This is a genomic window from Micrococcus sp. R8502A1 (assembly GCF_006704135.1).
Lineage (GTDB): Bacteria > Actinomycetota > Actinomycetes > Actinomycetales > Micrococcaceae > Micrococcus > Micrococcus luteus.
Genome location: NZ_VIGS01000014.1, coordinates 1 through 47,080, shown reverse-complemented (window position 1 = coordinate 47,080; position 47,080 = coordinate 1). Strand labels below are relative to the sequence as shown.

At 74.6% G+C, this 47,080-nt stretch carries 41 protein-coding genes, 1 tRNA gene and 1 pseudogene; 27 read left to right on the top strand and 16 right to left on the bottom strand.

What is annotated here, in order from left to right:
- Window positions 1-188: 188 nt before the first annotated feature.
- Window positions 189-755, top strand: a complete 567-nt coding sequence (locus FLM69_RS04620) for a M48 family metallopeptidase (RefSeq protein ID WP_255502713.1) — start codon at window positions 189-191, stop codon at window positions 753-755.
- A 64-nt stretch (window positions 756-819) separates the two neighbouring features.
- Here the strand turns inward: FLM69_RS04620 and FLM69_RS04615 are convergent, their stop codons facing one another.
- The gene (locus FLM69_RS04615; RefSeq protein ID WP_041105129.1) at window positions 820-2,220 is read right to left on the bottom strand and encodes a zinc-dependent metalloprotease; all 1,401 of its coding nucleotides are present in this window, start codon (window positions 2,218-2,220) and stop codon (window positions 820-822) included.
- A gap of 196 nt (window positions 2,221-2,416) precedes the next feature.
- On the opposite strand from FLM69_RS04615, the gene FLM69_RS04610 reads away from it, so the two are divergent.
- The 3 genes from FLM69_RS04610 to FLM69_RS04600 all read left to right on the top strand — a co-directional run bounded on the left by FLM69_RS04610 (window position 2,417) and on the right by FLM69_RS04600 (window position 6,991).
- Window positions 2,417-3,487 carry a PDZ domain-containing protein gene (locus tag FLM69_RS04610; protein WP_255502712.1) on the top strand — a complete coding sequence of 357 codons (1,071 nt, stop codon included), beginning with the start codon at window positions 2,417-2,419 and terminating at the stop codon, window positions 3,485-3,487.
- A 110-nt stretch (window positions 3,488-3,597) separates the two neighbouring features.
- Window positions 3,598-6,741, top strand: coding sequence for a UPF0182 family protein (locus tag FLM69_RS04605; RefSeq protein WP_141843267.1), 3,144 nt, complete (start codon window positions 3,598-3,600; stop codon window positions 6,739-6,741).
- A gap of 176 nt (window positions 6,742-6,917) precedes the next feature.
- Window positions 6,918-6,991: transfer RNA gene (locus tag FLM69_RS04600), tRNA-Met, on the top strand.
- Between the two features lie 125 nt (window positions 6,992-7,116).
- On the opposite strand, the gene FLM69_RS04595 is transcribed toward FLM69_RS04600, so the two are convergent.
- The 3 genes from FLM69_RS04595 to FLM69_RS04585 form a co-directional block, all read right to left on the bottom strand.
- The gene (locus FLM69_RS04595) at window positions 7,117-8,517 is read right to left on the bottom strand and encodes a sodium/glutamate symporter (protein WP_041105135.1); all 1,401 of its coding nucleotides are present in this window, start codon (window positions 8,515-8,517) and stop codon (window positions 7,117-7,119) included.
- A 179-nt stretch (window positions 8,518-8,696) separates the two neighbouring features.
- A complete protein-coding gene (locus FLM69_RS04590) occupies window positions 8,697-9,515 on the bottom strand; it encodes a PspA/IM30 family protein (RefSeq protein ID WP_002854906.1) in 819 nt (272 codons plus the stop codon).
- A gap of 124 nt (window positions 9,516-9,639) precedes the next feature.
- On the bottom strand, window positions 9,640-11,775 hold the full coding sequence (locus tag FLM69_RS04585; RefSeq protein WP_141843265.1) for a TPM domain-containing protein: 2,136 nt from the start codon (window positions 11,773-11,775) through the stop codon (window positions 9,640-9,642).
- A 258-nt stretch (window positions 11,776-12,033) separates the two neighbouring features.
- On the opposite strand from FLM69_RS04585, the gene FLM69_RS04580 reads away from it, so the two are divergent.
- Together FLM69_RS04580 and FLM69_RS04575 are read left to right on the top strand one after the other, a co-directional pair.
- The gene (locus FLM69_RS04580; RefSeq protein WP_061867013.1) at window positions 12,034-13,314 is read left to right on the top strand and encodes a S1C family serine protease; all 1,281 of its coding nucleotides are present in this window, start codon (window positions 12,034-12,036) and stop codon (window positions 13,312-13,314) included.
- Entirely contained in the window at window positions 13,311-14,090 is a 780-nt protein-coding gene (locus FLM69_RS04575; RefSeq protein WP_061867174.1) for a PIG-L deacetylase family protein, read from the top strand. Before FLM69_RS04580 ends, FLM69_RS04575 begins: the two co-directional genes overlap by 4 nt.
- 63 nt (window positions 14,091-14,153) lie before the next feature.
- Here FLM69_RS04575 and FLM69_RS04570 read toward each other — a convergent pair whose 3' ends face one another.
- From FLM69_RS04570 to folP, 5 genes are read right to left on the bottom strand one after another with little or no spacing between them, the layout of a single operon-like run.
- Window positions 14,154-15,584: an anti-sigma factor domain-containing protein gene (locus tag FLM69_RS04570; protein WP_063189528.1), complete on the bottom strand. Its 1,431-nt coding sequence runs from the start codon at window positions 15,582-15,584 to the stop codon at window positions 14,154-14,156.
- Between the two features lie 7 nt (window positions 15,585-15,591).
- Window positions 15,592-16,152 (bottom strand): tRNA (cytidine(34)-2'-O)-methyltransferase, encoded by a 561-nt coding sequence (locus tag FLM69_RS04565; RefSeq protein WP_044659766.1) that lies wholly within the window; start codon window positions 16,150-16,152, stop codon window positions 15,592-15,594.
- Between the two features lie 40 nt (window positions 16,153-16,192).
- Window positions 16,193-17,146, bottom strand: coding sequence for a J domain-containing protein (locus FLM69_RS04560; protein ID WP_063189526.1), 954 nt, complete (start codon window positions 17,144-17,146; stop codon window positions 16,193-16,195).
- Window positions 17,143-17,934 carry a pyrimidine reductase family protein gene (locus FLM69_RS04555; protein WP_036315978.1) on the bottom strand — a complete coding sequence of 264 codons (792 nt, stop codon included), beginning with the start codon at window positions 17,932-17,934 and terminating at the stop codon, window positions 17,143-17,145. Before FLM69_RS04555 ends, FLM69_RS04560 begins: the two co-directional genes overlap by 4 nt.
- Window positions 17,931-18,923, bottom strand: a complete 993-nt coding sequence (gene folP / locus FLM69_RS04550) for a dihydropteroate synthase (RefSeq protein ID WP_036315981.1) — start codon at window positions 18,921-18,923, stop codon at window positions 17,931-17,933. The genes FLM69_RS04555 and folP overlap by 4 nt, the downstream gene beginning before the upstream one ends.
- A 65-nt stretch (window positions 18,924-18,988) precedes the next feature.
- Here folP and FLM69_RS04545 point away from each other — a divergent pair, with 65 nt between their 5' ends.
- From FLM69_RS04545 to secA, 12 genes and pseudogenes are all read left to right on the top strand, one after another.
- Complete coding sequence (locus FLM69_RS04545) at window positions 18,989-20,347, top strand: TrkH family potassium uptake protein (RefSeq protein WP_162833775.1); 1,359 nt, start codon at window positions 18,989-18,991, stop codon at window positions 20,345-20,347.
- Complete coding sequence (locus FLM69_RS04540) at window positions 20,340-21,029, top strand: TrkA family potassium uptake protein (RefSeq protein ID WP_036315984.1); 690 nt, start codon at window positions 20,340-20,342, stop codon at window positions 21,027-21,029. The genes FLM69_RS04545 and FLM69_RS04540 overlap by 8 nt, the downstream gene beginning before the upstream one ends.
- A gap of 37 nt (window positions 21,030-21,066) precedes the next feature.
- A complete protein-coding gene (locus FLM69_RS04535) occupies window positions 21,067-22,269 on the top strand; it encodes a cysteine desulfurase family protein (RefSeq protein ID WP_078025574.1) in 1,203 nt (400 codons plus the stop codon).
- Window positions 22,270-22,308: 39 nt separating this feature from the next.
- Window positions 22,309-23,445, top strand: a complete 1,137-nt coding sequence (gene mnmA / locus FLM69_RS04530; RefSeq protein WP_141843264.1) for a tRNA 2-thiouridine(34) synthase MnmA — start codon at window positions 22,309-22,311, stop codon at window positions 23,443-23,445.
- A 9-nt stretch (window positions 23,446-23,454) separates the two neighbouring features.
- A complete protein-coding gene (locus FLM69_RS04525; protein ID WP_002854878.1) occupies window positions 23,455-23,844 on the top strand; it encodes a chorismate mutase in 390 nt (129 codons plus the stop codon).
- Complete coding sequence (locus tag FLM69_RS04520) at window positions 23,837-24,952, top strand: hypothetical protein (RefSeq protein ID WP_141843262.1); 1,116 nt, start codon at window positions 23,837-23,839, stop codon at window positions 24,950-24,952. The genes FLM69_RS04525 and FLM69_RS04520 overlap by 8 nt, the downstream gene beginning before the upstream one ends.
- Before the next feature lie 152 nt (window positions 24,953-25,104).
- Window positions 25,105-25,784, top strand: a pseudogene (mtrA, locus tag FLM69_RS04515) (MtrAB system response regulator MtrA).
- Between the two features lie 4 nt (window positions 25,785-25,788).
- On the top strand, window positions 25,789-27,729 hold the full coding sequence (gene mtrB / locus FLM69_RS04510) for an MtrAB system histidine kinase MtrB (RefSeq protein ID WP_061873069.1): 1,941 nt from the start codon (window positions 25,789-25,791) through the stop codon (window positions 27,727-27,729).
- Window positions 27,726-29,471 (top strand): LpqB family beta-propeller domain-containing protein, encoded by a 1,746-nt coding sequence (locus tag FLM69_RS04505; RefSeq protein WP_141843260.1) that lies wholly within the window; start codon window positions 27,726-27,728, stop codon window positions 29,469-29,471. The genes mtrB and FLM69_RS04505 overlap by 4 nt, the downstream gene beginning before the upstream one ends.
- 109 nt (window positions 29,472-29,580) lie before the next feature.
- Complete coding sequence (locus FLM69_RS04500; RefSeq protein WP_122054428.1) at window positions 29,581-30,372, top strand: ComF family protein; 792 nt, start codon at window positions 29,581-29,583, stop codon at window positions 30,370-30,372.
- A gap of 149 nt (window positions 30,373-30,521) precedes the next feature.
- Complete coding sequence (gene hpf, locus FLM69_RS04495) at window positions 30,522-31,199, top strand: ribosome hibernation-promoting factor, HPF/YfiA family (protein ID WP_061873066.1); 678 nt, start codon at window positions 30,522-30,524, stop codon at window positions 31,197-31,199.
- A gap of 174 nt (window positions 31,200-31,373) precedes the next feature.
- On the top strand, window positions 31,374-34,109 hold the full coding sequence (secA, locus tag FLM69_RS04490; RefSeq protein ID WP_061873065.1) for a preprotein translocase subunit SecA: 2,736 nt from the start codon (window positions 31,374-31,376) through the stop codon (window positions 34,107-34,109).
- Window positions 34,110-34,196: 87 nt separating this feature from the next.
- Here the strand turns inward: secA and FLM69_RS04485 are convergent, their stop codons facing one another.
- Complete coding sequence (locus tag FLM69_RS04485; protein WP_061866997.1) at window positions 34,197-34,709, bottom strand: Rv3235 family protein; 513 nt, start codon at window positions 34,707-34,709, stop codon at window positions 34,197-34,199.
- A 50-nt stretch (window positions 34,710-34,759) separates the two neighbouring features.
- Window positions 34,760-35,512, bottom strand: a complete 753-nt coding sequence (locus FLM69_RS04480; protein ID WP_044659782.1) for a LysM peptidoglycan-binding domain-containing protein — start codon at window positions 35,510-35,512, stop codon at window positions 34,760-34,762.
- A 156-nt stretch (window positions 35,513-35,668) separates the two neighbouring features.
- Here FLM69_RS04480 and FLM69_RS04475 point away from each other — a divergent pair, with 156 nt between their 5' ends.
- On the top strand, window positions 35,669-36,226 hold the full coding sequence (locus FLM69_RS04475) for a hypothetical protein (RefSeq protein ID WP_036383497.1): 558 nt from the start codon (window positions 35,669-35,671) through the stop codon (window positions 36,224-36,226).
- Window positions 36,227-36,241: 15 nt separating this feature from the next.
- Here the strand turns inward: FLM69_RS04475 and FLM69_RS04470 are convergent, their stop codons facing one another.
- Window positions 36,242-36,466 (bottom strand): helix-turn-helix domain-containing protein, encoded by a 225-nt coding sequence (locus tag FLM69_RS04470; protein ID WP_002854861.1) that lies wholly within the window; start codon window positions 36,464-36,466, stop codon window positions 36,242-36,244.
- Between the two features lie 225 nt (window positions 36,467-36,691).
- Here FLM69_RS04470 and FLM69_RS04465 point away from each other — a divergent pair, with 225 nt between their 5' ends.
- The 3 genes from FLM69_RS04465 to FLM69_RS04455 are packed head-to-tail and all read left to right on the top strand — an operon-like array spanning window position 36,692 to window position 40,403.
- The gene (locus FLM69_RS04465; RefSeq protein ID WP_060973787.1) at window positions 36,692-37,339 is read left to right on the top strand and encodes an SAF domain-containing protein; all 648 of its coding nucleotides are present in this window, start codon (window positions 36,692-36,694) and stop codon (window positions 37,337-37,339) included.
- Between the two features lie 2 nt (window positions 37,340-37,341).
- Window positions 37,342-38,925, top strand: a complete 1,584-nt coding sequence (locus tag FLM69_RS04460; protein ID WP_061866996.1) for a tyrosine-protein kinase family protein — start codon at window positions 37,342-37,344, stop codon at window positions 38,923-38,925.
- Complete coding sequence (locus FLM69_RS04455; protein WP_036316015.1) at window positions 38,895-40,403, top strand: sensor histidine kinase; 1,509 nt, start codon at window positions 38,895-38,897, stop codon at window positions 40,401-40,403. The genes FLM69_RS04460 and FLM69_RS04455 overlap by 31 nt, the downstream gene beginning before the upstream one ends.
- A gap of 62 nt (window positions 40,404-40,465) precedes the next feature.
- Here the strand turns inward: FLM69_RS04455 and FLM69_RS04450 are convergent, their stop codons facing one another.
- Complete coding sequence (locus tag FLM69_RS04450) at window positions 40,466-40,714, bottom strand: WhiB family transcriptional regulator (RefSeq protein ID WP_002854852.1); 249 nt, start codon at window positions 40,712-40,714, stop codon at window positions 40,466-40,468.
- Between the two features lie 367 nt (window positions 40,715-41,081).
- On the opposite strand from FLM69_RS04450, the gene FLM69_RS04445 reads away from it, so the two are divergent.
- A complete protein-coding gene (locus tag FLM69_RS04445) occupies window positions 41,082-41,558 on the top strand; it encodes a hypothetical protein (protein WP_041105247.1) in 477 nt (158 codons plus the stop codon).
- Between the two features lie 67 nt (window positions 41,559-41,625).
- On the opposite strand, the gene FLM69_RS04440 is transcribed toward FLM69_RS04445, so the two are convergent.
- Window positions 41,626-41,997, bottom strand: coding sequence for a DUF1844 domain-containing protein (locus FLM69_RS04440; RefSeq protein ID WP_036313345.1), 372 nt, complete (start codon window positions 41,995-41,997; stop codon window positions 41,626-41,628).
- A gap of 328 nt (window positions 41,998-42,325) precedes the next feature.
- Here FLM69_RS04440 and infC point away from each other — a divergent pair, with 328 nt between their 5' ends.
- From infC to FLM69_RS04420, 4 genes are all read left to right on the top strand, one after another.
- Entirely contained in the window at window positions 42,326-43,348 is a 1,023-nt protein-coding gene (infC, locus tag FLM69_RS04435) for a translation initiation factor IF-3 (RefSeq protein ID WP_225348917.1), read from the top strand.
- Window positions 43,349-43,452: 104 nt separating this feature from the next.
- Window positions 43,453-43,647: a 50S ribosomal protein L35 gene (rpmI, locus tag FLM69_RS04430; protein WP_002853699.1), complete on the top strand. Its 195-nt coding sequence runs from the start codon at window positions 43,453-43,455 to the stop codon at window positions 43,645-43,647.
- Window positions 43,648-43,735: 88 nt separating this feature from the next.
- On the top strand, window positions 43,736-44,122 hold the full coding sequence (rplT, locus tag FLM69_RS04425; RefSeq protein WP_041105250.1) for a 50S ribosomal protein L20: 387 nt from the start codon (window positions 43,736-43,738) through the stop codon (window positions 44,120-44,122).
- Window positions 44,123-44,258: 136 nt separating this feature from the next.
- Complete coding sequence (locus tag FLM69_RS04420) at window positions 44,259-45,155, top strand: RNA methyltransferase (protein WP_049145970.1); 897 nt, start codon at window positions 44,259-44,261, stop codon at window positions 45,153-45,155.
- A 109-nt stretch (window positions 45,156-45,264) separates the two neighbouring features.
- Here the strand turns inward: FLM69_RS04420 and FLM69_RS04415 are convergent, their stop codons facing one another.
- Entirely contained in the window at window positions 45,265-45,537 is a 273-nt protein-coding gene (locus FLM69_RS04415; protein ID WP_061866994.1) for a GlsB/YeaQ/YmgE family stress response membrane protein, read from the bottom strand.
- 142 nt (window positions 45,538-45,679) lie between these two features.
- Window positions 45,680-46,870, bottom strand: a complete 1,191-nt coding sequence (locus tag FLM69_RS04410) for an MFS transporter (protein WP_255502708.1) — start codon at window positions 46,868-46,870, stop codon at window positions 45,680-45,682.
- Between the last annotated feature and the right edge of the window lie 210 nt (window positions 46,871-47,080).

Here is a 47,080-nt window from a genome sequence, read left to right as displayed (position 1 = left end):
AAGGGTATAAGAGACTACAGTTTGCTATTCGTCTCAACGGAGACTGTTTTTTGGATATGATACGGGGCACACCGAGGTTGACACTTATGCGATCGTAGGCAGCGGCAGAGGGGTATAAGAGACAGGTCCCGGCCGCCCACCGCGGTCCCGCCCGCGAGAGCACCGACCTGGACTGGGAGGGCACGCCCGTGCGGCTCGTGCGCTCCACGGCCCGCACCCGCACCGTCTCGGCGGCGTGGCGCGACGGCCGCCTGCAGGTCAACGTCCCGGCCCGTCTCTCGGCCGCGCAGGAGCGCGAGTGGATCGGCCGGATGGTCGCGAAGGTGGGCGCACGCGGTGGGACGGGGCAGCCCGCGGCCGACCCGGACGGCCGCCCCGCCGACGCCCGCTCCGACGACGCGCTCCTGGCCTGGGCGGGACGGCTCTCGGCGGCACACCTGGGCGGGCGGGCCCGTCCGGTCTCGGTCACGTGGTCGGCCCGGCAGCGCCGCCGCTGGGGCTCGTGCACGCCGGGGCGCGGCACCATCCGGCTCTCGACGCAGCTGCGCGGCATGCCGGACTGGGTGGTGGCGGCGGTGCTCGTCCACGAGCTGGCCCACCTGCTGGAGTCCGGACACGGCCCGGCCTTCCGACGCCTCGTGGACCGGTACCCGCGCTACGCCGAGGCGATGGCCTTCCTCGACGGGGTCACCTTCGCCGAGGGCCGCGGTCGCACGGCGCCGGACCGGTGGGCGGAGGACGAGGACGCGGGTTGACACGACGGCGGGCGGCCCGCACCCGAGGTGCCGGGCCGCCCGCGGCCGTCGTGCCGAAAGGGGCTCAGCCCTCGCGCGGCGCGTCGCCGAAGCCGCCCTCGAGGAGCTTGCGCAGCTCGTCGTCGAGGGACTCGGTGCTGGCGTCCGCGGCGGAGCGGCGCCCGGTGTACCCGGCGGGGTCCTCGAGGTCCTCCGCCGTGGGCTGACGCTCGGGATGGCGCCAGATCTCCTCGCGATACTCCGTGCCGTGCTCGGCCGTGACGTGCTCCCAGAACGCGGCGGCCTCGCGCAGGCGGCGCGGGCGCAGCTCGAGGCCCACGAGGGCGGCGAAGGCCTGTTCGGCCGGGCCACCCGAGGCGCGGCGGCGGTTCATGGTCTCGCGCAGGGCGGCCGCCGACTCGAGCGGGCGCGCGGCCTCGGCGACCACCACGTCCACCCAGCCCTCCACGAGGGCGACGAGCAGCTCCAGCTGGTCCAGCGCGGCCTGCTGGGTGGCGTCCGGGGCGGCGATGAAGGACGCCCCGTCGAACACGGCCTGCAGGGAACCGGGGTCCATCGGGTCCACCGACTGCGCGGCCCGCTCGATGCCCTCGGTGTCCAGGCGGATGCCCGCGGCGTACTGCTCGACGGCGGCGTACAGGTCCCGCTCGAGCCACGGCGAGTGCAGGAACAGGCGCATGCGTGCGGCCTCACGCAGGGCCAGGTAGATGCGGATCTGGTCGTCCGGCACCGAGAGCCCGTCGCCGAACTCCTCGATGTTCACGGGGACGAGGGCGAGACGGTGGCCGGCGACGGGCAGGCCGATGTCCGTGCCCGAGAGCACCTCCTTGCCCAGGGCGCCCACGGCGCCCCCGAGCTGCAGGCCGAACATCGTGCCGCCCATGTTCTTCAGCATGGGCTGCAGCCCGCCGAGCAGGGAGGCGTCCATGCCCTCGGGGAGCTGACCCGGCAGCTGCTGCTCGATGGCCGCGGACATCGCACGGGACATCGAGATGGCCACGGGCTCGGTGAGCCGGCGCCACTGGTCCATGGTCGCCTCCACCCACTCGGCACGGGACCAGGCCACGCCGACGCTGCCGACGGGCTCGGTCTGCGTGACGCCGTCGAGCCACAGCTCGGCCAGCCGCAACGCCTCGTCCACCTCGCGTCGCGCGAACGAGCCGACGGCCGGGTCCTCGCCGGCCACGGCCTGGCGGGCGGCCTGCTTCGCCAGAGACCAGTTCACGGGGCCGTCCGAGCCGGAGCCGGAGCTCATCATCGCCTGGAACTGGGCCATGGCCTGCTGCATCATGGCCGGATTCAGCTGGGACGGGTCGAAGGGCACCCCGCCGGGGCCGCCCAGGCCCTCCATGGCGCGTCGGACTTCGTCCGGGTCGGGGCCCTGGCCGCCGAAGAGCTGCCGCAGCATCTCCTCCAGGGGGTCGCGGCCGTCGTCGGATCCGGGCGTGCGCGCGTCGTTGCTCATGTCTCCAGCGTATCCGCGTCGGCGCGACGCGCCCGCCCTCCCGACGTCGCGGCGGCGCGGTTCGCCCATGGCGCACGGCGTCGCGCGGGGCTGGCGGGGGTCGCTGCCCCGCGTAGACTGGTGTGACCGTCGCCGCGCGGCACGTGCCCGGCGGCGAGGACGGCCCGATCAGGACCCCCAGGAAAGACGGTGTCGCGTGCGCGCAGTGCCCTCGAGGACCACCCGCGTCACCCGCGTGCCCTTCTCCGGGTGGCTCGCCCTGGGCAGCGCCGGGCTGGCACTGCTGGCCCCCACCCCCTACATCCTCGAGGGCCCCGGCCCCGCCGTGGACCTGCTGGGCGAACGCGAGGGTCGACCGGTGCTGCGCGTCGAGGGCGGCGAGGCGGACCCGGGTGAGGGGACCCTGGCCATGACCACCGTGATGGTCGGGGGCCCGCCCATCGGCACCACCTCCCTGCTCGATCTCGGCCGCGGCCTGACGGACCCCGCCGTGGACGTGGTCCCGCGCGAGCTGATGTACCCCACCGGCGTCACCTCCGACGAGGTCGGCGAGGCCAATTCGGCGGCCATGTCGGACTCCCAGCAGACCGCGACCGCCGCGGCCCTGCACGAGCTCGGCCGGGAGGTGCCCCAGCGGCTCGTCGTGCAGCAGCTCGTGTCCGGCGGGCCCGCCGAGGGTGTCCTGCGGGCCGGGGACGAGGTGAGCGCCGCCGAGGGACGGCCCGTGGCCGACCTGGAGGCCGTGCGCGCCGCCGTCGGGGCCGCGGGGCCCGACCCGGTCACGCTGACGGTCCGCCGCGACGGCGTGGAGCAGGACCTCGAGGTGCCGGTGGCGGCCGCCCCCGAGGGCGCGCCCCAGCCGTGGCAGATGGGGGCCCTGATCGAGACCGCCTACGACGTCCCGGTGGACGTCGAGCTGACCGTGCCGGACATCGGCGGGCCCTCGGCGGGTCTGATGTTCGCGCTCACCGTGATCGAGCGGCTGACCCCGGGCGCGATGACGGGGGGCGCCCCGATCGCGGGAACGGGCACGATCTCGGGGGACGGCGTCGTGGGTCCCATCGGCGGGATCCCGCAGAAGGTGCGCGGCGCCGCCGAGGCGGGGGCCACGACGTTCCTCGCCCCCACGGCGAACTGCGAGGAGCTGGCCGGCCGTGTGCCCGAGGGTCTGACGGTGTACCCCGTGGACACGCTGGGCCAGGCCCGCGACATCGTCGAGGCGGTGGCCCGGGGGGAGAGCCCGGCCGCCGCCCGGACGTGCGGCTGAGCCGACGCACACCAGGACCACCAGACCACCAGACCGGACGACATGTCCGGGGCGCAGCGCCCCGGACCGGAGCAGAGCCCCGCGGACGCGGGAGGGAAGAGGACAGAGCAGTGAGCTTCGGACAGGGAGGCGGCGGACCGTTCGGCGGCCCGCCCCGTGACGGCGGCGGGACCGCCGGGGGCCAGTCCGGCCCGTTCGGGGCGTTCGGCCCCTTCGGCGGCGCCCCGCGCGGCCCGGGCGACGACGGCGACCGCGGTCCTGGTGGCCCGTTCGGCGGGGGCGGGTCCTCCGCCGCGCGCGGCAGGGGCCGGCCGGGCCGGCCGAGCGCGCTCGTGCTGACCATCATCGCGGTGGCCGTGCTCGTGGGGCTGTTCGTGGTGTTCACGAACGTCTACACGGACGTGCTGTGGTTCTCGCAGCTGGGCTTCACCGAGGTCTTCTGGACCGAGGTCGTCGCCAAGGCCGCGCTGTTCCTGATCGCCGGGCTCGGGATGGCCCTCGCCGTGTGGCTGGCGATCCGCACGGCCTGGCGCCACCGCCCCGCGGACGCGTCCGCGGCCGCGCGGGACTCGCTCAGCCAGGCCCAGCGCCAGCTGGAGCCCATCCGGCGCCTGGTGTTCCTGGGTGTCCCGCTCGTGCTCGGCGTGTTCGCCGGCTCCACCGCGATGAACGGCTGGAACACGGTCCTGCTGTTCCTGAACCAGGTGCCCTACGGCCAGGCGGACCCGGAGTTCGGCCTGGACCTCATGTTCTTCATGGCCACCCTGCCGTTCCTGACGCTCGTGGTCGGGTACCTGATCTCGGTGGTCCTGGTCTCCGGCATCACCGGTCTTCTGGTGCACTACCTGTACGGCGCGGTGCGCGTGGAGGAGGGCGGCGGTGTGCGGATCACCCCGGCGGCGCGCGCCCACATCGGCATCACCCTGGCCGTGTTCCTGCTGCTGCAGGGCGTCAACTTCTGGCTCAACCGCTACCGCACCACGCAGTCGCAGACCGGCAACTGGGCCGGCGCGCTCTACACGGACGTGAACGCGGTCATCCCGACGTCGGCGATCCTGGCGGTCACGGCCGTGATCGTGGCCGGCCTGTTCGTGTGGACGGTGGTCTCGGGCCGGTGGCGGTTGTCGCTGATCGGCACCGCGGTCCTGGTCATCACGGCGCTCGTGGTGGGCACGGCGTACCCCTTCATCGTGCAGGAGTACCAGGTGAAGCCGTCCGAGCGCACGCTCGAGTCCGAGTACATCGAGCGGAACATCGCCATGACGCGCGAGGCGTACGGCCTGGACGACGTCGAGGTGACGAACTACGAGGGGGCCACGGACACCGAGGCCGGGGCCCTGGCGGGCGAGGAGGCCAACACGGCCAACGTCCGTCTCATGGACCCGAACCTGATCTCCCAGACCTTCGGGCAGCTCCAGCAGTTCCGTCCGTACTACTCGTTCCCCACCACCCTGCACGTGGACCGCTACGAGGTGGACGGCCAGACGCGGGACACCATCCTGGCGGCCCGTGACGTCAACGTGGACGACTCGCAGTCGTGGGTGAACCGCCACACCATCTACACGCACGGCTACGGCATGGTCGTGGCCGACGCCTCCGAGGTCGCGGCCGGCGGCCGGCCCCAGTGGCTGCTCTCCGAGATCCCGACGCGCGGGCCGCTGGCCTCCGACCAGGACTACGAGCCGCGCATCTACTTCGGGCACAACTCGCCCTCGTACTCGGTGGTGGGTGCGCCCGAGGGCGCGCCGGCCGTCGAACGCGACCGGCCGCAGACGGCCGACTCCCAGGAGGACACGGCGTACACCTTCTCCGGCGACGGCGGCCCCTCGGTGGGCAACCTGTTCAACCGGCTCGCGTACGCGGTGAAGTTCGGCTCGCCCGAGCTCGTGCTGTCCTCGGACGTGAACGAGGCCTCGCAGATCCTCTACGACCGCGACCCGGCCGAGCGCGTCCGCAAGGTCGCGCCCTACCTGACGGTGGACACCGCCCCCTACCCGGCGATCGTCGACGGCCGCGTGCAGTGGATCGTGGACGCCTACACGACCTCGGACCAGTTCCCGTACTCCACCGCCCAGCAGCTGGGCGAGGTCACGGTGGACTCCCTGAGCCAGGGCCAGAACCCGGCGCTGCAGGGCCGGGTGAACTACATCCGCAACTCGGTGAAGGCGACGGTGGACGCGTACGACGGCTCGGTGTCCCTCTACGCGTGGGACGACCAGGATCCGCTGCTGCGGGCCTGGCAGAACGTCTACCCGTCCTCGCTGCGCCCGTACTCGGAGATGAGCGCCGGACTCATGGACCACGTCCGCTATCCGGAGGACATGTTCAAGGTCCAGCGCGAGCTGCTCGGCCGCTACCACGTGACCGACGCGGACGACTTCTACGAGAACAACGACGCGTGGTCCGTGCCCTCGGACCCCACGCGCGAGGAGGACGTCAAGCAGCCGCCGTACTACATGACGCTGCAGATGCCCGGCCAGGACGAGCCGGCGTTCTCCCTCACCAGCAGCTACATCCCGCAGATCACGGACGGTGCCCAGCAGCGCAACGTGCTCTACGGCTTCCTCTCCGCCACCGGCGACGCCGGCACGGGGGAGGACGGCGTGAAGGCCGAGGGCTACGGGAAGCTCCGCCTGCTCGAGCTGCCGCGGTCCACCACGGTGCCCGGCCCCGGCCAGGCGCAGGCGAACTTCGACTCGAACGCGGACGTCTCGCGGGAGCTGAACCTGCTGCGCCAGGGCGCGTCCGAGGTGCTCAACGGCAACATGATCACCCTGCCGGTGGCCGGCGGCATCCTCTACGTCCAGCCGGTGTACGTCCGCTCCTCGGGCGGCACCACCTACCCGACACTGCGCAAGGTGCTCGTCTCCTTCGGCGACAAGGTCGGCTTCGCGGACACCCTCCAGGAGGCCCTGGACCAGGTGTTCGACGGCGACTCGGGCGCGGTGACCCCGGAGGAGAACCAGGCGGAGGCGCCCGCCCCGGGCGAGAAGCCGACGGCTCCGGGCACGGTCGAGGAGGAGCTCTCTGCGGCCCTCGAGGAGGCGCAGGACGCCCTGACCCAGGGCCAGGAGCGTCTGGCCGAGGGCGACTGGGCCGGCTACGGCGAGCAGCAGAAGCGTCTCAACGAGGCCCTGAAGCGTGCCACCGCCGCCGACGACGCCCTGGGCGGCGACGCACCCGCCCAGGAGCAGGCCCCGGCCGAGGCGAGCCCCGCGCCGTCGTCGAGCCCCAGCCCGACGCCGAGCGGCTGAGCCGGCGCCGGCGGGCCGGGCCCGCCGGACCGTCGACGGCGGCCCCGGCCACGCACCGCGCGTGGTCGGGGCCGCTGTCACTTCGGGGCAGGTGGCCGCCGCATGGCCGCCGGATGGCGGGGTGCTGACGCCGATTTGAACTCGACGGAACAGGTGTGTATAGTTCTAGAAGTCGCCGCGGGGTGGAGCAGTTCGGTAGCTCGCCGGGCTCATAACCCGGAGGTCGCAGGTTCAAATCCTGCCCCCGCAACGAGAAGGAGAAGGCCCCCAGCATCTGCTGGGGGCCTTCTCGCATGTCCGGGACCGGTCGCCCCGGCCCGCCGGCACGGTGCCGGCGGGCGAGCTGACCGCCCTCGGGCGATCGGTGGGGGAGCGTCAGCGGCTCGAGGCCCGGACCGCCTGCTGGGCCGGCGTGCGGCGGCCAGGATCAGTGCGGCGCAGCCAGACGGCAGCGATGATCGCGATGATCGCGATGGCGCCCCAGATGCCGACCACGGCCCAGGACAGGCCCGCGATGAGCAGCAGCGGCACGAAGGACACGGCCGCGATCTCCACGGGCACCACCGGGATGTAGGCCACGCCGAACTGCTCCATGGTCCCGGACTTCAGCTTCGGGTCCACGATGCGCAGCATGGCCACGCCTGTGGCGACGGCGCCGGTGGCCCAGCCCCACGTGAACAGCTGCTTCTCGAACCACGCGTCGGTCATGACACGCGGCGCCACGACGATCCCCAGGAACAGGGCCAGCGCGAGGCCGATCACGAACAGGAGCAGCAGCGGCTGCCAGTAGTCCACGACCACGGTCGGGGCGATCGCGGCGATGCCACAGACGATGAGGATGTCCGTGGCGGTGCCGGACACCGAGTTCAGCGAGCCCGGGTCGAGGAACTTCGCCGTCTTCGTGGCCTGGAACAGGACGCGGGCGATCAGGCCGAGGAGGAACGCGATCGCGAACGCGGGGATGATCAGCTGGGGACCGTCCTCACCCACGACGCTCGGCCACACGGCCGTGATCCAGGAGACCACGCCGTGCGCGGCCGCCGCGATCATCGCGACCACGCCGACCTGGAAGGCCAGCGACTCCACCGAGGCCGCCGAGAAGGTGTGCCGGCCGATGACCGGGCGTTCCTCCACCTGGTTCAGCACCCCGGTGCGCAGCTCCTCCGGGATGGAGGTCAGGCCCGCGAACTCCCGCGCGTGGCCGCGCTGCGCGCCGATCTTGGCCTGGATGATGCCACCCACCACGCCGACGATCATGCCGACGGTGGCCGAGGTGTAGGCCAGCGAGGTGACGGTCGCATCGCCGTTGGCCGCGTACGCCTGGCCCACGGCGGCCGCGGAGCCGAAGCCTCCCGCCCAGCCGGCGAACAGCAGGGCGGCGAACGAGTCGGGCGCGTCGAACAGCGGCTGCAGGAGGACCAGCGTGACGAGGGCGCCGATGGCCACCTGGGAGGAGTAGATCAGCACGCCGTAGGACGCGAACGCGCCTACGGGGCGGCCGATCTTGCGGACGTCGAAGTCGTCGGTGAGCGCGATGCACACGAACACGATGACGATCAGGATCGAGCCGTATGTGCCCAGCTGGGAGCTGAACGGCAGCCAGCCCAGGCCGTTCGGGCCGAGGGCCAGGCCCAGGATGCCGGCGATGACGGAGGCCGGGATCATCAGGGTCTGGAGGGGCGTGATGACGGCACGGGCCAGCGTGCCCACGGCCAGGAGCGCGCCGATGAGGCCGGCGTCGACCAGCACGGACCAGGCCGTGAACTGCTCTTGCATGGGGTTCTTCCTCTGTGCGGGGACGGGGGAGCCCCACGGAGCGTGCCGAGGGACCCCGGGACAGTACCAAAGGAGCGCGGGGGCCGGGGCGCGTCCGGGAGGAGCACCGGGCCGGGGCGCACGAGGACGGCCCGCCGCGCCGGCGTGGGCCGGGCGACGGGCCGTGGGGAGGGGCGGGGTCAGCCGCGCGCGGTGCCGGTCTCCTCGGCGGTCCCCTCGGCCGCGTAGTCGAGGGTCAGGGTCTCATCGGCGTCGACGTCGCCCGAGGTGAGGGCGGCCTGGCCGGCGCCGCCGGCCTTGAGGGCGGCGAGGCGGGCCTCCACCTCGGTCTTCTCGCCGAGGTCCTCGAGGGACTCGAACTGGGCGTCGAGGGAGGAGGCGGCGATCTCCTGCTGGCCGCGCACGCGGGCCTCCTCGCGACGGACCTTCTCCTCGAAGCGGGAGACCTCGGAGGTGGGGTCCAGCAGGTCGATCGACTTCACGGCGTCGGCCACCGCGGACTGGGCGTGGGCGGACTTGGCGCGGGCGGTCAGCTCGTCGCGCTTGGCGACCAGCTGCTGACGCTTGACCTTCATCTGGTCCAGACCGGTCTTCAGGCGCTCCACGATCTCGCGCTGCGAGGCGATGGTCGGCTCCGCGGACTTCGCCTGGCGTTCGAAGTCCATCTGGCGCTCGATGGCCACCTTGGCGAGGTTGTCGAACTTGTCCGCCGAGGCGGTGTCGCCCTTGGTGCGGAAGTCGTCGGCCTTCTGGGAGGCGGCCAGCGCCTTCTGGCCCCAGCTGCGGGACGCGTCCTGGTCCTCGCGGTAGTCGTCCTCGATCATCCGCAGGTTGCCGATCGTCTGGGCGACGGCGGCCTCGGCCTCCGCGATGTTGTTCGTGTAGTCGCGGACCATCTGGTCCAGCATCTTCTGGGGGTCCTCGGCCTTGTCCAGCATCGCGTTGATGTTGGCCTTCGCCAGCGTGCTGATGCGGCCGAAGATGGACTGCTTGACCATGGTGTCTGCCTTTCGTCGGTCTTTCACGTCAGCGCAGACCGTCGGCCTGCGTCCACCCCGTCCCGCGCGTGCGGGCCGGGCCGGCGCCCGGGGCGCCGGAGTTCATGGGGGGGGGAGGGGGCGGTCAGAAGCCGCCGCCGGAGATGTCGCCGAACCCGCCGAAGTCGCCGCCGCCGAGGCCGCCGCCGTCGAACCCGCCGAAGCCGCCGCCGCCCCAGCTGCCGCTGTTCAGGATCGAGTTCATCAGGATGCCGCCGAGCAGTGCGCCGCCGAGGCCGCCGCCGAAGCTGCCGCCCACTCCGGCGCGCGGGCGTGCACCGTACATGCCGCCCACCATGCCGGGGCCGTAGCCGAAGCCCTCGACGTCCGCGCGGGCCAGCTCGCTCGCGCGCTCGGCCAGCTGGGAGGCGCGCTGCGCCTGCTGGAGGGCGGCCACGGGGTCGGTGCGGCCGAGGCTGATCGCCGAACGCAGCGTGTGGTCGGCCTCCGCGAGCCGGGTCCGGGCCTCCGAGCCCACCGCACCGCGCCGGGCGCCGATGAAGTCGGCCGTGCCGTCGATCTGCGCCTGGGCCTGGGCGATCGTGGAGGTGAGCACCTGGGAGGCCTGGCGGGCCTGCTCCCGAGCGTCGCGGACGCCGGCCAGCGGGGTGTTGAGCTGGCGGTGCGCGGCCTCGAGCTGGTGCAGCAGCTCCAGGGGGTCCGGGCGGCCGGCCGCGAGGGCTCGGCGCACCGCGTTCACGGCGTTCTTCATCCCCGCCACCGGGCCGGCCAGCTCGGGGTTCGACCCGTTGGCCACGAGCGCCTCGGCCTCGGCGACGTCCTGCTCGGACTGGGCGAGGCCCGTCTGCAGGTTGCCCAGCATGGCCCGCAGGGACCCCTCGGCCTTGCCCACCGCCTCCGTGAGCGTGTCCACCTGGCTGAGCGCCTCCTCGGCGGCACGCACGGCCAGCGCCGCCGTGGAGCGGTCCTGGGCGTCCCACGCGCTCCGCGCCTTCGCGACGGCGGTCTCCACGAACTCGAGCCGCTCCCGGGCCTGCGTCGCGTTGTCCGCGACCTCGGCGAGGGCGGACTCCGCGTACTGGCCGTGCAGCGCGGCGATCGCCGACTCGGACTCCTGCACCCGGGACCGCGCCTCGGGCAGGCGGGCGTCGACGCGCTCCAGGGCCTCGGGCACCTGGTTCTCGAGGTCGCGCAGGGAGTCGAACTCCTTCTTGTGCGCCGCGAGGGCCGCACCCACGGCCTCGCTGCGCTGGATGATCTCCTTGAGCCAGGCGCGCTGCTCGGCCTCGGTGTCCGGGATCTCGTCGTCGAGCTGGTGCTGGAGCTGGAACGAGGCCCGCATGTGCTCCTTGGCCTGGTCGATGTCCTGGCGGAACGTCGCCACGGACTTCTCCCCGTAGGACGCCTCGGCGAAGCCCAGCTCCTGTTCCGAGGAGCGGATGGCGTCGTCCGCGGCCACGAGCTTCGAGCCGGCCTGGGTGCGCAGCTGCTCCACGCTGAGCTCGTCGAGGGGGTCGCGGCGGGCCTCCTCGGTGCGGCCCCGTTCGACGGCGCCACCCTGCGTGCGCCTCCGGCTGCGGGCCACGAGCACGCCGCCGCCCACGGCCGCGGCCACCGCACCTGCGCCGAGGACCGCCGTCAGGGCCCCACCGCCGTCGGAGGCGCCCTGGGCCGTGCTCCCGCCGCCCGTGGTGCCGGCCGGCAGGGCGCCGGCCGGATCGTACTCGGCCCCGCTGGCCCCCGTGCCGTCGAGCGTGCCGTCGGCGGCGTCGTCGAGCCCCTGCACCGCGGCGATGCCCACCGCGAGCCATTCCGCCGAGCCGGGGTCCGTGCCGATCTTGGACAGCTGCGGGCCCACGTAGGTGCGCGTCACCTGGTTCTGCAGGTTCGCGTCCCCGCCGCTGTCCAGCCCATAGGCGCGCTCCTCGACCGCGATCGCCAGGACCGAGTCGTTCGTCCCGAGCCCGCGCTGGCGCGCCACGTCCTGGGCCAGCGTCTGGGCGTCCGTGCTGAACTCATCCACGTAGACGACGTACAGCCCCTGCCCGGTGTCCCGGCGTAGGTCCTGGATCTCCTGGGTCAGGCGCTGCTCATCCGAGGTCGAGAGCACACCGGCCTCGTCCACCACGTACACGCCCGGCGGCACCGCCACGGCCTGCGCGGTGGGTGCCGCCACCAGGAGGCCCAGACCTCCCAGGCCCGCGGCGGTCACGGCACGCGCCAGACGGCCGACATCGGCGGGGCGGGTGAGCACGGTCATGTGGGGTCTCCTTCGACGGCGGAGGCGAGCCGCCGCACCGGGCGGACCCGCCGGATCCTGGGGTTGAGTGTAGGGCGGCGTGGGAATCGGGCACCAGGGATCCGGCGCGGCCGGAACCGTGGGAGGAGCGGACGTTCGGCCGACCTCTAGGCGGCGTTCAGTCATGCACGCTAGCGTGGACGTGCCCCGGGGCGCGCGTCCGCAAGACGACGGGCGTCCGTGTCGACCGCCCGGGGCCCGACCCGAAGCGAGGACCCCGTGGACCAGACCGCCGCCCCCACCCAGCCCCCCGTGCCGACGGCCCGCACCGTCGCGCGTCCCCGGCCCCAGTCCCGCGCCCGTGCCGGGGCGGGCCTGCTCGCCGCGGCCGTGCTCATGGTGGGGCTCTCCGGTTGCGCGGTCGCGGAGGACGGCGGCGAGGCCGCGTCCGAGGCCGCGAGCTCCTCGTCCTCGCAGGCGACGGACACCTCGGCCGAGGCCGGGGGACAGCCCGTGGCGGACACCGCCGTGGGGGACGCCGCGAGGACCGCGCTGCCCTCCGTGGTGACCATCTCCGCGACGTCGAGCTCCGCCTCCGGTTCCGGGTCCGGGTCGATCCTGGACACGGAGGGGCACATCCTCACGAACACCCACGTGGTCACCCTCGGCGGCCAGGCCAACGACGCCGAGCTGACGGTGCGCACCTCGGACGGGGAGGTCTACGCTGCCACCGTCGTGGGCACCGACCCGCTGTCCGACCTGGCCGTCATCAAGATCGACGCCCCGGACCTCACCCCCATCCAGATCGGCCGGTCCGGGGATTTGAAGGTCGGGGACGAGGCCGTCGCCATCGGCGCCCCCCTGGGCCTGCCGAACACCGTGACCGACGGGATCATCTCCACCCTGGACCGGACCATCGCGGTGGCGTCCTCCGAGGCGCCCGAGCCGCAGGGCGAGAGCTCCGGCTCGTCCTCCGGCTCCGACCAGTACCGTTTCCAGCTGCCGGGCACCCCGCAGGGCACCCGGGGCGAGGTGTACATCAACGTGCTGCAGACCGACGCGGCCATCAACCCCGGCAACTCCGGAGGCGCGCTCGTCGACGCCGAGGGTCGCCTGGTGGGCGTGAACGTCGCGATCGCCTCGGCCGGCCAGGACCCGAGCGAGGCGGGCAACATCGGGGTCGGCTTCGCCATCCCCGTGGACTACGCCCAGCGGGTCGCGCAGGACCTGATCGACCACGGCAAGGCCACGCATGCCATGCTCGGCGTGAGCGTCACCCCGGAGCCCGCCGAGGTGCAGGGCGGCGGCGAGAACGCTCAGACCGTGTTCAGCGACGGCGCCCGCGTCCAGCAGGTCGTGGGAGGGTCGGCGGCCGACGCGGCCGGGCTGAAGGAGGGCGACGTGATCACCGCCGTCGGCGACCGCGCGGTGATCGACTCCGAGTCCCTCACCGCCGTCGTCCGCGAGTACCGCGTGGGAGACTCGGTGGACGTCACCTACCTCCGCGACGGCGCGGAGCAGAAGACCGAGGTGACGTTCACGGAGGACACCCAATCCTGACCACCACACTCACCACCCCCGCTGAGCTCGCCGCCCACCACGGCTGGCGCCGGGTCTTGGCCGTCGGCGCCCATCCGGACGACCTCGACTTCGGGGCCGCCGCCACCCTGGCCGGATTCAGCGCGGCCGGGCTGCACATCGAGCTGTGCATCGTGACGGACGGGGACGCCGGCGGCTTCGACTCGGAGGGTGCCGAGGCGATGACCGCCCGCCGGCACGCCGAACAGCGCGCGGCCGCCGCCGTCGTCGGTGCCGCCGAGGTCCACTTCCTCGGCGAGCGCGACGGACACCTCGAGCCGGACCACGGCGTGCGCCGCAAGCTCGTGGCCCTGATGCGCCGCGTCCGCCCGGACGTCGTCCTCAGCACTCACCCCGAGCGGGACTGGGAGCGGATGCAGGCCGCACACCCGGACCACCTCGCCTGCGGCGAGGCCGTGGTGCGCGCCGCGTACCCGGCGGTCGAGAACCCGTACGCGTACCCGGAGCTCGCGGCGGAGGGGCTGGAGGCGTTCAAGATCCGGAACCTGCTGCTGTACGCCGCCCCCGCCGCACGCCGGAACACGGTCGTGGACGTCACGGGCCTGGCGGAGCAGAAGCTGCGCGCCCTCGACGCCCACCTCTCCCAGCACCCGGACGTCGACGCGATGCGGCGGCACGTGCTCGCCCAGATGGCCGAGCACCACCGGCACGCCGCCGGCCCGGCCGCCGGGCCGGGCCACGCCGAGGCGTTCCACCTGGTCACGGTCAACGGCCCGGGCACCATCGCCGGGTTCTGAACCGTGCCCGCAGGGGAGGGCCGACGACGGGACGCGTCGTCGGCCCTCCCCCTGCGGGACCTCTCAGTTGGTGCTCGGTCGCCCGCCGTAGCGCGGGCCGGTCTGCGCGGTGGGGTCGAGGTCCACGCCGACGATGGGCTCCGACGTCGGCACCTCCGATCCCGAGCTGGGCTCCACGGAGATGCCCATCGCCGCGAAGCGGTCCAGCCCCCGGAAGGTGACGGGCTCGCCGAAGCCGTTGGCGTCGTACGTGCCGAGGGAGGCCGGGGCCGTGCCGTCCGAGGGGTAGAGCCACAGCTGGTAGGACTGACCCTCCGGCAGCTGGGGCATCCCGCTGATCGTCAGGTAGCCGCTGTTCTGCTCCCGGGACAGGAACGCCTGGACCGTGCCGCCGTCCTGGGCCGGGTACTCCGAGGTCGTGAACAGGTCCTTCGACTGGTCGATGCGGTGCACGATGCCCGGTCGCGTGAACTGGCTCCACACCGTCCACCCGCCGATGCCGAGCACGAGGGCCGCGAGCAGCAGGAGGGCGGTCACCTTGAGCCAGCGCAGGCGGTCCCGCGGCGGGCCGGCGGGGGTGGACTCGTCGCCGATCAGGTCCATGCCCACGTCCTGGGCGGGCAGGCGACGCAGGACCTCGTCGAGCAGGGCCGACGGCGGCTCGGCCGTCACGGACCGGAACGCCCAGGCCACCGCCTGGCGCGCCCCGTCCACCCGGGAGCGCCACCGGGCCAGCTCGCCGCCCCGCCGCTGCACGGCGGAGAAGGCCGCGGTGTGCCCGGCCGTGTCGAGGGCGTGCACAGCCGAGAGGTCGGCCAGCTCGAGTGCGCGGCCGGCGTCCACGTCCTCGCGCACGTCCGCGCCGAGGGCCGGGCCGGTCGCCGGGGCCGGCGCGGACGGCCGGGCGGCGTCCTGGGTGATGTCGCGGCGGGCCGCGACGACCTGCCGGACGCCGTCGCGCAGGAGGGTGCGGGCCCGGTCGGCCGGCAGATCCAGCCGATCGGCGACCTCCCGGTCCGTGCAGCCGCCCAGCCAGGCCAGCCGCACGGCCTCGAACGCGTCCGGGTCCACCCGGTCCATGAGGTCCTCCGGCAGCGCGGCGGGGCCGGCCGGGCCGGGACGACGCCCACGTTCCGCCGCGGAGCCGCCGGCGCGGCGCAGCGAGGTCATCACGCGGTGGGCGAGGACCTCGAGCCACGTGAACACCTGGCGTTCGCGGTGGGTCGCGTCGTCCTGCTCGCTCAGGTCGAGGCCGGCCTCGGACGCCTCCTCCCATGCCGTCAGGTAGGTGCGGACCGTGGCCGCGGCGGCGTCGTCGCCGGGGCCGAACATCGCTTCGGCCAGGCCGTGCACCCACGGGACCGTGGCGTCGTAGAACGCGGAGAACGCGGCCCGGTCACCCTCGGCGCTGCGGCGCAGGAGGGTGTCCAGGGCGGGCTGGCCGGCGTCATCGGGGCGGTCGGCGTGGGGCTCGGACGCGTCAGGAGTCTGCATGGTGGCCTCAGTCTAGGGAATCGGGGCGGGCAGCGGACCCGGCGAAGTCGTGCTGGCGCCAGGCCTCGTACACGGCGATGGAGACGGCGTTCGCCAGGTTCAGGGACCGACGGGCCGGCTGCATGGGCAGGCAGACGGTCTCGGTGACCCGCGGATCGGTCAGCACCTCCTCGGGCAGGCCGGTGGACTCGCGGCCGAAGAGCAGCACGTCGCCGGGCCGGTAGGCGACCCGGTCGTGCCGCACGGACCCGCGCGCGGTGAAGGCCAGCACACGGGCGGGGGCGAGGGCCGCGAGCGCAGCGTCGAGGTCCGGGTGCACCGTCACCACCGCGAGGTCGTGGTAGTCCAGGCCGGCGCGGCGCAGGTGGGCGTCCTCGAACCCGAAGCCCAGCGGCTCCACGAGGTGCAGCTCGGCCCCCGTGAGGGCGGCGAGCCGGATCGCGTTGCCGGTGTTGCCGGGGATCTCCGGGGTGAGCAGCAGGATCCGGAAGCCGGGGGTGCCGGGCGCCGGGGCGCGGTCGGCGCCCTCGTGCGGGTTCGGTCGGGGTGGGGTGGGGGAGTCGGGCACGCGCCCAGCCTAGTGGGGCGCCGCCGGGCGGGGACGTGCCTCAGTGGAGCCGGCCGACCAGCGCGCCGAGCGCGCGCCGGTCCACGAGATCCGGGTCCGTGCCGGTGCCCAGGAAGAGCGCGACCTCGCGCGCGAACGCGATCCCGGGCGCGGGCGGGGCGGTGAGCAGGTCGGCCTGCGCCTCCGGCGCGTCGGCGCCGCGCGTGTGGCGGATCACGGGGGCGTGCCGCGCGTCGCGGTCCGTCATCACGTGCACGAATCCGCCGACGGTGACCTGGGGCAGGGCCTGCTGCCACGCCATCATCGCGGGGCCGAGCAGCGGCGGGGCCACGGGGCGGCCCCGGGAGCGCAGGTCCGCCCCGTCCCAGGTGTAGGTCCCCTCCGGGACCATGACGGAGCCGATCAGCGCCAGGCGGTGGCCGCACAGCACCGCGTGGTCCACGTCGAGGTGCCGTCCCCAGCGCCCGCCCAGCCGCAGCCCGGTCAGGACCCGGGCGGCCGGGAGCGCGTCCGCCACGTGGCGCAGCAGCACGTCGAGGGTGCGGGCCTGCCGCAGCACCCGGTGCTCGTCCGGCAGGATCCCGCGCGGCCGCGGCGCCCCGTGGACGCGTTGGCTCGATCGCGGCAGGTCCAGCACGGTCGGGTCCGCCTCCGCCTCGCCGGGCGGGGGCTCGTAGCGCACGGGGCGGGCGGCACGTCCGCCGGGTCCGGACCGTCCCGACGGTCTCGCCCGCCCTGATCCGGCCGTCGCGCGGGGGCCGCGGGGACCGACGTCCGGGCCGGGCAGCGAGAGGTCGTATCGGCGCCGGGCCTCGGCGTCGCCGAGGAGGTCCCACGCCCGCGTCACGGCCCGGAAGGCGGCGGGGTCGCCGCCGACGTCGGGGTGCGCGGCCCGGGCCGCGCGGCGGTAGGCCCGCCGGACCTCCTCGGCGGTCGCGTCGCGGGGCACGCCCAGGACCTCGTAGGCGGTGCGGTGCTCCTCGGCCGCGCTCACGGCGTGGGGTCCGGGCCGGGGGAGGCGTGCCGCTCGTGGTGCAGGCGCAGGAACAGCATGCCGTCGTCGTGGAGCACCTGGACCAGCTGCAGCCGGGCGGGGAGGCCGGGGCCGTCCTCGCCGGTCAGGACGCGGCCGGCGGCGGGTCCGGCCAGCAGCGGCGCCACGGTGAGGTGCACCTCGTCCACGAGGCCGGCCGCCGCGAGGCTGCCGAACAGGCGCGGTCCGCCCTCGCAGTGGACGACGCGGGCGCCGCGCGCGTGCAGGGTCGCCACCACGGTCTGGGGGTCCACGTGCTCCTCGCCGACCGCCAGCACGTCCGCGCGCGCGGCCAGCGCCGCCGCCCGCTCCGGCTCGGCCGCGAGGGCGGCCCGGGACGTCAGGATCCAGGGGCGCACCGGGGCGGCCGTGAAGAACGCGGACGCCGGGTCCAGGTCCAGGCTGCCGCTGACCACGGCCACGGGCGGGTCCGCGGGCCCGCCGGCCTCCGCGCGTCGACGCCGGTCCTCCTCGGACAGCAGCGCACCCTCGTAGCCCTCGGCCCGGATGGTCCCGGCCCCCACGAGCACGACGTCGGCGTCGTGCCGGGACAGCGAGAGCAGCCGCTGGTCCGCGGGGGAACCGAGCCCGCCCGCACGGCCGTCCAGGGTGGCCGCGCCGTCGGCGGAGGCGATGAACACGACGCGGACCCAGGGTCCGGGGCCGGTGTCCTCAGCCGCCGGGGCCGCGAGGGCGGTGCGGAGGGCGTCGTCGTCCAGGCCGGGGCCGGTCTCGGTCAGCCGTCTCATGCCCGCCCCCCGCGGTGGGCGCGGTGTCCGGCCAGGGTGCTGCGGTCCGGCGGCGGGTTCTCCGCGCCCATGTTGTGGACCAGGCGCGCCGGCTGACGCCACCCGAACACGCACTCGAGCATGCGGGCCGCCGAGACGGAGGCGTCGGCGTCGTGCATGCGCAGGATCCGGGCGCCGCCGTACACGCAGGCCGCGGCCGCGGCCAGCGAGCCGGGCAGGCGCTCGTGCCGGTGCCGGTCCAGGCTCTCGCCGATGAAGTCCTTGTTCGAGACCGCGGCCAGCACGGGCAGCCCCAGGGTGGCGATCTCGTCCAGCCGCCGCGTGATCTCGAGGGTGTGCCGGGTGTTCTTGTTCAGATCGTGGCCGGGGTCCACGATGATCCTCTCCTCGGGGACGCCGAGCGCCACGGCCCGGTCGACGGTGCGCCGCAGGTGGTCGCGGACCTCCCTGACGACGTCGCCGTAGGTCGGCCGGGGGACCACGGCCCGGGGTCCGCGCACGTGGGCGAGGGAGTGGGTGACCACGAGGTGCGCGCCCGCGGCGGCCACCACCCGGCCCAGGTCCGCGTGGAACAGTCCCGTGGTGTCGTTGACGACGTCCGCCCCCGCCGCCAGGGCCGCCTCGGCCACGGCCGGCTGGAACGTGTCCGCCGAGAGGATCAGCCGGCGCGATGCCTCGGACGACCCGGCCCCGTCCCCGCTCCGCAGGGCCGCGATCAGGGGGACCACCCGCGCCGCCTCCTCGGTCGGGTCGAGCTCCGCCCCGGGCGCGAACGGCACGCCGCCGACGTCGACCCACTCGGCTCCGGCGTCCGCCGCGGCGTGGGCCTGGGCGAGGGCGTCCTCCAGGACGGCGCCGGCGCCGTCGTCGTAGAAGGAGTCCGGGGTGCGGTTGACCACGGCCATCGTGACGATCCGGCGGCGGAAGTCGATCTCGTGGTGGGCGAACCGGTGCACCGGGTGGACGAGCGGGACGGAGGGGGTCGGCACCCGGCCATTCAACCACCGGCGCCGCACGGTGACAGTGCGCCCCGGAAGGACTATGTTTCCCTCCCGTGACATTTACCTCGTCGCCGCGGGTCGGCCCGCGTCGGCCCCGCATCCGTCCGACCCAGCTCGTGGTCGGGTCCTTCCTCGTCGCCATCGTGACGGGCACCGGCGCACTGCTGCTGCCCGCCTCGTATCAGGGCCGCGCGCCCACCCCGCTGGAGGCCGCGTTCACGGCGACCAGCGCCACCACGGTGACGGGCCTCGGCGTCGTGGACACCCAGACGTTCTGGACACCCCTGGGTCAGCTCGTGATCCTCACGCTCATCAAGCTCGGTGGCCTGGGCGTCATGACGTTCACGTCGCTGCTGGGGCTGGTGATCCTCCGGCGGCTCGGCCTCACCCAGCGCCTCGACGCCGCGGCCTCCACCCGGGCCGAGGGGATCGGGGACCTGCCCCGGGTGCTGCGGGCCCTGATCCTGTACTCCACGGCCGTCGAGGCCTCGGTGGCGCTGCTGCTGAGCCTCCGCTTCTGGCTGGGCGCGGGAATGTCCCCGGGCCAGGCACTGTGGCAGGGGGTCTTCCACGCGGTCTCCGCATTCAACAACGCCGGGTTCGCGCTGTTCAGCGACAACCTCATGGGCTTCGTCTCGGACCCGTTCATCTGCCTGCCGATCGCGGCGGCGATCATCTTGGGCGGCCTGGGCCTGCCGGTCGTGCTGACCCTGCGGCGAGACCTGCGCCGACCCGAGCGGTGGAACCTCACGGTCCGGCTCGTGCTCGTGGGCACCGCGGTGCTGCTGGTGGGCGGCACGCTCATGTACCTCGTCCTCGAGTGGTCCAACCCGCGGACCCTGGGCGGTCTGGACCCGGCCTCGCGCGTGCTCGCGGCGTTCTTCCAGTCCGTCACGACCCGCACCGCCGGCTTCAACACCCTGGACTACGGGCAGATGCACCCCGTGACGCTCTTCGCCACCGACGTGCTCATGTTCATCGGCGGCGGCCCCGCCGGCACCGCCTCGGGCGTGAAGATCACGACGGCGAGCGTCCTGCTGTTCATCGTGCTCGCGGAGATCCGGGGGGAGGGCGCCGTCCATGCGTTCGGCCGCCGGCTCTCCCGGACCACGCACCGCGAGGCGATCACCGTGATCATGCTCTCCGCGACCGCGATCGCCGTCGCCACGATGGCGCTCATGGGCCTGTCCTCGTTCACGACCGACCAGATCCTGTTCGAGTGCGTGTCCGCGTTCAGCACGGTGGGCCTGTCCACCGGCATCACCGCCCAGCTGCCGCCGGCCGCGCAGGGCATCCTGATGCTCCTCATGTTCGTCGGCCGCATCGGCCCCGCCACCGTCGCCGGCAGCCTGGCCCTGACCGACCGCACCCGCCACTTCGAGTACCCGAAGGAGAGACCCCTCATTGGCTGATCTCACCCGTTCCCTGTTCGCCCCCCGCCGGGGCGACCGCCCCACCGTGGCCGTCCTCGGGCTCGGCCGGTTCGGCTCCGGGGTCGCCCGCGAGCTCATGGAGTCCGACTGCCACGTGCTGGGGGTCGACGCCGATGCCGAGGCCGTCCAGGCGCTCAACGGCCGGCTGACCCACGTCGTCCGCGCGGACAGCACGGACGAGGAGGCGATGCGCCAGCTCTCGGTCCACGAGATGGACCACGTCGTCGTCGCCATCGGCGGCGACCTCGCGGACTCGATCCTCACCGTCTCGCTGATGCGGCGGTTCGGGACGCACCAGCTCTGGGCCAAGGCCAATGACGACCGCCACGGCGAGATCCTGCGTCAGCTCGGCGTGGAGCACGTGGTCCACCCGGAGCGGGACATGGGCCGCCGCGTGGCGCACCTGGTCAGCACGTCCTTCCAGGACTTCGTCGAGGTCGAGCCGGGCCTGGCCATGGTCCGGGCCACGCCGCCGTCGCGCCTGCTGGGCAGGGACCTGCGAGCCACCGGGCTCGCGGGGGAGCGGGGCATGCGCGTGGTCGCCGTCCGCAGCCGCGGCACGTGGCTCTACCCGCCGAGTCACTACGTGCTCGAGCCCGAGGACACGATCCTCCTGGTGGGCCCGACCCGCGACGTCGAGCGGTTCCTCGCCCGGGACTGAGCCGGGGCACATCCGGCGCGGCTCCTAGACTGGCCGGGTGACCACCCCGGACCGCGTGCACCTGGACCACGCCGCCACCACGACGGTGCGCCCCACCGCGCTCGCGGCCCTGGCCGAGGCGGCCGCGCTGCCCGGCAACCCGGCCTCCCTCCACGCCTCCGGCCGCCGGGCCAAGCTGCGCCTCGAGGAGGCGCGGGAGCGCATCGCCGCGGCGCTCGGGGCGCACCCCACCGAGGTGATCCTCACGTCCGGGGGCACCGAGGCGGACAACCTCGCCATCCAGGGGCTGTACCGGGCCCGCCGCGCGGCCGCTCCGGAGCGCACCCGGATCGTGCTGACCGGCATCGAGCACCACGCGGTCCTCGACGTGGTGGACTGGCTCGCCGCGCACGAGGGCGCCGAGCCGGTGCTCGTCCCGGTCGACGACGACGGGCGGGTCGACCTCGCCGCATGGGGGGCCGCGCTGGCGACCGCGCCCGAGCGGACCGCCCTGGCCACGCTGATGTGGGCCAACAACGAGATCGGCACGGTCCAGCCCGTGGCCGAGGCCGCCCGGCTTGCGGCCGACCACGGGGTCCCGTTGCACACCGACGCCGTCCAGGCCCTCGGGGCGGTGCCCGTGGACTTCGCCGCGTCCGGGGCCGCGACCCTGGCCGTCTCGGGGCACAAGGTCGGCGCCCCCGTGGGTGTCGGCGCCCTGCTCGTGCGCCGGGACGTCACGCTGGAGGCCGTGGTGCACGGCGGCGGCCAGGAACGCCGCCTGCGCTCGGGCACGGTCTCGGTGGCCCTGGCCGCCGCGCTGGCGGCCGCCGTGGCGGAGGCCGTCGCGGAGCAGCCCGCCGAGGCCGCCCGCCTGGGCGGGCTGCGGGACGAGGTGATCGCCGCCGTCGACGCCCTGGACGGGGTGCGCCTGACCGGGCCGCGAGACCTCGACCCGGCGACGGGGCAGGCGCTGTCGCCGGGGACGCGCCGACTGCCCGGCAACGTCCACATCACCGTGCCGGGCCGGACGGCGGACGCGCTGCTGTTCTCCTTCGACATGGCCGGGCTGGACACCTCGTCCGGGTCGGCGTGCACCGCCGGGGTGGCCGAGCCGTCGCACGTGGTCGCGGCCCTGCCGGGGCGGACGGAGGCCGACGCGCGGGCCACCCAGCGGTTCACCCTCGGCCGGACGACGACACCGGCCGAGGCGGCCGCGCTCATCGACGCGCTGCGGACACTGCTGGGGCCGGGCGTCTAGACTGGACCGCCCGTCCGTCGTCGAGAGAGGAGCCCGCCCGTGAAGGTCCTGGCCGCCATGTCCGGGGGAGTCGACTCCGCCGTCGCCGCGGCGCGTGCCGTGGACGCCGGGCACGACGTCGTCGGCGTCCACCTGGCCCTGTCCCGCATGCCCGGCACCCTGCGCACCGGCTCGCGCGGCTGCTGCACCATCGAGGACGCCTCGGACGCGTGGCGCGCGTGCGAGCGGCTCGGCATCCCCTTCTACACGTGGGACTTCTCCGAGCGGTTCGCGGAGGACGTCGTGGACGACTTCGTGGCCGAGTACGAGGCCGGCCGCACGCCCAACCCGTGCATGCGCTGCAACGAGCGCATCAAGTTCGCGGCGCTGCTCGAGCGCGCCCTCGAGCTGGGCTTCGACGCCGTCTGCACCGGCCACTACGCCGCCGTGCGGCCCGGTCCGGACGGCTCGCTGGAGCTGCACCGCGCCGCGGACGACGCGAAGGACCAGTCCTACGTGCTCGGTGTGCTGACCGCGGATCAGCTCGCGCACTGCCTCTTCCCGCTCGCGGACACGCCGTCCAAGGAGCTCGTGCGCGCCGAGGCGGCCGAGCGCGGCCTGTCCGTGGCGGCGAAGCCGGACTCCCACGACATCTGCTTCATCCCCGACGGCGACACCCGCGGCTGGCTCGCCGAGCGCATCGACCTGGCCCCCGGCCCCATCGTCGACCCGGAGGGGCAGGAGCTCGGCACCCACGCGGGCGCCCAGGCGTTCACGGTCGGCCAGCGCAAGGGCCTGGCCATCGGCCGTCCCGCGCCCGACGGCAAGCCCCGGTTCGTGCTCGAGGTGCGGCCGAAGGAGAACACCGTGGTCGTCGGCGGGCGCGAGCTGCTCGACGTCGACCGCATCACCGGCATCCGCCCGTCCTGGGCCGGCGCCCCGGTGCCCGAAGCCCGCACGGGCGCCTGGTTCGACTGTGCGCTGCAGTTCCGGGCCCACGGCGAGATCGTCGAGGCCCGCGCCCGCCAGCGCGCGGACGAGGCGGGGAATCCGGGGTGGGAGATCGAGCCGGCGCGCCCCCTGCGCGGCGTGGCTCCCGGTCAGACGGCCGTCCTGTACCGGGGCACCCGCGTGCTCGGCCAGGCCACCATCGACACCGCCCGCAATGCCCGGCTGTCCGCCCCCGCGGATGCGTAGGCTTCGGCCATGAGCCCGGACTACGACCCCCACGCCAGCTCGCTGCCCGGCACCGCGGACCCGGCGGTCCTCGACGAGCTCTTCGCGATCCGCGGCAGCATCGACAACATCGACGCCTCGCTCGTCTACCTCCTGGCCGAGCGGTTCAAGTTCACGCAGCGGGTCGGTGCGCTGAAGGCCCGCCACGACCTGCCGCCCTCGGACCCCGGGCGTGAGGCCGCCCAGATCGCGCGGCTGCACCGGCTCGCGCTCGAGGCCGACCTCGAGCCCGCGTTCGCCGAGAAGTTCCTGAACTTCATCATCGCCGAGGTCATCCGCCACCACCGCGCGCTGGCGGCCGAGGGCCGGCCGGACGCCGAGGCGGAGCCGGGGGCGGGCTCCGGGGACGCGGATGACTGAGGCCGCCCACGACGACGGCGCCACCGGCCCCGTCGCCCTCGGCGGCACGCCGTGGCGCGGCACCGACGTCGCAGAGGCGCAGCGCGTCACGCTCGGCGAGCTCGGCGCGGACCACTGGCCGGTGCTCCCCGAGCTGCCCGAGCGCGGACCCGGCGCCGACGCCACCGGCCGCTCGGCCGCCCTCCTGCAGGAGCTGGCCGTCGACCTGCAGCCGCACGGCTGGCGGGTCAGCCCGCCCGGGGCCGCCGGCTCCGGCCGCGACCGACGCCGCGCCGTCTCCCTCTGGCGCGAGGACGCGCACCGCTGGGCGGACACCGCGGGGGCCGAGGGCGCCGTCGTCGAACGTCTGGCCGTGCGGGTGCGCGGCCCGCTCAGCCTGCTCGCCGGCCTCTGGCTGCCCGGGGGAGAGCGCGTCCTCGGCGACCACGGCGCCCGCCGCGACGTCGCCGAGTCCTATCTCGAGGGACTGCAGGACGCCCTGCCCCGCCTCCGGAGGGCCACCGGGGCGGCCCGCCTCGGCGTCGTCGTCGACGAGCCGTGGGCGGGGGCCGTCCTCGCCGGGACCCTGCCCACCGCGAGCGGGTACCGCACCGTCCGGTCGCTGCCGCGCGAGGAGGCCCGCGGGCTGTGGCGCGCCGCCCTCGACGGGTTCACCGCCCTGTCCGACGTCGCCCGGGTGTGGCTCGCGCCGGGCCGCCGGGCCGCCTCCCCGGGGGCCGAGCTGCCCGGGCCCGCGGCGCTGGCGACGCTGACGGGAGAGTCCCTGCCCAGGCCCGACGCATCCGTGGACGCGCCCGCCCCGGCCCCGGTCTCGCTCGTGGTGGGCGTGGGCGCCCTCGACGACGGCGCGGACGGCACGCCCGGCACCCGCGAGGCGTGGGAGGCGGCGGCCGGCTGGGCCGACGTCGGGCGCGGGCTGACCCTGGCCCCCGAGCCGGGCGTGCGCCCGGTCGACGTCGTCCGCACGTGGGAACGGCTGGGGGTGGACCCCGGGCGGGTGGGCGACGTCGGCCTCACGGCGGCGGGGTCGCACGACCCCGCCGTGCTCCGCACTCTGCGGCGGGACGCGGAGGAGCTGGCCGCGCGGCTCGCCGAGCTGCGCGGCTGACCCGGCGCCCCGACGGACCGGGACGACCTCCGGCGTCGTCGGCCGTGGACGGGCCCGCCCGGCGGGTATCATCGGGCTGATCCTGAAAATTTCCTGTGCCCGGGGCCGGTCCCGCCCGCGGCGCCGGGGGGAGCGCTGACGAGGAGGTCAGGATGGGCAAGGCCAAGATCCTGGTGGTGGACGACGACGAGGCGCTGGCCGAGATGATCGGCATCGTCCTGCGCAACGACGGCTTCGAGCCGGCGTTCGCCGCGGACGGCACCTCCGCACTGCCCGCGTTCCACCGCGAGCGTCCCGATCTCGTGCTGCTGGACCTCATGCTCCCCGGCATCGACGGCATCGAGGTCTGCAGGCTCATCCGAGACGAGTCGGACGTGCCGATCGTGATGCTCACGGCCAAGTCGGACACGGCGGACGTCGTGCGCGGCCTCGAGTCGGGTGCGGACGACTACGTGCCCAAGCCGTTCAAGCCGGCCGAGCTCGTGGCCCGCGTCCGGGCCCGCCTGCGTGAGGGGAGGCCAAGCCGGCGGAGGTCCTGCACATCGGGGACCTCGAGATCGACGTGGCGGGCCACGAGGTCACCCGCGGCGGCGTCGGCATCGCCCTCACCCCGCTGGAGTTCGACCTCCTCGTGGCCCTCGCCCGGCGGCCGCGCCACGTCTTCACCCGCGAGATGCTGCTGGAGGAGGTCTGGGGGTACCGGCACCAGGCCGACACCCGGCTCGTGAACGTCCACGTCCAGCGCCTGCGCTCGAAGGTCGAGCCGGATCCCGAGAACCCGTGCGTCGTGCTGACCGTCCGCGGCGTCGGGTACAAGGCCGGCCAGGGCTGAGGGCATGACGGTGTCCGGCCCGGGTCTGAGCGCGGCCCCGGCGGCCGAGCCCGGCGCCGAGCCGGTCGAGCCCGCCGCCGGCCGCCCACGGTCGTGGGTCCCCGGCCCCGCGTGGCGTGCGCTGCGCCGCCGGTGGCGTCGGTCCCTGCGGCTGCGCACGGCGGTGCTCGCGGCCCTGCTCTCGATCCTCGCGGGCCTCGTGGTCGCCGCGTTCCTGACGCAGCAGATCACCCAGGCCCTCTTCGAGGCCCGCTACGAGCAGGTCCAGGCCGAGGCCCGCCGTGGCCTGAGTCAGGTGCGCGAGACGTTCGCGCAGACCACCGCCACGGACGCGCAGAGCACGGACGTGCTGGTGACCCAGACCCTGCGTGCCCTCGAGGGGGACTCGGGCACGACGATCCGCCGCCGCTACCACCTCGCCCCGCTGCCGGGCTCCGAGTCCGCGTACGTGGGGACGATCTCCTCCGCCGGTCTCGATCCCGCGGTGATCCCCCAGGAGCTGCAGGACGCGGTCGCCTCCGGGCCGGGCGTGTACGACGCGAGCGTGGCGCTGCCGGACCCCGGCGGCGGCACCCGGCCCGGCCTCGTGTTCGGCGCCCAGGTGGTGCTGCCCCCGGGTGCCACCTACGGGCTCTACCTCGTCTACGACCTCGCGGACGTCCAGAGCTCGCTCGACTCGGTGCTCAGGGTGCTGCTGGTGTTCGGCGTCGGCTTCCTGGTGATCAACGTGCTGGTCTCGTGGTGGGTCTCGCGGCGTGTGACCCTGCCCGTGCAGCAGGCGGCCCGGGCGGCCGAGTCCCTCTCGAGCGGCAACCTGGCCGTGCGGATGCCGGTCGACGGTGAGGACGAGATGGCCCGCCTGGGCATGTCCTTCAACCGGATGGCGGACAGCATCCAGGACCAGATCGGCCAGCTCGCCCAGCTGTCCCAGATGCAGCAGCGGTTCGTCTCGGACGTCTCCCATGAGCTGCGCACGCCGCTGACGACCGTGCGGATGGCGGCCGACGTGCTGTACGGCTCGCGCGAGGACTTCGACCCGGTCAACCGACGCTCGACCGAGCTGCTCTACCACCAGGTCGATCGCTTCCAGGCCATGCTCGCGGACCTGCTGGAGATCACCCGGTTCGACGCCGGCGCCGCCACCCCAGCCCTCGAGGCCACGGACATGCTCGAGCTGGCCCGCGACGTCGTGCTCACCTCTCAGCCGTTGGCCGATCAGAGCGGCGTGCCCGTGTACGTGGTGCCCATGGACCGGGACCGCGCCGACGGCCACGTCGCCTGGGTCGACCCGCGGCGGATCGAACGGATCCTGCGCAACCTGGTGAACAACGCGATCGAGCACGCCGAGGGCCGGCCGGTGGACGTGCTCGTGGCGGCCGACGAGGAGGCCGTCACGTTCGCCGTCGTGGACCACGGCATCGGCATGAGCCCCGAGCAGGTGCAGCGCGTGTTCGACCGGTTCTGGCGGGCCGACCCCTCACGCAAGCGCACCACCGGCGGGTCCGGACTGGGTCTGGCGATCGCCACCGAGGACACCCGGCTGCACGGCGGCCGGCTCGAGGCGTGGGGCGAGCTGGGGGAGGGGTCCACGTTCATGGTGACCCTGCCGCGGGCGCCGCGCCCGGCCGCGCAGGGCGCGGAGGCCCCGGAACCGATCGGCCGCTCCGTGCTGCCCATCCCGCCCCGCTACAGCACGGCGGACCGCCGGTACGCCGATGACCTGTCCCGACCCGTCCCGCAGGAGGCGGACGCCGACGCCGACGCCGTCGGCAGGGTCGCGGACGTCGCCGCCACGGCCGCGGACGCCCCACCGTCCGCGCGCCAGGCCGAGCAGGCCCTGACCGCACCGACCCGGCCGGTGTGCGTGGCCCCTCCGGGGGATCCCGCCGACGGGCCGGCCGCCGGGGACCGGACCGGCGAGGACGCGGCAGAGGAGGCCCGATGACCACCGTGGATCCGCAGCCGCCCCGCCCGCCGCGTGTCGCCGTCGTCGCGGTGATCGTCGCCCTGGTGCTCGCCCTCAGCGGCTGCACCCAGATCCCCCAGAGCTCCGAAGTGCGCAGCGCCGACCCGGTCGACGGGGCCAGCGCGGCCGCCGACGCGCCGCAGTTCCATCCGCCGGGACCCGCCGAGTCGGACACGGCGGAGGAGGCCATCCGGGGCTTCCTGCTCGCGGGCACGAGCCCGCAGGACGACTACGCGGTGGCGCGCGAGTTCCTCGACGGCCCCGCGGCCACCCAGTGGACGCCCGGGCAGCGCACCCTCGTGTACTCGGCGGAGCCGCGCATCACCCGGGGCGACGGCGACGGGGACTACCAGATCCAGGTCGAGGTCGACTCGGAGATCGACGAGTACGGCCTGCGGACCGTCGCGCCGCCGGGGACCACACGGGCCTGGGCGGTCACCGTGCAGGAACGGCCCCAGGGCATGCGGATCACGTCCACGGAGAACGGCACGCTGCTCTCCCAGGCGCAGTTCGGACAGCTGTTCGCGCCGCACGAGCTCGCCTTCTACGACACCGCGAAGCGCTATATCGTGCCGGACGTGCGGTGGTTCGTCAATCGGGGCACCACCGTGACCGCGGTGACGCGAGCGCTGCTGCGCGGGCCGGCACCGTATCTGGCCGGGGCGGTGGAGACGGCCTTCCCGCTGCGCACCGGCACCGACCTGGCCGCGCCCACGGTGCCCGTCGACGACGACGGCGTGGCCCACGTCGACCTCACCCAGGCGGCCGCCGAGGGGGCCGACGCCGAGCGGCGGCACCGCATGCGGGAGCAGCTGGAGCTGACCCTGAGGGGCCTCCAGTCGGTCAAGGAGGTCGAGGTGACCGTCGCCGGTGCCCAGCTGTCCACGTCGGGAGACGACGGCCCGGCCCCGGTCCAGACCGACCCCGCCGTCAGATCGGTCCAGGTGGGCATCGACGCGGCGACGGGCGGACTCGTGTACGTGCAGGGGAGCAGCGTCACGCCGGTGGGCGGCGCTCCGGACGTCACCGCGCTCGATCCGGTCCGCCCGACGATGTCCGGCGACCGCAGCCGATTCGCGTTCGTCACCGGTGACCGGACGGCGGTCCACGTCGCCGGCACGGACGGCTCCCTGCGGGAGGTGCTGCGCGGCACCGGGCTTACCGTCCCGTCGCTGGACCTCCTGGGCTGGGTGTGGGCGGCCGACCGGGGCACGACCTCGCGGATCCGCGCCGTCTCGGCCCAGCCCGGCGGGCAGGAGCGCATCGTGACGGCCACCTGGCTGCGCCCCGGCGAGCGGATCGTCGACCTGCGGTTGGCCCGGAGCGGGGCCCGGGCCGCGATGCTCGTCGACGACGGCCAGCGGACCACCCTGCGCGTGTCCGGCGTCGTGCGCGGTTCGGACGGGGTGCCGAACGCCCTGACCGAGCCGATCCTGCTGCCCTCCTCCGGGTCGGAGGACTCGGTGGAGTGGGCCGGCGACACGAACCTGCTCGTCTCGGCGTACGCCGCGAAGCCCGACGAGCGCGTGGTGCCGCGGATCGTCTCGATCGATGGCACCGTCCGGGAGCTCAACCCACTGGGCGGCCTGCGGGGGATCTCCGCCGGCGACGACGGCGCCTATTACGCGGAGACGGAGGAGTTCGTGTTCCTGCTGGTGGGCTCCTCGTGGCGGGCGCAGGAGCTCGACCGCGGGGTACGCGACCTCTCGTTCCCGGACTGAGCCGGGCCGGCGCTCACCGCCCCGTCGTCCACTCCTGCACAGCCGTCCTGTCCCGCACAGCGGCCCGCCCCGGCGCCTGGACGGCGGTGTCGTGCGGTGGACTCGTCCCATGCGCTCCCCGCCGTCCTCCCCGTCCCCGGCGTTCGGCGCCCTCGGTCGGGCCCTGGCCGACCTGGTCCTGCCCGCCGAGTGCGCGGTGTGCGCGGCGCCGGGCCACCGGCTCTGCCCGGCCTGCGCGGAGGGACTGACCGCCGTCCTGTCCCGGCCCTTCCGGGCGGAGCAGGACGCCCCGGCCTTACCCTTGGGCCCCGGCGGCGCTCCGCTGCCGGTGATGGCGGCCGGGCGCTACGCAGACCCGCTGGCGGCCGCCGTGCTCGCGTTCAAGGACCATCACGCGCTGCACCTGCGCGGCGTGCTGGGCGAGGCCCTCTGCCGGGCCGTCGCCGCGGCGCGTCTCGAGCCGGACCTGCCCGGGGCGCGGCACGCCCTGCTCGTCCCGGTCCCGGGCGGCGCGGTCGGATTCCGACGGCGCGGCTACGACCCGCTCGCCGAGCTCACCCGGGCGCTGCCGGCGCCGTGGCTGGTCTCCGACGCCGTCCGTGCGCGCCTGCTGCCCCGCGCGAGCACGCTCCGGGGCGGCGGCCCGTCCCACGCGGGCGCCGGGGCGGGCCAGCGCCGCCGGCGGGCCCGGGACTGGCGCGTCGCCGCCGGGCGGCTGCCGGCCGGCGCGCCCGTCCTGCTCGTGGACGACGTCCTCACCACCGGCGCCACCCTCGCCGCGCTCGCGGAGGCGGTGCGCCGCGCCGGCGGGCACCCCGTCGGGGCCGTCGTGCTCGCGGCCGTGGCCCCGCCGCGGGACCCCGCCGAGCCTGGCCCCCGGCCAGGCCCCCGGGTAGGGTGAACGGCACGGAATCGCCCCTACGGTTCCCGTCCTGCCGACGGCTGGAAGGAGGTCGCACCCTCGGACCCGCCGCCGCCCTGCGGACGCGACACCGAGGCGCACCTCCCCTCCCGAGGCCGGACCCGTGAGAGTCGGACCAGGAGGACGCCATGACCATGGATGTCAGCTACATCGCCCGCAACCTCAGGCTCCCGGAGAGCTTCCGCGACCACGTCGTCGAGCGCACCGAGCGCCTCCAGCCGCTCGCCGAGGGCGCCGACACGCTCGAGGTCCGCGTGACGAAGTCCTCCCACCACAAGCACTCGGACGAGACGGTCCGCGTGGAACTGACGGTCCGTGGCCCGCGGGACGTCGTGCGGGCCGAGGCCGACGCGGACGACAAGCTGGTCGCCTTCGACCAGGCCGCCACCCGACTGGCCGAGCGCCTGCGGCGCCTGCGCGACCGCCGCAAGGACCGCCGTCACGGCAAGCTCGGCGCCTCCCGCGGCGCGGGCGAGGTCGGATTCGTGCCGCCGCTGCCGCCGTCGGGTGCCGCGCTGGCCGCGGAGGAGGCCGCCGAGCAGGACGCCCCCGAGGTGGGCACCCCGGTGCGCATCCGCCAGAAGGCGTTCCCCGCGACCCCCATGAGCGTGGACGAGGCCGTCGACGCGATGGAGCTGGTGGGCCATGACTTCTTCCTCTTCCAGAACGCCGAGACCGGCGTGCCCTCCGTGGTCTACCGCCGCCGGGGCTGGAGCTACGGCGTGATCCGCCTGGACGAGTCCCTCCCGCAGGATCACGTCTCCGCCTCCGAGGGGGAGCGGGCCTACCAGGCGCGCGAGGACTGACCGCCCCGCCGACGTCGACCACGACCTGCTGACGCCGCGGCGCCCGTCCCCTCCGGGACGGGCGCCGCGGCCCGTCCGGACTCGGCCCGTACACTGTCCCGGAGACCGCGCCACGGCCGAGCGCGAGGGGCATCCCGTCCCGCCCCGGCCACACCGCAAGGGAGCAGAGAACCAGTGCCTTCGATCATCGACCGCGTCCTGAAGATCTCGGACAACCGCGTCCTCAAGCGCATGCAGGCCACGGTGGACGCCGTGAACCTCCTCGAGGACGACTTCCGGGCGCTCAGCGATGCGGAGCTGCGTGCCGAGACGGACACGCTCCGGGCCCGGCATGCGGACGGCGAGTCGTTGGACCTGCTCCTGCCGGAGGCGTTCGCCGCGGTCCGGGAGGCCGCGGGACGCACGCTCGGCCAGCGGCACTACGACGTCCAGCTGCTCGGCGGCATCGCGCTGCACCAGGGCAACATCGCGGAGATGAAGACCGGCGAGGGCAAGACCCTCGTGGCCACCGCCCCGGCCTACCTCAACGCGCTGTCCGGCAGGGGCGTGCACGTGGTGACGGTCAACGACTTCCTCGCCTCCTACCAGGCCGACCTCATGGGCCGCGTGTTCCGCTTCCTCGGCATGCAGACGGGCGTCATCGTGGCGGGCCAGACCCCGGCCGTACGCCGCGAGCAGTACGCCGCGGACATCACCTACGGCACGAACAACGAGTTCGGCTTCGACTTCCTCCGGGACAACATGGCCTGGTCCCTCGACGAGCTCGTGCAGCGTGAGCACCACTACGCGATCGTCGACGAGGTGGACTCGATCCTCATCGACGAGGCCCGCACCCCGCTGATCATCTCCGGCCCCGCCCAGGGAGAGGCCAACCGGTGGTACGGCGAGTTCGCCCGGCTGGTGCGCCGCCTCGAGGCGGACACGGACTACGAGGTGGACCACAAGAAGCGCACCGTCGGCATCCTCGGCCCCGGCATCGAGAAGGTCGAGGACCACCTCGGCATCACGAACCTGTACGAGACGCAGAACACCACGCTCATCCAGTTCCTGAACAACGCGGTCAAGGCCAAGGAGCTGTTCAAGCGGGACAAGGACTACGTGGTCCTCGACGGCGAGGTGCAGATCGTCGACGAGCACACGGGCCGCGTGCTCAAGGGACGCCGCTACAACGAGGGGCTCCACCAGGCCATCGAGGCCAAGGAGGGCGTCGAGGTCAAGCCCGAGAACCAGACGCTGGCCACGGTGACCCTGCAGAACTACTTCCGCGGCTACGAGAAGCTCGCCGGCATGACGGGCACCGCCGAGACGGAGGCCGCCGAGTTCACGTCGACCTACGGCCTCGGCGTCGTCGTGATCCCGCCGAACCGGGAGCGACAGCGCGTGGACCGCAACGACGTGGTGTACAAGAACGAGAAGGTCAAGTTCGACGCCGTCGTCGACGACATCGCCGAGCGGCACGCGAAGGGCCAACCGGTCCTGGTGGGCACCACCTCGGTGGAGAAGTCCGAGTACCTCTCCACGCTGCTGGCCAAGCGCGGCGTCCGCCACGAGGTCCTGAACGCGAAGAACCACGCCCGCGAGGCCGCCATCGTGGCGCAGGCCGGCCGCCCGGGCGCCGTCACCGTGGCCACCAACATGGCCGGCCGCGGCACCGACATCATGCTCGGCGGCAACGCCGAGTTCACGGCGGTGGCCCGCATGCAGGAGCTGGGCCTCGACGCCGCCGAGGACCCGGAGGCGTACGAGGCCCGCTGGCCCGAGGTGCTGGCGCAGGCCGAGGCCGCCGTGGAGGACGCGCACCGCGCGGTCATCGAGGCCGGCGGCCTGTACGTGGTGGGCACCGAGCGCCACGACTCGCGCCGCATCGACAACCAGCTGCGCGGTCGTTCCGGCCGTCAGGGCGACCCGGGCGAGTCCCGGTTCTACCTCTCCCTCACGGACGAGCTCATGCGCAACTTCAACCCGGGCGTGGCCCAGCGGATCATGAACAGCCCGTCGATCCCGGACGACATGGCGCTCGAGTTCGGCTTCGTCTCGAAGGCGATCCAGAACGCGCAGGCGCAGGTCGAGGGGCGCAACGCCGAGCAGCGCAAGAACGTGCTCAAGTACGACGACGTGATGAACCGCCAGCGCGAGGCCATCTACACGGACCGCCGTTCCATCCTCGAGGGGGAGGACCTGCAGGACCGGGTGCGCCGCTTCGTGGAGGACGCCGTCGGGAACATCGTGGACGCGGCCACCGAGGAGGGCCACGCCACCGACTGGGACCTCGACCAGCTGTGGCGGGACCTGGCAGAGCTCTACCCCGTGGGCATCTCGCAGGAGGACGTCCTCGACGAGGTCGGCGGCCGGGGCCGGCTCAAGGCCGAGGTCCTCAAGCGCGAACTCGTCTCCGATGCGCTCCTGGCGTACGAGGACCGGGAGGCGCAGGTGGGGTCCGAGGCGCTGCGGGAGGCGGAGCGTCGCGTGGTGCTCGCCACCATCGGGCGCCGCTGGCAGGAGCATCTCTACGAGATGGACTACCTCAAGGAGGGCATCGGGCTGCGCGCGATGGCCCAGCGCGAGCCCCTCGTGGAGTACCAGCGCGAGGGCTACACGATGTTCCAGAACATGCTCGCCGCCATCCGCGAGGACGCCGTGCGCACGCTGTTCCAGGCGCAGATCAGTGCGGCCCCCGCGTCGACGTCGCTGCCCGGCGTCCAGGACGCCCGCGCCGTGACGATGGCCCCGCAGATCTCCGTGGAGGGCATCGACGCCCCGCAGCAGCCGGCGCAGCTGCGTTTCACCGGTCCGTCCGAGGACGGGCAGAGCGCGGTCACCCGCAGCGGCACGGACTCCGGCGCCACGGTCGCGGCGGGCACGAACCGCCGCTCCCGCCGTCAGGCGGAGCGCCGCGGCCGCCGCGGCTGACCGGCATCCTGCCACGACGCAGGACGAGGGCCCGCAGACCTCCAGGTCTCCGGGCCCTCGCTCGTCAGTCCGACGGGACGATCCGGCTCAGCCGATCTCGACCGACGTCACCTTCCACCGGCTGAGCCGCCGCTCGAGTCGGAGCGCGAAGGCCCGGGCCCGGCCCTCCCACAGCACCGTCGCGCTGGCCTCCACCCGGCCGGGCGCGACCTCGCACACGCGGGCACCCACCGGGCGGGGTGCGGACTTGGGCGTCCGGGGCGGGACGGCCGCGGAGGGCCGTCGACCGGGCCCGGTCGGCGCGACGGCGCCCAGCAGCTCCATGCGACGGGTCAACTTGTCCAGGACCTCGGGCGAGAGCCAGGCGGAGAGGTCCCGCAGGGCACGGCGGCCCGTCTCGACCTCGACGCAGGCGACGGCGATCACGGCGGCGAGCGAGCGGACGCGGCGCAGCTCCTCGCGCCCCTGTTCGGTGCGGGCCCGCCGGGCGATCTCCTCACCGCGGGGCAGGACTGCGGGGCTGTGGGCGGGCCCGTGGAGGAGGGTGTCGGCGGTGCGCCGGTCGGAAGCGGCGCGGGGGCGGGTGGCGAGGGTGGTCATGGCGGTCTCCTGAGGACGAGGCGAAGCGGGGGAGTGCAGGGTCGTGGATGTCATGGCCGTGGTCCGTCCACGCCGGCGTGCGGGGTGAACACGGGGGAGGTCAGCACGGTGCCGGGCAGCAGCAGGTGCGGGTCGTCGCCGATCACCCGTCGGTTGGCCTCGTACCAGCGGCGCCAGCGGGCGTCGATCTCTCGGGGGGTCGCGTCCGGGCCGAGCTCGGCGGCGGCGAGGTGCCACAGGCAGTCGCCGCGCCGGACGGTGACGGTCGGGTGGTCCGGATCCGCACGGCCGGTGCCGGCGCCCGGTGGGGCCGGCGCCGGGGGCCGGGGCGTCCACGCGGCGTCCGGCGCCGGGGCCTCGACGCCGGTGGCGTGCGCAGGCACCGCAGCCACGGTCCAGGAGGCGTCCGGCACGGGATGAGCCGCGTCCGCCCACGCGGCCGGTGCCGCGAGCAGCTGGGCACCGACGACGGCGCCTGCCACGCGTCCGAGCAGGGCGGGAGTGAGGCTCCGGCCCAGGCGGGCCCAGGCCGGCCGACCCGCGCGGCGCCCCAGCGCGACGAGCGCCAGCCCGATCAGGCCCACCGCCCACCATGCGAGCAGTCCGAGCCCGGCGAGACCGGCACCGAGGCCCAGCACGCGGGTCAGTTCCGCCCCGGGCGCGCTGGTGCCCGTCTGCAGCAGCGCCGCGGCACAGGCGAGCAGACCGGGACCGGCCAGAAGCAGGACGGTGAGGCCGACGGCGTCCGCCGCGTCGACCGGACGGGTCGGGGCCGGGCCGGCCGGTGATGTCGAGCGCTCCATGGATTCCCCTCCTGTGCGTCCGTCCGGCCGGGATCCCGCGATCAGGCCGGTGATGATGATCACAGTGAACTGCACGGGCCGATAGGTGTCAAGAGTGATGTTTGATGATGTTTGATGACGACCGATGTCCGGCGCTGAGCCTCCTATACTGAGCGCATGCGGTGGAACGGACTCTTCGACGACCTGGAGGCGCACTGGGCCGACCTCGGCTGGCAGGAGACGGTGGCCGAGGCCGCGGAGCTGACCCGAGCGGAGTGGATGGCGCTGTCCCTGGCCGACCGCCTGCGCGGAGCCCGAGGGCGGCAGGTCCGGCTCCACCTGGCCTGGGGCGAGGTCGTGGACGGCGTGGTGCACACGGTGGGCCAGGGCTGGGTCGGCGTGCACGTCGACGGCTCGGGATCGGCGATCGTCGCGGTGGACTGCGTGGCGGCCGTGGAGGCCGACCTGACCCGGGCCGTGGCCGCGCCCGAGCTCGCCGCGGCCGGCTGGGGGACGGTGCTGCGCGGCATCGCGCGGACGCGCCAGCCGGTGGCGGTGACGGGACGCCTCGGCGCGGCGCTGGCGGAGGGCACCGTGGACCGGGTCGGCGGCGACCACCTCGACATCGCCCGCCACCCGCGGGACGAGGCCCGGCGGGCCGCGGCCGTCCGCGGGCGGCTCGTCATCCCGTTCGGGGCGCTGGGGACGGTCCGGACCGCGCTGCGCCCCGCCTGAGCAGACCGTGTGGGCTCAGCGGGCCTTCGCGTCCGCCTCGGTCCACTCCCGGACGCGGGCGCGCGTCACTTCCTTCTGACGTTCCACGTAGTCCTCGAGCCAGGACACCTCGATGCGCCACTGACCGCGGCCCCCGACCTGGATGGCCTGCAGCTCACCCGAGCGGACCAGGGCACGGGCGGCCTGACCGGAGATGTTCAGGGTCTCCGCGACGTCGGTCAGGGTGAGAAAGCGCTGCACGGTGCTCCTTCGGTCGAGGCGTCCAGGACGGTCGCGGGCGGCCCACGACGTCGACCCATTCAACCCCGGGAACACCCGGAGGCGACACTTTTCCACAGCGTACGCGGCGGATCCGGCGATCCACGGCCCCAGTGGTTACTCTGGGCGCAGCGCGGAGGGGCCGACACCGACGGGGTGCCGGGGCCGCGGCGGCCCGAGGGGCCGGTCCGAAGGGGGGAACATCCGGTGTCCACGACCATGTCCGCGTCCGCCGAGGGCGGCCGTCTGCGCCGGCCCCGCTGGCGGGATCCCCGGCTCCTCGTCGGTCTCGTGCTCGTCCTCGCCTCGATCGCCGGCGTCGTGGCGCTGGTCGCCTCCGCCCAGCAGACCGCCGCGTACTGGACAGCTGCGGAGGACCTGCCCCCGGGCACACCCATCGCGTCCGGGGACCTGCGCCCCGTGGAGGTGAACCTCAGCGAGGCCGGCGAGCGGTACCTCAGCGCCGATGCTCCGGCTCCCGAGGGGCGGATGGTCTCCGGGACGGTCCGGGCCGGTGAGCTGCTGCCGGCGGCGGCACTGGTGGACGCGGACCCGGACGGCCGTCGTCCCGTCGGGGTGGCCCTGGACGAGCCGCTCCCGTCCGGCGTGGGCGTGGGAGACCGCGTGGACGTCTGGGTGGCCATGCCGGCGGAGGGAGGCCGCGGCCATGCGGACCCGGCCCGGCTGGCCGAGGCGCTCGAGATCTCCGAGGTCGCGGCGGAGCAGAACGGCTTCGGCGGCTCGGGCACCACCCGGGTGCAGCTGCTGGCACCGGAGGAGACCCTGCCGCGCATCGTGGACGCGAAGGTCAAGGACGCGCGGGTCACCCTCGTGCCGGCCCACGGGGTGCGCTGACCGTGCGCATCGCCCTGGCCACCACCGTCCAGCCGGGCCTGGACCACATCGGCCCGCTCGAGCGGCACCAGACGGACATCACCGTGCTCCGCCGGGCCGAGGACCTCGCCGAGCTGCTCGCGATCGCCCGCTCCGGTCTCGTGGACGCGGTCCTCGTGGCCGGGGACACCGAGTCCCTCACCGCCGCCTTCCTGGAGGAGACGGCCCGGCTGCCCCGACCCGTGGGCGTGGCGGCGCTCAGCGAGGTTCGCACCGAGCGCCGTCGCCTCCGCAGCATGGGGGTGCCCTGCGTGCGCGCCGACGCCGACCCCGAGCAGATCGCGGCCGTCGTCGTGGAGTCCGCGAGCGCCGCCGCGGAGGGCCGCCGGCCGGAGACCTCGCACGGGGAGGACGCCGACCACGCCCGGGATCACGCCGAGGACCTCGACGACCTGCCGATCACCCTGGAGACGCTCGGCGCGGACGAGGTGCCCGGCCTCACGGACCCCTGGCGCGGCGCCGACGAGCCCGACGACGCCGGGCCGGGTGCCGCCCCCGCCGCGGCCACGCCCGACGGCGGCCCCGCCACGGCGGACGAGGGAGCCGACCCCGCACCCTCTCCGGAGGAGGGCGAACCGGCCGGACCCGCGCGGGAGTCCCTGGTGACCGTGGTGTGGGGCCCCACCGGCGCTCCGGGACGCACCACCGTCGCCGTGAACCTCGCCGCCGAGCACGCCGTGGCCGGCCGGAACACGCTGTTGATCGACCTGGACACGTACGGCCCCGCCGTCGGTGTGCACCTGGGGCTGACGGAGGAGTCGGCCGGCGTGGCGCGGGCCGTGCGGCGGGCCGACCACGGCCGGCTGGGCGCCGCCGACCTGGCGGCCGCGGGCGTCCGCGTCCGCGTCGCCGGCGCGGACCTGACGGTTCTGACGGGGCTCACCCGCGTGGACCGGTGGCCCGAGCTGCGCCCCGCCGCCGTCTCCGCGCTGATCGCGGCCGCCAGGGAACGGTGGGACCGCGTGGTCGTCGACGTCGGGTTCGGTCTCGAGCAGGACGAGGAGTTGTCCTTCGACGTGCCCGCCCCACAGCGCAACGGTGCGACCCTGGCGGCGCTCGCCGCGGCCGACGAGGTCATCGCGGTCGGCGGGCCGGACGCCGTCGCGCTGCCCCGCCTGGTCCGCGGGGTCGAGGAGCTGGCGGAGGTGGCCCCGGCCGCACGGCTGCGCGTCGTGGTCAACCGGCTCCGGCCCGCGGCCGCCGGCGTCGCCCCGCGCGGGCAGGTCGAGGCCGTCTGGAACCGCTACGCCTCGCCGGCCACGCCCCTGGAGGCGTTCCTGCCGTGGGACCCGGCCGCCGCGGACCCCGCGCTGCTCGCCGGCCAGGTGCTCGCCGAGGCCGCTCCGAACAGCCCGCTGCGTCGCGCCCTCGCCACGCTGGCCGGTGTCCCTGCCCGCCCCGCCCGCCGCGGACGGCACCGCGCACGGCCCTCGCAGACCATCGCCGCCGTGTCGTCCGACGCCGCCCGCGACGCCACGGACACGGGCCGCCCGGCACGTCGCCGTACCCTGATCCCATGGTCAGTTCGCTCGCGCAGGACCCCCTGACGTCGCACCCGGACATCGGAGACGAGGACCGCGCCTGGCTGCAGCGGCTCGTGGGGGACTGGCAGCTCGTGGCAGACCTGGCGCTCGCGGACCTCGTGCTCTGGTGCCCCGTGCCCCGCCGCGACGAGGCCGGAGGGTTCGTCGCGCTCGCCCAGGTCCGGCCCTTCACCGCTCCCACCCTCTTCCACCGCGACATCGTGGGCTCGCGCGCCCGCGCGGACCTGCGGGCCGTCGTCGGGCAGACGTGGCATGGCGGGGAGCGGGCCGAGGGGGCCGGCCCCGTCGAGGCCCCGGGAGGCACGCTGCAGGTGCGTCTGTGGCCGGTGGTCCGCGCCGGGAGGGTCATCGCGGTCGTCTCCGCGCACGCGGACCCGAACGGCCGGCCGGCGCGCTCGGTGATCGAGGAGAACTACAGCCGGACGGCCAGCACCCTGCTGGACATGATGCAGCACGGCCGCTGGCCGGCGCCCGAGGAGCCCTCCGGCCTCTGGGCGGGCGGCACGCCGCGGGTGGGGGACGGCCTCGTCGTGCTCGGGCCGGACTCGGTCGCCGAGTTCACCAGTCCCAACGCGGTCTCCGCCCTGCGCCGGCTGGGCATCGCCTCGACCCTCGAGGGGCACCGGCTCACCGACGTGCTGGCCAGCACCGAGGCCGCCCGCGTTCCCACCGACGAGGGGACGTGGGCGGTGCTCACCGGCCTGCGTGCCGGACGGCGGGAGGTGCAGTCCGGCGGGGCGTCCCTCACGGTGCGCTCCGTCCCCCTGCTCGGTCCGGACGGCTGGCAGGGGGCGCTGCTGCTGCTGCGCGACGTGACCGAGCTGCGCCGCCAGGAGCAGCGTCTGCTCACCAAGGACGCGACCATCCGCGAGATCCACCACCGCGTCAAGAACAACCTGCAGACCGTGGGATCGCTGCTGCGCATGCAGGCGCGGCGCACGTCCTCGCCCGAGGCGGAGCGTGCGCTGCGTCAGGCGATGCAGCGGGTGGACACGATCGCCCTCGTCCACCAGACGCTGAGCGAGGAGATCGAGGACCAGGTCCCCGTGGACGGTCTGCTGCAGCGGCAGTTCCGCCTGGCCGTCGAGGTGGCCGGGGACGGGCGGCCGCTGCAGGTCGCGGTCACGGGCGAGTTCGGTGAACTGCCCTCCCACGTGACCACGCCGCTGGCGCTGGTGCTCAATGAGCTGGCGGCCAACGCCGTCGAGCACGGCACGGCGCCGGGCGGTGGCTGCGTGGGCCTGCACGCCGACCGCGAGTCGACCCCCGCAGGAACGGTGCTGGTCGTGTCCGTGACGGACGGCGGCCCCGCCGCCCCCGACGGATGGGTGCCGGGGGAGTCTCCCCGCGCGGGCGAGGGATCGGGGCTCGGCCTGCGCATCGTGCACTCGCTCGTGGAGGGGGACCTGCGCGGCACCCTGCGCTGGGAGCGGTCCGACGACGGCGGCACGCGCGTCGTGCTGCGACTGCCCCTGACGTGAACCCGGCCGGGCATGACGACGGCCCCGTCGACGAGGTCGACGGGGCCGGTGGTCCGGGTGGGTCAGGAGGCGCGGCGGGCGCGTGCCGCACGGCGCTTCATGGCGCGCCGCTCGTCCTCGCTCATGCCGCCCCAGACGCCCGAGTCCTGGCCGGACTCCATGGCCCACTTCAGGCACGTGTCCACGACCTCACACGAGCGGCACACCGCCTTGGCCTCCTCGATCTGCAGGAGGGCGGGGCCGGTGTTGCCCACGGGGAAGAACAGCTCCGGGTCCTTGTCCAGGCACGCTGCTTTACTGCGCCAATCCATCGGTCCGCTCACTTTCTGTCGGAAGAGCCGGAGCCCGCGGGCGCCGGTGGTCACGGCCTCCGCCGGCGGCGGGCGCGGGGGCCTGCACGGACGACGCGCGGCACGACCGATACGGAGGGCGACCCTGGTCATTGCAACGGGGACCGCTTTCGTACGAACGCGGCCCCCGGGAATCTTTCGCGTGCCATCCTCGCACGGCCCTCACGAGTGAACAAGAGGTGAATGAGGTGCATCACCGCACCTCCCAGTGAGTCCTTGGTCACACCTGTGCCCGGGGCGGCGCGTCGCCGCGGACCTGGCCCGCGCACCGCCCGGCGTACGGTGGGGGACACGTCCGTCCCCGCAGCCGTCCCGCAGGAGAGGCCCCATGGCACAGTCCCGCCGCCCCGACCCCGTCGCCCCGTCCGAGTCGTCGGGCGCCGACGCGACGACGGTCCCGCCCCGCCCCGGCCGGGGCCTGCCGGTGGCCGTCCTCGTGGTCGCCGCGGCGCTCGTGCTCGAGGCGGGCGCGCTCCTCTGGCTCGCCGTGGACGCGGTGGTGCATGCGGCGGACGGGGTGCTCCCGGCCGGCGCCCGCGTGATGCTGGTCGTCATCTACGCGCTGCTCACCCTGTGGATCCTTGCGACCGCCGTCGCCCTGCTGCGCGGTCGGGCGTGGAGCCGCGGCGCCGCCGTCGCGATCCAGCTCTTCGGTGTGCTCCTGTCCTCGTGGCTCTTCAGCGTGGACGCCGCCGCTCTGGGTGGGCCGCTGCTCGCGGTCTCCGGCGTCGCGCTGCTCACCCTCTTCACGACGCCGGTCACCCGGCATCTCACCCCCGCCCCGGAGGCCTCGACGGACGCCTGAGCCCCGCCCCGACGACGACGGCGCGCCCCCGGCCAGGGGCGCGCCGTCGTCGTCATCGGGGCCGTGGTCAGTTCACCGGGCCGGTGAACTTCTCGCCGGGGCCCTTGCCCGGGGCGTCCGGGAACGGGGAGGCCTCACGGAACGCCAGCTGCAGCGAGCGCAGCCCGTCGCGCAGCGGTCCGGCGTGCTGGCTGCCGATCTCGGGGGCCGCGGCCGTGACCAGCCCGGCGAGGGCCGTGATGAGCTTGCGGGCCTCGTCGAGATCGATGAGCTCGCGGGCGTCGGGGGAGTCGGCCAGGCCGCACTTGACGGCGGCGGCGGTCATCAGGTGCACGGCGGTGGTCGTGATGACCTCGACGGCGGGGACCTCGTGGATGTCGCGGATCTCGGCGGGGGCGTCCATGGGGGTGGCGTCCTGGGCCTGACGTTCGTCTGTCATGGTGGTAAGCTTCCCATAGACCACTCGTGGTCCGCGCAAGACCTCGTCATCCGGTGACCCCGGGGCGGGCATGCACGGGCCAGGAGCAGCAAAGTGGAGGCCTCTCTCCCACCCGCGTCAGCAGGATGTCCGGTTCGCCCCGGGCCGAGTTGCCGGGTCGCCGGTCGGGACCGCCGCGTCGTGGCGCGCAGCCCGCACCGAGGGTCCCGTCCGACGGGATCGTGTCGAGGCCTCCGTCTGCGTCCGCGCAGGGGAGGCCTTCCTCGTTTCCGAGGGCCCCTCCGGTGGGCGCGGGGTCACCCGTCGTCTCACACAGAGGAGTACCACCATCAGCGATCCCCGCATCAACGAGCGTATCCGCGTTCCGGAAGTCCGCCTGGTCGGCCCGAACGGCGAACAGGTCGGCATCGTCCGCGTCGAGGACGCCCTCCGGCTCGCCGCCGAGGCGGACCTGGATCTCGTGGAGGTGGCCCCCACGGCCAAGCCTCCGGTGTGCAAGCTGATGGATTTCGGCAAGTACAAGTACGAGGCCGCGGTGAAGGCCCGTGAGTCGCGCAAGAACCAGGTGAACACGGTCCTCAAGGAGGTCCGCTTCCGCCTGAAGATCGACAAGCACGACTACGAGACCAAGACCGGCCACGCCAAGAAGTTCCTGAGCCAGGGCGACAAGGTCAAGGCCATCATCCAGTTCCGCGGCCGTGAGCAGCAGCGTCCCGAACTCGGCATCAAGCTGCTGCAGCAGTTCGCCGAGGACGTCGCCGAGCTGGGCACCGTCGAATCGCAGCCGCGCCAGGACGGCCGCAACATGGTGATGGTGGTCGGCCCGCTGCGCACCAAGGCCGATGCGCGGGCGGACCAGCGCAAGAACTCGGCCGAGAGCCACCGCGAGCGTCAGGGCGGCGGTTCGCGTCGCGACCAGGCCGCCCGCGAGGCCAAGGAGCGCGCCGCGCAGAAGGCGGCGTCCGACTCCGCCCCGGTGCGGAATTCGGTCGGGGATGCGTTCCCCGAGCAGCTGAAGGCCATGGCCGCCCGGACGCAGGAGAACGCCTCCGCGGCCCCGGCCGAGACGACGCAGGCGCCGAAGACCCCGGCCCCGGCGGCTCCCCGCCCGGCCGCGGCCGCCCCGGCTGCGAAGCCGGCCTCCAGCGCCACGCCCGCATCGGCCCCGAAGCCGGCCGCGACGCCGAAGCCGCAGTCCTCGGCTGCGCCGGCTGCCACGCCGAAGCCGCGGTCCGCCGCCAAGCCGGCCGCGCCGTCGTCGGCTCCGAAGCCGGCGGCCAAGCCGATGCCGGCCCCGCCCAAGCCCGCCGCCCCCCGCGGCGGTGCCCCCAAGCCCGGTCCTCGGGCCTGACCCCCCGGGGTCGCCACAGACCAGCCCGGTCCGGACGGACCGGGGTGACCAGCACTGCCGCGCGCGCCGCGCACGGCAGCGATGAGTGAAGGAGAACGGCAGCCATGCCGAAGATGAAGACCCACAGCGGTGCCAAGAAGCGCTTCCGCGTGACCGGCTCCGGCAAGATCATGCGCCAGCAGGCGAACCGCCGCCACTACCTGGAGCACAAGTCCTCGCGCCTGACCCGCCGTCTCAAGGGCGACCAGCTCGTCTCCAAGGGCAGCATCAAGCAGATCAAGCGGATGCTCGGCATCTGACACCCCCCCGGCCTCGCCGGAACCCCTTCCTCCTCGGCCGTGACGCGCCAGTGCGCGCCCCGGGGACCACACAGATTGGAGTACGCACGTGGCACGTGTGAAGCGGGCAGTGAACGCCCACAAGAAGCGTCGGACCATGCTGGAGCGCGCCTCCGGCTACCGCGGCCAGCGGTCTCGCCTGTACCGCAAGGCGAAGGAGCAGATGCTCCACTCGTTCACCTACAACTACCAGCACCGCCACAAGCGCAAGGGTGACTTCCGTCGCCTGTGGATCACCCGCATCAACGCGGCCGCCCGCGCCAACGGCATGACCTACAACCGCTTCATGCAGGGCCTCAAGCTGGCCGGCGTCGAGGTGGACCGCCGCATGCTGGCCGAGATCGCCGTCTCCGACGCCGCGACCTTCGCTGTGCTGGTGAAGACCGCCCGCGAGGCGCTGCCCGCGGACGTGAACGCCCCCGCCGTCTCCCGCTGAGCCGGCTCCGGGGCCCTGAGAGCCCCACCACCACGCCCCAGGCGTGAGCACCACCGCCGACGGGGCGGGTCCTCCACCGAGGCCCGCCCCGTCGGCGTCTGCGCACCCGCAGCCGAGCCCCGACCAGGAAGACCCCATGACCCCGCACGCCGAGCCGATGACCCATCCCCGCGCCGAGCGCGTGCGCGCGGTGGCAGCCCTCGCGGGCCGCTCCGCCCGACGCCGGACGGGCACGTTCCTCGTCGAGGGGCCGCAGGCCTGCCGCGAGGCCTTGCGCGCCCACCTGGGGGAGGGGCCGACGGCCGCCGCGGGGCAGTGGCGCGCCGGGCGGGTGCTGACCCAGGTGTACGTGTCCGGCGGACTCGTGGACCGGGACCCCGCGCTGGCCGAGCTCGTGGCGCGCGTCCGGGACCGCCCGACGCCGGGTGGTGAGCGCGTCCTGGTGCGCGAGGCCAGCGACGAGGTGCTCACCGCCATGGCCGACGCCGTGACGGGGCAGGACATCGTCGCCGTGGCGCGGATGCCGGAGCCGCAGGCCGTCGAAGCGGTCCTCGAGGAGGCGCGCCTGGCCGCCGTGCTGTGCCGCGTGCAGGACCCGGGGAACGCCGGCACGGTCATCCGGGCCGCGGACGCGGCCGGGGCGGACGCGGTGGTCCTCACCCCGGGCTCCGTCGACCCGTTCAACCCCAAGGTGGTCCGGTCCACCGCCGGGTCGCTGTTCCACCTGCCCGTGGCCACCGCCGTCCCCGCAGAGGCGGCGGCGGCCGCAGCCCGGGCCGCAGGCCTCCAGGTGTGGGCCGCCGACGGCTACGCCTCGGACCGGCTCGACGCCCTCGCCCCCGGCGTGGTTGCCGCGCCGACCGCGTGGCTGTTCGGCAACGAAGCTCAGGGCCTGGACGACGGTGAGCTCGCACTGGCGGACCGCCGGGTGGCGGTGCCGCTGTATGGGGCCGCGGAGTCCCTGAACGTGGGGACCGCCGCCACGGTGTGCCTGTACTCGTCCGCGATGGCGGGGGCGCGGCGCGCCGGCTGACGTGGCGCACGAGGCGGCGCCAGCCGTCCGGACACGCAGAAGGGGCGGGGATCCGCGTGGATCCCCGCCCCTTCTGCGTGTCCGGGTCGAACCGGGCCGCTCAGCTCACTCAGGCACGGGTGCCGGTGCGGCGGGTGATGGCCTGCCACACGGCCGCGACGATGACACCACCGATGATCGCGAAGATCCAGGTGCCCAGACTGAAGAACTTCTCGTTCACGTTGATGTTGAACACCAGGGAGGCGATCCAGCCGCCGAGGAGAGCACCGACAATGCCGGTGAGGAGGGCGCCGAGCCAGCCGCCGCCCTGACGTCCGGGGAGGATGGCGCGAGCGATGGCACCGGCGATGAGGCCGAGAACGATCCAGCCAATGATGCCCATGATGATGGTTCCTTTCGGGTTTCGAATCTGACGTACGAGAAGGAACGTAGCAAGGGATTTTCACGGGGGGCCACCTCTGGCGCCCCGACTTTTTCGAGATTCTCCGACGTGACGAGGTTCGCCCCGGCCTCGTGTGGGAGATTCAGCGGGGCGAGCCGCCGTCGTCAGCCCGGACGCCGGGTGAGGCCGCGACGTCGCGGCGCACGAGCAGGAACGCCAGCACCAGGCCCGCCAGGGCGATGCCCGCGCCGACCAGCGGCGGGGTCCGCAGCGACGCACCGGCCCCGATCGCGGCGGCCCCGACCCACGCGCCCATCGCGTTGGCCATGTTCAGCGCGGAGTGGTTGAGCGAACCGGCCAGCTGGGGTGCGGTGGGCGCGGAGTCCACGAGCAGCACCTGCAGGGACGGGGCGATCCCGGAGCCGCTGACGGCCACGCAGAAGAGGAACACGATCATCACCGGAGCCCACGAGGCCGTCAGCGCGACGGCGGCCAGCGAGACCGCGCTGAGCCCGAAGCTCAGGCGCAGGGTGCCCACCGGGTCGCGGTCCGTGAGGGCGCCGCTGACGAGCGTGCCGATCACCATGCCGACGCCGTAGAGGGCCAGCACGGCGGGGACCCACCGTTCCTCGAGGCCCGCGACCTCCGTGAGCAGCGGCGCGATGTAGGTGTAGAGCGCGAACATGCCGGCGAAGCCGATCACGCCCACGGCCACCGTCGCCCACAGGCGGCCGGAGGCCAGACCGCGCAGCTCGCGGCCGACCGAGGCGCCCGCGGGGGCCGGCACGGACGGGACGAGCCACGCGGTCGCCCCGACGCACAGGGCCGCGCAGACCGCCACGATGACGAACATCCAGCGCCAGCCGACGGCCTGCCCGAGCGCCGTCGCGCCCGGCACGCCCAGCACGTTGGCCACGGACAGCCCGGCCATCACCCAGGCCACGGCCTGGCCGCGGCGGGCGGGCCCGGCGAGGTCCGCCGCGGCCAGGGCGGCCGCGGAGAAGTAGGCGCCGTGGGGCAGGCCCGACACGAACCGGGCCGCCATCATGCTCCCCATGTCCGGGGCGAGGAACGCGGCCACGTGCCCCACGACGAACAGCAGCATCAGCACGATGCTCGTGACCCGCCGGTCGACGCGGGCGAAGGACGCGGCCAGCAGGGGAGCGCCGATCACGACGCCCAACGCGTACATGGAGATGAGCACGCCGCCGGCCTCGAGACCGATGCCGAGGTCGGCCACCGCCTGCGGCAGCAGGCCCATCATCGCGAACTCCGTGGTGCCGATCGCGAAGCTGCCCAGGGCCAGCGCGAGGATGGCCGGCAGCAGACGCACGCGGTGGCCGCCCAGCAGCGCGCCGGGGCCCGTCGGCGCGGTCGGCGGGATGGACGGGTCCGGGCGCGTCGGACGCGGGGCGCGGGGGGAACGGTCGTGGGCGCCGTCGGCGGCGGGAGTGCTGGGTCTTATTCACATCTCCGAGCCCACGAGACGGGGCTACGAACCGTAAGCCGTCCTCTGCTTGAAAACAAACGGCTACGAATTAAT

Bases quoted from the DNA above. Each gene is read 5' to 3' on its own strand.
- FLM69_RS04500 (WP_122054428.1), top strand. From the start codon at position 29,581: ATGCGCTCCCCGCCGTCCTCCCCGTCCCCGGCGTTCGGCGCCCTCGGT.
- FLM69_RS04525 (WP_002854878.1), top strand. From the start codon at position 23,455: ATGAGCCCGGACTACGACCCCCACGCCAGCTCGCTGCCCGGCACCGCG.
- FLM69_RS04595 (WP_041105135.1), bottom strand. From the start codon at position 8,517: ATGCAAGAGCAGTTCACGGCCTGGTCCGTGCTGGTCGACGCCGGCCTC.
- FLM69_RS04420 (WP_049145970.1), top strand. From the start codon at position 44,259: ATGACCCCGCACGCCGAGCCGATGACCCATCCCCGCGCCGAGCGCGTG.
- FLM69_RS04555 (WP_036315978.1), bottom strand. From the start codon at position 17,934: ATGAGACGGCTGACCGAGACCGGCCCCGGCCTGGACGACGACGCCCTC.
- FLM69_RS04570 (WP_063189528.1), bottom strand. From the start codon at position 15,584: ATGCAGACTCCTGACGCGTCCGAGCCCCACGCCGACCGCCCCGATGAC.
- FLM69_RS04615 (WP_041105129.1), bottom strand. From the start codon at position 2,220: ATGAGCAACGACGCGCGCACGCCCGGATCCGACGACGGCCGCGACCCC.
- FLM69_RS04505 (WP_141843260.1), top strand. From the start codon at position 27,726: ATGACCACCGTGGATCCGCAGCCGCCCCGCCCGCCGCGTGTCGCCGTC.
- FLM69_RS04520 (WP_141843262.1), top strand. From the start codon at position 23,837: ATGACTGAGGCCGCCCACGACGACGGCGCCACCGGCCCCGTCGCCCTC.
- FLM69_RS04585 (WP_141843265.1), bottom strand. From the start codon at position 11,775: ATGACCGTGCTCACCCGCCCCGCCGATGTCGGCCGTCTGGCGCGTGCC.
- FLM69_RS04480 (WP_044659782.1), bottom strand. From the start codon at position 35,512: ATGGAGCGCTCGACATCACCGGCCGGCCCGGCCCCGACCCGTCCGGTC.
- rpmI (WP_002853699.1), top strand. From the start codon at position 43,453: ATGCCGAAGATGAAGACCCACAGCGGTGCCAAGAAGCGCTTCCGCGTG.
- FLM69_RS04455 (WP_036316015.1), top strand. From the start codon at position 38,895: ATGGTCAGTTCGCTCGCGCAGGACCCCCTGACGTCGCACCCGGACATC.
- FLM69_RS04590 (WP_002854906.1), bottom strand. From the start codon at position 9,515: ATGGTCAAGCAGTCCATCTTCGGCCGCATCAGCACGCTGGCGAAGGCC.
- FLM69_RS04450 (WP_002854852.1), bottom strand. From the start codon at position 40,714: ATGGATTGGCGCAGTAAAGCAGCGTGCCTGGACAAGGACCCGGAGCTG.
- FLM69_RS04445 (WP_041105247.1), top strand. From the start codon at position 41,082: ATGGCACAGTCCCGCCGCCCCGACCCCGTCGCCCCGTCCGAGTCGTCG.
- FLM69_RS04485 (WP_061866997.1), bottom strand. From the start codon at position 34,709: ATGACCACCCTCGCCACCCGCCCCCGCGCCGCTTCCGACCGGCGCACC.
- FLM69_RS04440 (WP_036313345.1), bottom strand. From the start codon at position 41,997: ATGACAGACGAACGTCAGGCCCAGGACGCCACCCCCATGGACGCCCCC.
- FLM69_RS04475 (WP_036383497.1), top strand. From the start codon at position 35,669: ATGCGGTGGAACGGACTCTTCGACGACCTGGAGGCGCACTGGGCCGAC.
- FLM69_RS04415 (WP_061866994.1), bottom strand. From the start codon at position 45,537: ATGGGCATCATTGGCTGGATCGTTCTCGGCCTCATCGCCGGTGCCATC.
- mtrB (WP_061873069.1), top strand. From the start codon at position 25,789: ATGACGGTGTCCGGCCCGGGTCTGAGCGCGGCCCCGGCGGCCGAGCCC.
- hpf (WP_061873066.1), top strand. From the start codon at position 30,522: ATGACCATGGATGTCAGCTACATCGCCCGCAACCTCAGGCTCCCGGAG.